This window comes from Anaerobacillus sp. 63XJN7_5_ISO-PGPR-S23-430 (assembly GCF_056173695.1).
The window spans coordinates 3,741,710-3,799,380 of record NZ_CM149686.1; the positions used below are offsets into that span (position 1 = coordinate 3,741,710).

Here is a 57,671-nt window from a genome sequence, read left to right on the forward strand (position 1 = left end):
CAAATAAAATATTGATTCACTCGACTTTTAGCGTGATATAAGGGTTATAAATAAAATAATAAAGTGAAAGCTAACAAAGCAAAACCGTTCTATATAAATTCTATAATTAAAACAAATTAGAATTAATCACCTTTGGTAAGTAAAAAGCAACATCCGGTACAAACGCAACTACTAGCAGTACTACGAGTACTATAGCTATATATGGCATAACGGCACCTAGTGAACGTTCAACTGGTAATTTTCCAATTTTCGCAGCTAAGAGTAAACATAAACCATATGGGGGCGTCACTAGACCTACAGCTAAAGTCATGATTGTAACGATACCTAATAGAATGGGATCAATCTCAAAACCGATCGCAACTGGCAAGATCACTGGGATAAATAAAATCATTGCTGGTATAGCATCCATGAATGTTCCTACAAAGAGGAAGAATGCAATGATAATTAATAGAAAAACCCATTTACTATCGATATTATTTGCGAAAAATTGTTCCGCCCATGATGATAATTGGTAGTAACTCATCAATTCTCCTAAAGCATTTGCTGCGGCTAAGGCGAATAAGGATAATGAACTAAGTGTTAACGTATCCACTAAAATTTTAGGGAAATCTTTTATTTTTAGTGTCTTGTAATAAAAAAGGCCAATGATGACTGTATAAAGTGAAGCAAATGCCGCTGCTTCAGTCGCTGTGAAAATTCCGGTGATAATCCCACCAATCAGAATTACGGGTGTCATTAGTGCAGGAATTGTGCCAACAAACTGTTTCATGAAATTTTTCATTGAAGCTTTCTGATATGTGGGATATCCTCTCTTCCTAGCAAGAATATAAACAAGGATCATCATACCGAGTCCAACGAGGATACCAGGGATAATTCCTACTAAGAACAAAGCGCCAACTGATACATTTGTTAGCCCCGCAAAAATGATCATCGGGATACTTGGGGGAATGATAACACCGATTGTAGAAGAGGCCGCTGTAATACCAACAGCTGTTTCAGTGTCATATCCTTGTTTTTTCATATTAGGAATTAGGATTTTACCAACCCCGGCCGTGTCAGCTTGAGCGGCGCCTGAAACCCCTGCAAAGAGCATAGATACGAGAATATTGGCGTGCGCTAATCCACCACGGATGTGCCCGACAATTGCTAGTGCTAAGTCTATTAACTTTTGGGAGATTTGGCCGCTATTCATCAAGTTAGCTGCTAGTATGAAAAGAGGAACGGCTAATAAAACAAACGAATCGAGACCGTTCAGCATTTTAACTGGTACTGTTACTTCAGGAATATAAGGTACGTTCATAATTCCTAGCAGGGCTACAATTCCGATTACGAAAGCAATAGGAATACCAAGAAACATCAGGATAATAAAGAGACCAACTAACAGAATACCAATCATTCGGTTACCTCCTTCTTAGAGAAGCTTCTTACGTTACGTAAAATGTGAGCAAACGTATATATCATCATCGTTCCACCCATAATCGGAATTGAAATCCATACATACCCCATTTTTAATTCCGGGATAGAAACCCAGGTATAGTTCCAGAAGTTTTGAACAGCTTCTATTCCTAAATAAAATAAACCTGTACTAAATACTAGAAGAATAAGATCATTAATGAGATATAGGCTGTTCTTACTTTTGCCAGTTAACTTATTCAACAGAAGATCGAATTTAAAATGCTCTCTTCGATTGAGCATGACGGATGCCCCCATAAACACGGCCCAAATAAAGGAATAAGTCGCAACTTCTTCCGTCCAAATAGCTGAAACCCCCATATACCGCGTAATAACCTGGATAATGATCGTGATAAAAAAGACAACTAGAAACAAGACACCAACAGTTAATTGAATTTTCTCAAGCAGCTTAACGAGCACGGCTAACTTCCCCTTTCTACAAGCGCAAGGCTAATGATTAGAATAAGAGCGAAGGTACCGACTATACCCTCGCTTCACTCTTTACTTATTTCAAATCACGAATTTTTTTCAAAAGATCCGTCGCACCAATTTCTTCTGCTGTTTTGTCTTGAATAGGCTTCGCTAATTCAATGAACGGTTTACGATCAATGTCATTTACTTCTGCCCCTTCATCAATAGCTTTTTGTTTGTACTCTTCTTCTTGCTTGTGAAGGACCTCAATCTCTTTCTTTACTGAAGCTTCAGCTGCTTTTAATACGGCATCTTTTTGCTCATCTGTATAAGAATCAAATTTCTTTCCATTAATGAGTAATAAACGAGTCGTGTAGTCATGCGCTGTTTCTGTGATGTACTTTCCATTTTCAGTTTTATGGTGATTTTGTTGAACGAAGTATGGATAAGCGTTCTCAGAGGCATCAACGACACCTTGTTGTAAAGCTTGATATAACTCTCCCCATGCTACCGATGTTGGTACAGCTCCAGTTTCTTCCCAGTACTCTGCAATAGCACCAGAAGTTTGCGTCCGGAATTTCATCCCTTCAATATCCTTCATGGAATTCAATGGCTTTTTCCCATAGTAATGACGAACTCCAGCTGTCCAATAGCCCAAAACTTTGAATGTATTATCAGACTTCTCATTAATCGTTTCAGCAATTTGATCGCCAACTTCTCCCTCAACTGCTTTCTCCCAATGTTCATAACTATTAAATACGTAAGGCATAGCGAATAGATCGATTTCTTTAATACCCGTTTTCGACATAAAACCAGGAGACACGAGAACAACATCAGCACCGCCAAGCTTAAGCTTTTCCACAAGTTCTGATTCACTTGTGCCCAGAGTTCCTGCATGGACTTCTACTTCAATATTACCGTCTCCATTTTCTTCAGCTACTTTTTTAAATTCCTTCATCCCATATTGGTAAGGATTTTCAGGTGAAGTTTGGTTATGTGCCGCAATAATTTTAATCTTGCCATTTTCGTTTGCTCCAGCATTTTCACTGTTACCGCACCCCGTCAAAAAACCTAGAGATAAAATCATAACTAACAATAATGTAAATACATATTTCATAAAAGCTCCCCCTTTATTTTCTGAATCCGCTTTCAAATAATGAAGTATGATTTGCTCCTCTTAGCTTTTCAACATATTGACTTGCCAATTCTTTTAAACTATTGAAATCGTCTTCTGACGTTAGATGATCACATTGAACAAGTTGGCCTCCAATCCCAACAACCTTAGCTCCCGCTTGGAAATAATCAAGCATATTTTCCTTATCGATTCCACCAGTTGCCATTATTTCAATTTGAGGTAGAGGACCGAGAATATTTTTTATATAACGAGCGCCCATTGTGTCCGCCGGAAAAACTTTCACCATATCAGCGCCTGATTCATAAGCTGTCACCATTTCCGTTGGGGTCAAGGCACCTATAATGCATGGGACTCCATATCTTTTCGCCACTTTAACTGTATTTAGATTCACCGTAGGAGAAACAATAAAATCGGCACCCGCCATAATAACTGCTCTGGCTGTTTCACCATCGAGCACAGTTCCTGCACCTATTAATAACCCATCAAAACTATCTCTAACTTTCCTAATCAACGTTTCAACCTCTGGTGTTTCAGCTGTTATCTCGATTGCTTTAATACCACCCTCATATAAAGCTTGAGCAATTGGTAATATATTGTTTTGATTTGCTTTACGGATGACAGGAATAATTTTTGCCTCCTGTACTTTTAGCAGGTTAGCCATTTAGTACACCTCTATTCCATATTTGCGTGTTTGGAAGTCATTCTTTCGTTATCCGTTTGCTTTGATTGATTAATTGTGTAGATGATAATAGCGTCTAGGAGCAAGTGCAGCGATTGATCAAATTGGTTTCCAAGCGGCTGAATCGTACTAGGCTCTTCTGGTAATCTCTTTTTAGTTGCTGCAGGAACGACTAACACATGATCACTTATTCCAGCAAGCCTAGAGCTGCCATTCGTTGTAACCGCTGAAATACATGCTCCTATTTCTTTTGCTTTTTCTGCATAAAAACATATAGACTGAGTTGAACCTGATCCAGAGATAGCGATTAACAAATCACCAGTTTCGATATTCGGAGTAACGGTTTCCCCTGTAACATATACCTCATATCCACCATGCATTAATCGCATAGCAAATGCTTTTCCCACTAGTCCAGAACGTCCCTCACCAGTCACAAAAATTCTTTTAGCTTCTTCTATATGAGTTGAAAGCTGCTTCGCTTGATCTTCGTTCACTTCTGATAACACCTGATTAACTTCATTAACTACAGTGTGAATGACTTTTTTCATATTCCTTGATCGCCTCCTTAATTTGTGCAGCCGCTTGTTTACGGTTATCCTGCTTCGTAATGCCTCCCCCAACGATTAAAGTATCGGGAGCGTAAGAAAGAATTGATGACAGAGAATCAAGGTTGATTCCACCTGCTACAGCAATTTCTATACCTGAGGATTCGCTTACAAGTTCAAAGAGATCACCGGTGATATTTCCTTTTTTCTGCATATCTTTACCAAAATGTAGACTAATGAGATCGACTCCAAGGTTTTGGAGCTGATTGATGCGCAATTTATTAGTAACGCCCAGTAAATCAACCATTACTCTGCCTTTATGCTCTAAGGCTACGTCTAACATATCGGAAATCGTTTGATCTGCTGCGAAAGCCATGACTGTCGTAATATCAGCCCCAGCTTCAAAAGCCTGAGCAGCTTCATGTTTGCCCGCATCACATGTTTTCATATCTGTTACAATGATTAATTCAGGAAAGGACTCTCTGATTTCCGTTACAATTGACATTCCGTATTCTTTGATAACACCAGTTCCAATCTCAATCCAGTCGATGGAATCATATGTCTCTCCCAAAATGTCTAAACACTCTTCACGGGATAGCCTGTCCAATGCTAATTGAAGTTTCATCTATCTCACCTCTCAATAAATTCTCTTTCTCCAAGCTGTGTAAGAACTTCACTTAGTTCTGGCAACCCTTCATTATCTCCATAAACGCTCACTACCATAGAACCAATTGCATTTGAGAACTTAAGAGTTCTTTCAAGAGTCCAGCCATTTAGTAATCCATAAACAAACCCTGCATCAAACCCGTCTCCTGCTCCTACCGTATCGACCACTTTTTTTGGAGGTATTGCTGGCGCATGAACAAGTTGACCATTCTTATAAGCACTAGCTCCATGCTCACCTTTTTTGATCGCTATTGTTGAAATACCGTATCTTTGACAATCCTGCGCAATTTGTTCAGGTTCATGAACTCCAAAAAGTAATTCAGCTTCATCTTCACCAGTAAGCAGTACGTCTACATATGGAAGCAGTTCTGTTAAGCCGTACTTAGCTTCTTCGGGAGACCACAATTTCAATCGTATATTAGGGTCGAAAGTGATTATCGCTCCATTATCTTTTGCTATCGTGGCAGCTTTTTGGAGAAGTGAAATATTCTTATCCGGATTAATTGCAGCAAAAACGCCAGTTATATGTAACACCTTGCAACGTCTCAGCATAGCTTCATCAAGGGTAGCCTCTGTCAGTGCCTCCGTAGGTGATTGATGACGATAATAGAACGTTCGACCATTACCGTCTTCTCTAATCTCCTTGAAATTCAACGAGGTTGAATATCGATCGAGCAACTGCACTTCTGAAACATCGATTCCCTCACCTCTAGCAAAATTACGAATATATTTTCCAAACTCGTCATTCCCTAACCTACTAATCCATCCTGTTTGTAACCCGAGCCTTGCACATCCAACAGCGAAATTAAATTCAGCTCCACCTGCTTTTCTTTCAAAATTGGAAGCATACCGCATTGGGCCATGATGTGAAGGATCAAATGTGATCATCGCATCTCCAATCGTAACAACATCTTTTTTCATGCCCGATCTCCCTTCTATTTAGTTAACTGATTCTCTTATCATCAATTTTGGTTCAAAACGATACTCTGGCTGATCATTTATCCTTGTCGTTTTGTTAATTTTATCCAACAAAATCTCGGCTGCCATTTTACCCATTTTAAAAGTAGGCTGCGCAACTGCCGTGATGGGAGGAGTAAAGAAACTCGCATACGGTACATCATCAATTCCGATAACAGATAAGTCCTCAGGAATGCGCAAAGATTGCTGCTTGGCAAAACGAAGCACTTCTTTTAGTACAAAATCATTTCCTGCAATAATACAATCTGGAGGTGAAGGAAGTGCTAACATCTTTTCAAGTGATGAAGCAATCAAATCTGGATCAACACATTGGATATAATCTTCTTTTAATTCAATGTTTCGTTCAATCAGAGCTTTTTTATAACCTTCTACTCTCTCATACCGTGAAGAGATGTTATCTATAAAAGATGTAGTCATAATGGCAATACGCTTATGCCCTTTACGAACAAAATGTTCAACAGCTAATTCGGAAGCTTTTTCATTGTTGAGCATTATAGAGGATGCTGGAATATCTGGAACTAGACGATCTAGAAAAACGAGCGGATATTCTTCATCCAACATTTGTTTGTAGAGTTCACGGTTGTTACCCGTTGGAAAGATAATCAATCCGTCCACCTGTTTGGCACGAAGCATTTCAATGTAACGCTTTTCTTTAACTGGATCATCATCAGCATTACAAATGATTGTATGAAAACCTTTTTCATGACACAAATCTTCTACTGCTCTACTCACTTCTGTTGAAAAAGTATGGAGAATATTAGCAACAATGACTCCAATTGTTTTCGTAGATTTTTGTTTCAAGCTCCTGGCTACAATGTTTGGTTGATAACCAAGCTCTTTAATCGCTTCTTCAATTCTTACTTTCGTTTTTTCACTCATATAGTCATATCGTTTGTTTAAATATTGCGAAACGGTGCTCTTCGATACTTGTGCTTTTTTTGCAACGTCTGCCATAGTTACAGTTCTCATAAATCATTCTCCACATCTAAAGTGATTTTACTAAACCGATTTAGTAAATCGATTTAGTTGTATTATAAAGGGTATGTAAGCGTTTTACAACCCTTGATTTTAAAATCGACAGATTATTTAGTCAATACTACGGTTACGGTACAAAAGAGAAGGAAAAAATAAAAGAGTGGGAAAGACATTTGTCTTCCCCACTCCTCTACGCCCTCACATCCCAACAAACTCCTTCTTCCTCTCTCGAAACACCGTCCAATTCTTAAATCCAATCTCCTTCAGCTTTGTTCGAACTTCTTCAAATTCTTCTCCAACGCGTAAAGGCCAATGAGCGTCAGATCCGAAAGTAACTCCAACACCATAATGGCAGGCCATTTCGAGCATGTCATTCGCGGGATACCAGCCGCCGCAGTCTTTATGCTTACCAGATGTGTTGATTTCAATCGTTGACTCAAGCTCTCCGAGTCGCTTCAATGCTTTTTCGACTTCAGGTGTTTGAACGTTTGCGAAGTCTGGATAAAATCCCTTCATGGCATCAATATGGGCTAGAATATCGAAGACGCCGCTTTCAGCTGATTCTACGATTAGCTTGTAATAATGCTCTTTTTCTTTGCGTATGTCTTCTTCAATTAAATTTTCCCATCGACTTTTATCAAAGATGTTAGTTCCATTACTAAAATGAACAGAGCCAATTATATAGTCAAACGGGTACTGATCATAAATGCTTTTATATAACGGGTAATGGTCTCGAAAAAAGTCAGATTCAACACCAAGCAAAACGTCAATCTTGCCACGGTACTTTTCCTTCAGCGAGAGCACTTCTTCTACATAAGAAGCGAACTCACTCTTGGCCATAGCAATGCGAGGCAACGCTCGATCCTTCTCACTTGCAAAAAACGGTGAATGATCAGAAATTCCGATCATCTGCAAATCATTTTGGATTGCTGCTTTTATGTAATCTTCAATTCCTGCTTCTGCATGACCACATCGTTCATGGTGCGTATGGTAATCAAATTTCATCGTACCGCTCCTTCCCAATACTTGTAAGTCGTAATATCGTTATCCTACCATATTTGTCTTATAAGAGTTGACTTTCACGCAATGTATTTACAGAAAATTGATACTCACGATCTATATTTTTGAAAATTCTAACATAATTAAATTGACATCGTTTTCATAATTCAGTAAAGTTAAATCATAATAAAGAACACCGTTCCTTATTAAGGAACAAGGAGGAGGCAGTTTATGCAATCACAATTGGATGTCGTCACACTCGGTGAAACCATGGTGCTTTTTGATGCCGCTTCTACCGGCCCTCTTCGATATACGAATCAGTTTAACAAGCGAATCGGCGGGGCTGAATCAAACGTAGCGATCGGTCTTTCAAAGCTTGGTCACTCTGTAGGCTGGATCAGTAAGCTGGGCGATGAAGAATTAGGTCATTTTACATTAAATGCCATTCGTGGCGAAGGGGTCGATACAACGAATGTCCTTATGGACCCTGAAGAACAAACGGGCTTATATGTTAAAGAAAAGCGAACAGATCGCAATCAAGTTTACTATTACCGCAGTGGTTCCGCTGCAAGCACTATGACTACAGCAGACATCAACTGGGACTACATAAAAAGGGCGAGAATCGTTCACTTAACTGGCATTACTCCTCTGTTGAGTGAATCTTGTTATGAGCTAGTGAATGAGGTTTTCCACTTTGCTAAAAAACATGAAATTAAGGTTTCATTTGATCCTAATATTCGAATAAAACTGCTGAAGAATATTCCAAATGGACAAGAAAAATTGCTAGACCTCGCAAGACAAGCGGATATTCTTCTTCCAGGACTAGACGAAGCTGAACAATTGATAGGTACAAGTGATCCTGATGAAATCATTTCATTTTTTCTAGCCTCTGGCGTTCAGAAAATCGCGATAAAAAACGGAGCAATTGGGACCACCTTTGCCACAGCAAATGGTGAGAATGGATTTGTGAAAAGCTATCCTGTCTCTAAAGTGAATGATCCCATAGGAGCAGGAGATGGTTTTGCTGCAGGAGTTCTCTCTGGCCTTCTGAAGGGGAAAACATTTCAAGAATCTGTTGATCTTGGCTCATTAATTGGTTCCATCGTTGTTTCTGTATTTGGCGATATTGAAGGGCTTCCAACGATTCAAGAAATTGAATCTTTAAATGCAACGAAACAGGATGTATTAAGATAAAAGGAGTGGGAGAATGAAACAGGCGATCTTAACAAAAATGATTGACGGTGGTGTTGTAGCCGTCGTTCGAAAAGTTGACCGAGATAAAGTGATGCAAGTGATTGAAGCGATCGTAGATGGCGGGGTTAGTGGGATTGAAATCACACTTGATTCTGATGGGGCACTTGATGTGATTCGTGAAGCAAATCTTGCTTTTAAAGGTCAGGCAGTTGTTGGGGCAGGTACCGTTCTTGATGCGCAATCAGCAAACATGGCGATTCACGCTGGTGCCGAATTCATTTTCTCTCCAACAATGAATACAGAAACCATTTTGACCGCTAATCGATATGGTAAAATTGTGATACCTGGTGTATTCACGCCGACAGAAATACTGCAAGCCCAACAAGCTGGGGCAGATCTAGTGAAAATTTTCCCTGCAAGCGTACTTGGACCAACTTTCATTAAAGATGTAAAAGGCCCTCTCTTTCACGTGCACATGATGCCAACCGGCGGAGTAAACCTTTCAAATACAGCGGAATATATACGAGCTGGGGCAGCTGCCGTTGGTGTTGGTGGCTCCCTATTACAAAAAGATTTAATTGCAGAAAAGCGATACAGCGAACTACAATCCCTCGCAAAGCAATATTGTGTTGAAGTACAAAAAGGCCGACATGTCCTTGTCAATTCGAATTAAATCGTTCTGATTGTCGTGATCGGTCTAGGAAAGGAAGATGTTATGATTCAGTCTGTCGATCGATCACTTCAAATTTTAGAGCTATTGAAAGAAAAACCAGAAGGAATGGGCATTACAGAGCTCGCTAACAAGCTTAATGTGGCAAAAAGCACGATACATCGACTAGTTTCTACCCTTGAGTCACACCAATATATCCAGCGCTCGGCTGATCAAACATCTTATCGACTTGGGTTGAAATTCATTGAGATGTACCATGTGGTTGTCGATGAATTAAATATTTTAGAAGTCGCCCGGAATGTTCTTGAGGAATTAAGTGAACGAACTTCAAAAATCGCTCACCTTGTTATGATCGAAGAAGATCATCAAGTCATTTATCTTGATAAAGTAGAGACACAATCCACAATTCGAATATACTCCCGTACTGGGCGAAAAGCTCCGCTTCATTGCACAGGTGTAGGGAAAGCGATCTTAGCATATTCGAGTGATAAGCAACTAAACGATTTCCTTTCAACTAAAGAGTTATTTAAGCTAACAGATCGGACCATCACGGACGCTACAGAATTTCAAAACGAATTAGAAAAAGTTCGTCAAAATGGCTTCGCTATTGACGACGAAGAACACGAAGAAGGCATTCGCTGCATCGCTGTTCCGATCTTTGACCATCTCGGAAGTGCAACGTACGCGATCAGCATTACAGGCACCGTTCCTCAAATGTCAGAAGAGCGTTTAGCTGAATATTTACCCATTCTGAAACAAGCCGGGAAAGAAATATCGAGAAGACTCGGGTATAAAGGAAGCCGATAGGAGTGATCCTATCGGCTTATGATGGTGCCTGTCACTCGCGGTTTATGTCGAATCTCTCTCCCCCTTACTATCCAACCTTTCTCCCATGTCTATCGGTCTGTTTTTAGTAAATTCTGATATTTTACATTCAATCCGTTTACTATCCTCCGTTCCTTATGTATACTAAAATCGAAACGTTTCACTAATTTTGAAAGGAAGTGGATTCATGAGAAAATTTCTTTTGTTTTTTCTTGTAGCAGCCATTGTTTTAACCGGATCCTTGCCAGTCACTAATGCTGAAAGTTCTACCAAAGGAAAGAATCATGCCTTTTCCAAACAATTGAAAGCGATTTCAAAGACGACGTATCGGTACTTTGAAGATTTCACGGATGAAAAGACTGGATTAACGTATGATGCCGTTCGAATGAAGAATGGTGAAAAGACAGTACAAGACTTTACATCACCAACAAACATCGGCATGTATTTCATGAGTACAATATCTGCTCAAGAAATTGGGATAATTTCAAGAGATGAAGCAGTCCACAGGATTCAAACTACACTTCAAACATTAGAAGAACTCGAGACGTGGAATGGTTTATATTATAACTGGTACTTCACTAAGGATGGTTCACTTATGACCGACTGGGGTGAGTTCATCTCAACCGTTGATAACGGCTGGCTATCCGCAGGTTTAATCGTAGCCGGACAAGCTTATCCTGAGTTAAATGATCAAACAAGTGAATTAGTGGAAGCGATGGACTATTCTAAGCTCTACGATTCAGAGGTTGGCCAAATGCGCGGAGGGTACGATGTAGCAACTGAAAGTGTTACAGAGCATCACTACGGAGCGTTTTATACAGAACCACGCCTTGCGAGCTATATCTCGATTGGTAAAGGAGACGTTCCTGTAGAACATTGGTGGAAAATGTACCGGACAATGCCTGCAAGCTGGGATTGGCAATCTCAAGTACCAGAAGGCTATACCAAAACATATGATGGGATTGATGTATTTGAAGGTCACTATACATACAATGACCAAAAGTATGTACCAAGCTGGGGAGGTAGTATGTTTGAAGCCTTGATGCCGGGTCTTGTCTTGAAAGAAAAGGAACTTGGCCGAAATGCCCTCGGCTTAAATAATCAAAAGCATGTGGATATCCAAATCGAGTATGCAAAAGAAGAGCTTGGCTATCCTGCATGGGGATTATCTCCTGCCGCAACTCCTGAAGACTATTCCGAATTTGGCGCAACTCCTCTTGGTATGGACGGTTATAGTGCAGAAGGAGCAATTGTAACACCACACGCGTCTTTCCTTGCATTAGAGTACGCACCTAAAGAAGTGTACAAGAACTTAAAAACACTTAAAGACTTTGGTACTTACGGGAAATACGGCTTTTATGATTCGGTAAATGTCCTAACTGGAGAAGTAACAGAAGCGTACCTCGCGCTTGATCAAGGAATGTCTATGGTTGCGATCGCAAACTACCTGGAAGATGGCATTATTAAGGAATACTTCCATGAAGATGGCATTGGCGAAAAACCAGAAGATTTATTAATAAAAGAGAATTTCTCAATTAAATAAGGTAAAAATAAACCGGGATATCGAAACGTATCGATATCCCGGTTTCATTATTTTATTCCACAATTACCTCAAATGTTACATCATAACCAAATTTCAATAGTGTTCATGCCGCTATTCAAATACTTTTCAGCAACTGCCTTTCGAACAACCATTCCGCCCTCACGATAACGATTAGAGTTAAGAGCTGTTTCAACTCGCTGACCGTTAATATGAACTTTTCTTTCTTCATTTGTTAGATGATACTGAAAAGTAACGTCCAGCCCCCAGAACTGATAGTGCAATTGAAGGCCATCTAGTCTATTAGGAAGGATAGGGTCAAGCACCATGTTTCCTTCTTCCTGGCGGATGCCAAGTGCATTTGTTACAAGCTGATTCATATAAATTCCTGGTCCACTTGAATAAATCCGCCAACCGCCTTTCACCGGAACTGATCCGCTTTTAAGATCATCAAACCGATTCTGCGCCTCGTAACGCGTATTGAATTTCCCATCTGAACTACTGAAGTAGGCATTACTTTGTCGTTTCTCTGCGTTTGACACCACATCCGTAATACCAACCGGATTAATAACTTGTAGCCCCTTCCAAACTTCTTCCCTTTGGCCAAGTTTCGCCATTGCCTCAATAAAACGAATATGTGCATGAACATATTGAAGTCCAATTTCTCTTCCAAAGTTCGCTGCTTGCTCCGCTCTTTTGAAATGAGTACTCACTCCACCTTTATAATTCGCAGGCTTATCCATTAATCGAACACCATCCGGACATGCGAGCTTTTCTTTAATAATTTGGTAATGATCTCCTGCTTCCTCTGCAGATAAAAGCTCACTGATCATCCCTCGAATCATCGGTAATAAACGATAATGGATACCTGTCTTCTTATCCTCTGGATGAAGCATCTTTTCAGGACGCTTTTGATCTTCCATATATAAAAACCCTGGAAGAACTCCTGTATCGAGGAGAAATTTCTGATAGTCGCGTTCAATTCCAAGTGCAAGCTCCTGAAGATCCTTTTTCCATTCAGGCTCTACTAGTGCATCCGCAAACTTACGCACAGCCTGGTAAGTCAGCGCAACCGTCCAGCTACTCACCATGTATTTTTTTAATTGAGCGTTCGCAGGCTGAAGGGTATCATCCCAATCCCCATCACCATAAGAAGAAAGGAAGGTATCGTTGAGAAAATGTCGTTTCACATACTCAATCTGTTTTTTAATATGTTCCTTCAATGAATGTTTCTTTTCGCTAAATGTAAAATCTTCTCGCAGGGTATATGGTAATTCCATAGCTAAAATTGTATGATCACCTGTTACAGCAAGGTAGTCAGCGACGACTTTTAGCGGCCAAATCACAACATCCCCATGACTTTCCTCCTGCTGAACACCCCCATACTCATCAAACATAAACCACTGTGGCCAGTTACCTTCATCTTCATATTGATGAGCATATACTGTTTGAATGATTTCTTTCACAGAGTCATAATTCTGCGTCGCCATGAAATATTCAGTTGGCCCCTGGCAAACATCTCGTGTTCCCCAAGCTGCCCCAATCGATTGCTCAAGACCTCTTGGAACAGAATAATGCACAAGCATATTGTGCGTGTACCACCAAGCAAGTGCGTTCATTCTGTCTAACTCGGCATTCTTTTCTTTATGACTGAGATGAAACTGATTCATAACCTTTCCTAAATAGTCCCGGTAGCGTTTAATTTCAGCACTTGCATCTCGTTCAGAAGGAGCATACTCTCCATCACGTGTCCCCTGTATATGTAATGAGAACTGTTGTGTAGATTGAATTTGAAGCACAACAAGCGAAGCATCCCCTTCTTCAATAGGATGAACGAGTAGACGCTCATCTCCCACTTCCATATCAGTACCGGAGACGGACAACTGATAAGTGAGGTTAGGATTGACCTTTGTACTTTCGGAACTATGTGGTCGGAACGTTAAAACACGACCTTTCTGCTCCACATCATAGACTTCTTCATATTCATGGTTAGCCATTGAGATTTGATTCGTAACCAAATAGCGATATTCTTTACCACTTTTCGAACTCACATCTAACTGCACTTGCTGAGAATCAACGGTTGTAAAATTTGTGATGATAATAGTGTCGTTCTCAAATTTGTAATACCAGCGCGCGTAATTAAATCCCATTTCAAATAATGAAGGCATTGTTAAAAGTCGATAGGTTCCTTCGTATTCCACATACAATCTCTGGCCCGACGTTTTTAGAACATTAAGGGGATTACGCTGATTGCTCATCATCTTATGAAACGATGTATTTCCTAAAGAAATTTGGGAATTGAAGACACCATACATATAAGACGTTGTCGAAATAACATTCCGATTCAATCGATCATTTTCCCCAGACATCAAAATATGCCCATGTGGCCGTTCGACTAGAAGTTCTTTTTGCTTTAATACGACGTGCTCATACGTATCGGTGAAAAAAGATAGTAGCGCCCCATTCTCACGCTCTTCTTGTTGACGATTAGGAAATAGCTCGATGATATCTTCCTCTGTCATATCAAGAGATTGAATAGGCTGTCCGACATGATGCTGCACTCGTTCTTGTGCTTTTTCTAGGTGTGGGTCCAATTTAATCGAATCCCAAGAAGCGATAATGTTATCTCGACTAACAGGCTTTGAAGTCGAATGAGGATGATCATTTTGAAATAGTCCATAAAAAGTGAATTCTTTTTCTCCATTTAACTTCACGCGATCTGTTTGAAGAGCTGTATAGGCGAATTCATATTGATAGATTTCATTTGCTAGCGACTCTTCCTTCAACCTTTCTGGTTCATTTGTTTCCTTATAAGATAACCCGAAGAACTGAAAACCATCTGTAGAATAGCCTTTTGTATTCCCGAGTGAACCTTGTTGAAGGTAAGGAAATCCCCCCTGTTGTGGTTGATTTTGACGTGTACAAACGATGTAACCATCCTCTTCAAAAACGGTATGATCCATATACTGAGACGTGTATGCTTCATTTGTTCGAACACCGCCTTTTTCAGCAAGTCCAAGATCCTGTCCGTATACAACGTCTACTTCAACATCATTTCCTTCAAGCGTGACGTTCCAGAACCAAAGATTCTGTTCCGTAAGATGAAAAGCAACGGTATAGTGCACATCCGCAACTTTCCCTCTCCAAATTGCCTCAGACGTTCCAAATTGAAAAGTACTATTGGATTTAGTTCCGATTAAAGGGTATGTGCTAATTTCTTCATTCGTAAACACTCGTAAATATAAATTATTTAATGCACCATCAATAGCATTCGATAGCACTTGATTGATCATAATATTTCCCGTCGTTAATTCATAAAGATCTCCACTTTTTAGAAAAATGGCTTCCATGTCTCCAGCTCGTAAACATGCTTTTCCTCGATCGATCATTATCACTCGAGCCCCACTCCTTTACTTCACTAATTTAAATGGCAATTCTTGAACGTCATGACTGTTAGAACCAACAAAAGCAATATAGTTTCCTGGATCGCTTTCAAAAGATAAATCACTATGATGATAACGAAGTTGCGTCTCTGTTATTGTAAAGACAACTTCCTTTGTCTCACCGGGTTGTAACGTAATTTTCTTAAAATCTTTCAGCTCTTTCATTGGTCGTACAACCTCTCCAGCGATATCTCTTACATATAGCTGAACGACTTCCTCACCTTCATATGACCCAACATTTTCAACAGTCACGTGAACGACTAAATCTTCTTCACTCATAATAGAATCGGATAGTGTCGCATTACGGTAAGTAAAGTCTGTATAGCTTAATCCAAAACCAAACGGAAATACCGGTTCATTCGGAATATCAAGATATTTCGACACATAGCGAACTTGCGCATCCGGCGCATCTTTCGGACGTCCCGTGTTAAAGTGATTGTAGTAAACAGGTACCTGTCCAACTGAATGTGGAAACGACATCGCTAACCGTCCAGAAGGATTCGCATCTCCGTAAAGAAGATCAGCAACTGCCGCCCCTCCTTCCGTTCCTGGATACCACGCCTCAAGTAACGCATCAGCTTCCTCAACCACACCGTGAAGATCAAGCGGCCGTCCATTAAAGAGCACAGCAACGATAGGTTTATTCAGCTTCTTCATTTCAGCAATGAGCTCAAGCTGAACCTTCGGAAGACGAATGTCGCTTCGACAACCTGCTTCACCACTCATATCTGAATCCTCTCCAAGAGCGAGCACAATCACATCTGCATCCTTTGCAACCTCAACCGCTTCTTTTAACGCTTCTTTTGAGCCATTTTCGATATCGCACCCTTTAGCAACTTGCAAAAGAGAAGAGTCTATTTTTGATAACAATCCTTCCTTTAAAAGAACGGCTTCATCTCCTGACCCTAACCAAGACCACGGGCCAAGAATGTCATTACTCTCTCCAAATGGTCCGATAAGCGCTACTTTCTGCTCTTTCTTTAGAGGAAGCACAGAATCATTTTTTAACAGCACGCTTGATTTCTGAGCAAGCTTTCTTGCCACTTGCCGATGTTCTTCGCATAAAACAACTTCCCTTTCCCGTTCAACATCAGCCCCTCTGAATGGATTTTCAAACAATCCGAGCTTCTCCTTCAGATCTAGAATTCGAAGTACAGCTTCATCAATGACCTCTTCATCTATAGCGCCTTCTTCGACAAGCTGTGGTAGGTGGTGAACATAAGTCGAGGTCATCATCTCAATATCCACTCCTGCAGCAATCGATTTTAATGCAGCTTCTCGCTCATCTTCCGCAACACCATGAGGAATGAGCTCCTTCACGGCCCCCCAGTCAGAGATCACGACACCATCAAAACCCCATTCTTTACGTAGTAAATCGCGCATTAACCGCTTATTCCCACTTGCCGGGATGCCATCGACCGTATTAAATGCCGTCATCACCATTTCACAACCCTCATCAAGGGCAGCTTTGTACGCAGGTAAATAGGTTTCGCGAAGCTCTCGTTCTGATAAATCAACATAGTTATAATCACGACCGCCTTCAACGGCACCATATGCAGCGAAATGCTTCACACAAGCGGCAACTCGTTCAGCATCGTTTCTCAAATCTTCTCCCTGAAAACCTCTCACAAATGCCCGTGCATATTCACTATTTAAATGTGGATCTTCTCCAGTCGATTCCATCACTCGTCCCCACCTAGGGTCTCGAACAAGATCAACCATCGGAGCAAAGGTTACGTGAATGCCCGAAACGCCCGCTTCCCGAGCTGCCACTTTTGCGCTTTCTTCTGCAAGGTTCAGATCCCATGAGCATCCAATGGCAAGTGGAACCGGAAAAATCGTTTTATAGCCATGAACGATATCAGACATAAAAAGAAGAGGAATCCCTAATCTACTTTCTTCAAGATAAGTCTTCTGGATATTGCGGATATTTTCCGCTCCGGATGCTCCGAGAACAGAACCACTATGACGAACCTGTTCTTCATCAAGGTTTAGCTGTTCTAATGGACCCGTTATCTCCCCAGCTTCTTTCGCCCCTTTAAAGAAAGGCGTTGCGAGCTGCATCAACTGAGCTGTTTTTTCATGTATCGTCATTTGACTAAGTAAGTTCTTCAATTCATTAGGTTTCATTTCTTTCCTCCTCACCTTTTATCGAAACGTTTCAATTTTATCTTAGTTGAATTATAAGCATGTTTAAAATAATTAGTCAAAGAGTGATTTCATTAAATTTCTTCATAAAACCATATTAGTAAAGCTTCTAATCACCGTTTTCAAATAATTTTAACAAAAGTGTTGAAAGCGGATACACATTTGATTATAATCGAAATATCGAAACGTTTCAATAAAGTTTGTATGTCAGTCGCAAGTTAGTAGGCATGGAAAATAGAGTGAAAAAGGAGATGGATTGCATGAAGAAGAAAACCGCAGCACTATTGGCTACGTTCTTACTTACAATTTCAATGGTTCTTGGAGCTTGTTCAAACGATGACAGTAGTTCAAGTGATGGCAAAAAGGAAATTACGGTATGGGCAATGGGTGAAGAAGGAAAAAAACTTAGTGAGCTCAGTGATAAATTCGAGGAAGAAAATCCCGACATAAAAGTAAAGGTTCAGGCCATCCCCTGGGAAAACGCCCATGATAAGCTGCTAACAGCTGTCGCTTCCCAAAAAGGACCAGACATTGTTCAATTAGGAACAACCTGGGTACCTGAATTCGCAGATGCCGGTGCTTTACTTGATCTTTCTCCTTATCTTGAAGACTACCCTGAATTTAAGCCAGAGAATTATTTCGAGGGTGCTGCTGATTCCATGACATTCGATGATCAAGTCATTGGCGTTCCTTGGTACGTTGAAACACGCGTCCTCTATTATCGTACAGATTTATTGAAGGAAGCTGGTTTTGAAGAACCTCCTGCAACGTGGGATGAACTGAAAGACGCAGCAACAAAGCTTTCCGATCGTGGAGACGACTACTATGGACTCGATATTGATATGAACGATCAAATCACCCCGTTTATTTTTGCATGGCAAAATGGATACGAGATGGACGTTGAGAACAAAGATCTAAACTTCGACAGTCCAGAATTCCGCGAAGCAATGAAGTACTATAACAGCTACTTTAAAGAAGGACTCAGTCAAACAGCTGAAGGCGTTGATATTGTCCAGGCTTTCAAAGACGACAAGAAACCAATGTTTTTCAGCGGGCCATGGATGATTAACATTTTGAACGACCAGGCTCCAGATCTTGAAGGCAAGTGGGATGTAGCCGTTATGCCTGAGAAGGAAACAAATACATCAAGTATCGGAGGATCGAACTTCTCTATCTTCCATAACTCTGAAAATGTGGACGAAGCGCTAAAGTATCTTTCCTATATGAACGATGTGGATACACAATTGGAATGGCTTGATATCTCTAACACCCTCCCATCTCGAGTTAAGGCTTGGGAAGATCCTGCCTTAAGTGATAACGCAATGTACGCTACGTTAGGTGAGCAGCTTGAGAATACAGAAGGTGCTCCACAAATGAAGGAATTTGAAGCAATGGCTCAGGAACTACTAGCCTCAATTGAACGAATTAATGTTGGCGGTGCAGATGTAGATAAAGAACTTGATGAATTTAGCAAAAAAGCAAATGAAATGCTAGAAGACTAATCAATGACGGAGTTACAGGCGAATATCGTCTGAACTCCGTTTTATCGAAAGAAAAGCGCTCTTCAGATAGGTGGGATAACATGCGCAGTATACTAAGAAATGCCTTTCAAGCAAGACATGGACTAATGTTCATCGCCCCTGCAGTACTCATATTAATTGTCTTCAGTATTGTTCCGATTCTCATCGCATTTTTTATCAGCTTCACGGATCTGAACCTTAAAGGGCTTGCTGACTGGTCAAATATTAGCTTTATTGGATTCGAAAACTACGTGGATCTTTTCTCAGACGATCTGTTTCATAAATCTGTTTTTAACACGATTTTCTATGTGTTAATTGGGGTACCACTCGTCATTTTCTTCTCTCTCGGTATCGCCCTTCTATTAAACTACGGAACATCAAAACTGTTTACGTTCTTTCGGGCAGTCTATTACATGCCATCCATTACTAATATTATTGCGATCGCAGTCGTATGGGGCTACCTCTACAATACCGAGTACGGGCTCTTTAACTATATCCTTTCGTTGCTCTCTGTCGATTCGATTCCATGGTTAACAGAACCTACGATTGCAAAACTATCACTTATTATTCTTGCCGTCTGGAAAGGAATCGGCATTAACATGATCATCTTTCTTGCCGCTCTTCAAGGCATACCAAAATCTTATTATGAAGCGGCACAAATTGACGGCGCCAATCGGATTCAGGTGTTATTCAATGTCACCATTCCTTTACTGCGATACGCCACATTCTTTGTGACCGTAACAACATTGATTGGTTGGATGCAATTTTTCGAAGAGCCGTTCGTCATGACCGATGGTGGCCCGCTAGATGGAACCATATCAATGGCGCTCTTTATTTACAAAAACGGCTTCCAGTTCAGCGAATTTGGCTATGCAGCAGCTGGCTCATTTGTTCTTTTTATTTTCATTATCATTGTCACGCTTGTTCAATTTAAGGTACGAAAATCGGATACAGAATATTAATAGACAGGATCGGAGTGAAAAGAATGGAATCAAGATCCTTTTTACAAAAAATCGAAAAGCCTTTTGTGACGTTACTCCTCATCGTAGGAGGCGTGGTTGTCTCCATCCCTTTTCTTTGGATGCTTTCAAGCTCGTTCAAGCAAGAAAGTGACGTCTTAAACATACCGCCACAGCTCATTCCAAGTAATCCAACGTTAGACAACTATATAAACCTTTTTCAAAGCTTAAACTTTGGGCTTTATTTGAAAAATACGCTGATTATCGTACTCTTCTCTTTCCTTGGTCTTCTATTAAACGCAATGGCCGGGTATGGATTTGCGAAATTTAATTTTAAAGGAAAAGAAAAGATCTTTTACATCGTTCTTGCTACAATGATGATCCCAGCCCAAGTAACGATGATCCCTGTTTACCTTCTATTAAATGAAATGGGGCTAACAAACACTATGACCGGAATTATTCTCCCAGGCCTCGCCGTCGCCTTTAGTATTTTTCTCTTCAGGCAATTCATGACGACGATTCCGACGGATTTAATTGAAGCAGCCCGCCTTGATGGCGCTGGTGAGTTCTATATTTTCTTTAAACTTATCATTCCTATCGCAAAACCAATCTTTGCTGTGCAGGGAATCTTAACATTCATTGGCGCTTGGAACAGCTTCTTATGGCCGTTGATTATCGCAAATGATGAAAGACTATATACGCTTTCTGTTGGGCTGTCACTACTGAAGGGACAATATGCAAATAACTACGCCCTCCAAATGGCAGGAGCTGCTATTATGGTCGTTCCGATCGTCATCATCTTCTCTTTCTTTCAGAAATACATTGTGGAAGGATTTACAATGTCAGGTCTTAAATAAAAGTGAGCTGGAAGAAGTGGGGCAAATGATTCACCTGACAATTGCTAACAATTAGTTGTACACTTAAAGTAAACATATTATAAAGTTGTCTAGATAGAGGATGTGAAAAGATGGCAACGATAAAGGACGTAGCAAAACGCGCAGGTGTAGCCGTCTCAACGGCCTCCTACGCATTGAATAACATAAAGAAAGTTAGTCCTGCAACGGTGAAAAAAGTGCAAGACGCCGCCAGAGAACTAAACTATCAAAAAAACGGCTTTGCTTCTGACCTAAAGCGAACAAAAACAAATACGATTGCATTGATTCTAAAGGATCTTTCAGGACCTTATTACTCTGAGCTGATTAAGGGCGTTCAAGAAGTAACCATGACAAATGGTTTTGACTTGATCGCCTGTAGCTCGATAGGTGGCGCTCAATCCACTGCGGTAAAATTTCTAACGGAAAAGCGCGTTGATGGGGCAATTATTTTAGCTCACAACATAACTGATGAAATCATCAGTGAAGCAGCTCGTGAAGGCTTTCCTCTGGTCGTACTTGATCGAACATTAAACAATGATCACGTTATTCAAGTAGAGGTCGATAACATTCAGGGTGGTTATCTCGCAACGGAACAGTTAATTCAGAATGGTCATAAGGATATCGCTTATATTAGCGGCCCATATGATTCTCATGACAATAAAATGCGCTTCAAAGGATATGAACAAGCATTAAAGGAACACGAGCTTCGTTTTCAAACGAGATGGAAAATCTCAGGTGACTTCACTAGAGAAGGTGGCTATCGTGCAACAAAAATGCTAATTGCTCAAGGCAACCTACCCACAGCTGTTTTCTACGGAAATGATGAAATGGCGATCGGAGGCATTCAGGCATTTAACGAAAAGAAAATCTCTGTCCCAGATGATATTTCCATCATTGGCTTTGATGACATCCAGCTATCCGAATATGTCTCACCACCGCTAACAACGATTAAACAACCCAAATATGAGGCCGGCGCTCTTGCCGTTCACCTTATCTTCCAGCAGCTTTCACTCGAGAAAGTGGATCGCTATTATAAACTTCCTACAGAACTAGTTGAAAGAAAGTCTGTTGCTAGGAAGGATTAAAATCAAACCACCGCGGGCGTGCGGTGGTTTTAATGGTGCCTGTCACCCGCGGTTTATGTCGAAATTATTAATATTCTCATGCTAAAAGTCCTGATACCACGAATCCTATTTTCCCCTCACTTTTGTACCACTTTACGAGTTTATTAGCACCTTTCAAGAGCCCTTCCCCTTATTTTTTCCTGTCCATCCCTCCTAACCTCCACTTCAACGCTTCTAACAAAACAATTGAATTCGCCCTTTTCTTTTTAAAAATCCGCCATATGTAAATCACCATTTACATTCATTGAATATACTATCAGTTGAATCGATTTTGAAAGGATGATAGTGATGAAGATGAAGCGGAGAATTAAAATTGCAGCATTATCAATGAGCATTTTCTTATTTGCAAGTATGCTCCCGACTGGAGCTGCCTCAGCAGTTGAAAAGGACAAGTCTCCAGGCATGAACTCTAACAAACTATTAAACGTAGCTCACAGAGGTGCTTCTGGACATGCTCCTGAACACACGCTTGCATCCTATAAACTTGGGGATGAAATGAAAGGCGACTACATTGAAATCGACCTTCAGATGACGAAGGATGGTAAACTCATTGCCATGCATGATGAATCAGTTGATCGGACCACAAACGGGACAGGCCTTGTAAAAGACTATACACTTGAGCAGCTAAAAGAGTTAGATGCAGGTAGCTGGTTTAATGAAAAATATCCTGAGAAAGCTAATCCTGCTTACGAAGGGCTTCAAGTGCCTACTCTTGAACAAGTACTCCAAACATTCGGGAAGGATGCTCGCTATTATATTGAGACGAAATCTCCCGAGGTATATCCTGGTATGGAAGAAGAGCTCCTTCGCATTCTTAACAAGTACAAATTAACAGGTGTTAATGAACGATCTAGTAAAGTGCTTATTCAATCTTTTAGTCAGGAAAGTCTATTGAAAATGCATAACCTCAATCCTAACTTACCGCTTATTCAGCTCATCTCATATAAAGAGCCAGCAACAATTTCTGAGGGAGAACTTCAAGAACTAACTGAGTATGCAGTCGGCGTCGGAATGTCTGCTTCAAAAATTGACGAAACGTACGTACAAAAAGTAAGAAGCGCTGGTTTACTCATTCATCCTTATACAGTGAATGAGAAAGAACAAATGACGCGCTTATTAGACTGGGGCGTAACGGGGATGTTTACGAACTACCCTGATCGTTTGAGTGATGTACTTCATAGTAAATAATCACAAAAAAGGTATTCGTTGGTAACTACCAACGAATACCTTTTTGACGTTTACCAGCCATATTGCTGAAGGAGCTCTGCAATCGCAGTATGATCGCTCTCTTCCGCTAACGCAAATGCCTCTTCACTTTCCTCAATAGAAGAAGGAAGGGCTCCCGCTACGAGGAAAGCTTCAACAAGTGAAGGATTGTCTTGTTTGATTGCTTCAAATAGCAATGGATCTCCTTCATAACGAGCATTCGCATCCCCACCTCTACCTAGTAGCAAAGAAACAAGTTCGGTAGACTTTTCTTTGGTGACTGCCGTAACTAGTGCACTTTCATCGTTTTTTTCTACCGTAAAGTTTGGATTTGCTCCAGAATCAAGGAGTAATGCACTTGTTTCTTCATTTCCTTGTGCGATGGAATAAGTTAATAAAGTATCATGCTCGCCTTCCACTTCTATTTCTAGGTTCGGATTATAACCATTGTGTAATAAAATTTTGATGAGCTCGATGTTTTCTTCCTTTACAGCTTTGACTAACATTTTCTCATTTCCGATTTCAAAATGAGCACCCATTTTTAATAGCAAGTCAACAATTTCGTTATTTCCTTGTTCGACTGCTACTTCTAGAAGGTTCTCATTTTTCTCATGATTTACTTCAGCATCCCCATCGTGATCCGATTCTTCATGATCATGTACCTCTACCCCATTCAGAAGTAGGAACTCAACAAGCTTGCTATCTCCTTCCATGACCGCATAAGTGATTGGTGATACGCCATCATTGTTTACTGTATCTGGCGAAACGCCCTCATGAAAAAGATCCTCCATCTCCTTTAATGTCGTTTCATCTGAACGATTCTGATAGAGGAGTTCCCACAATTGGTCTTCTTCTGTAAGAACGTCGGTGTCTGTTCCTTGATTTTCTGCACTAGCTTCTTTATGTGATTCAGACGTCGTTTTATCTCGATTTAATTCAGAACATGCCGCTACCACGATCAACATAGGCATGATCATCCAAAGTAACTTTCGCTTCATTGTTTCCCTCCAACTTTATAAAAAGTCAATTCCTAAACCATTATATCGTGAAACTCTCTGAGGAAAGATTAAAATTTAGTGAAATATGTCTTCGAATGGGACAACTTCCGCCCGTCATACACTTTAATAGTCAAGCTTCAGGGAGGACGAGACGTTGTCATACTTTAAAACGAGGAGGAAGCGCGGAGGTTCAGGAAAGGTTATTTTTAGCTTAATCGTCTTGCTGCTTCTCGGTGGCAGCATCGCTATTTGGATCTGGCAACAGCCTAAATCACAAGCCTTAGCAACTGTTAAGGAATTCTATTTATATGAGCAAAGTGGTGATTTCAAAAAAGCCTGGAACCTTTTTCATCCAGAAATGCAGAATCGGTTTTCAGATGAACAGTACAGTCAATTACGCTCACAGCTGATTACACAAGATATTGGCGCTACCTCGTTTACGTTCGATATTGGCAAAGTAAAAACAAAGAAAAATTGGCGTTCTGGAGTAAATGGAGTGATCATGAAAAAAGTTTACACAATGAAAGTCACGCTTCAGTTTCACGATCAGTTTGGAAATTTTGATCTCGTTCAGGAAGTGTTTGTAATAAAAGAAGAGGGAGAATACAAGGTCTTGTGGGATTACAAGTAGAAATAGAAGATTAAACAAACGTTTGATTAAGGGGAGGTGCCGGATAAAGTCGGCATCTTTTTTATTTTGAAATTAGCTTAAACCTTCCTTCTGTGATAAAAGGGATTGCACAATAACATCTCTTCGTGCCATCACGAACTTACAGTACTGCTTTTTCTTTTGATGGATAGTCCCAGGATAGCCTTCAATTAACGGAAGTAAATAAAGGTAGGGTTTATTAGGTTTATTACGTAAACGGTAGTAGTGATAGCTCGACCATGGATAATCTTCTGGGTCTGAGACAAGGTTTGCTTTTACGGGATTCAAATGAATATAACGGCTAACTTCAAGCATGTTTGATGAGCTATTTAACGGTTCATCAAAATAGCGTTTTTCAAAAACGTGGCCAGTTAACTCATATCTTCCATTGAAATAAGTCGCGTATCGTTTGTTAATGAGTGACATGATCTTTGAAATGGAATGTTCTTTGGAGCGAAGTTGAAGATGATAGTGGTTGTTCATTAAACAATAAGAAGCTAACTCAAACGGGTGTGTCTCGAAGACTTGATCGAGGATAGACAAAAACGTTCGATAATCTCTGTTATCGTAGAACAAAAGTTCTTTACGATTTCCTCGACTCACTATGTGATAGAAATGATTCGGAAGCCAAACTCTTGGTTTTCTCACCATACCATTAGTGTTGTTGCATGTGGATTTAATAGATTCCTGTAACAAAGTAGCTTCGTCATTTTTCTTCCTCCCTTGTCAGTAATCTTCTCTTTCTCCAAGAATAATCTTCCCCCTCTTACTCGTCAATCAAATTTTATCGACAGGATTCGGGGAGTGACAGGCACTCGCAATTTTAATACCAAATTAAACCAAATTAATGGTAGTATAGGGAAGTATTGGGCAAAAAGGGGGATATAAATGAAAAAAATTCACTTATTTAGCTTTGTTTTACTAGCTATAATCGGGAGTTTAGTAGGGTTTGGATGGGGCGACATGGGCACTATTGATCTAGATCAAGTTACATTATCTACTAATGAAAGCAGTTCTACAGCTGAAGCTTCTCATCAAGAAGATCATGAAGAAGAAAAAATTAATGAGCAAGAACTTAGAATTCAAAAACTAGAAGAAGCTGCTGAAAGAGGAGCTGCTCCTCATATACCTGTGTTAACCTATCATAATATAATCTCCAAAGAAAATTTGAAAGAGAGACACTATGGCGATGATGGTAATCTATCAAGCACCATTGTTTTACTTGAAGACTTTAAGCAACAAATGAATGTTTTGCATGAAAATGGTTTTTTTACGTTAACGCTTGAGGAATTCGAAAAATATATAACTAGCGAAATACCTGTCCCTGAAAAAAGTGTTTTACTTACGTTTGACGATGGTCATAAGAATAATTACATAGAAGCTTATCCGGTATTGAAGAAATATGATTTTCACGCTGTTGAATTTTTGATTACGAATCGAAATAAAGACAAAACCGTTCCATATAATACTGATACAAATCAATATCTCAGTCATCAAGAAATTGAAGCAGCAAGCGACGTCTTCGAATATGCAAGCCACACCAACAGTTTTCACAATTTGGATAACGGCACACCTTATCTAATCTCAAAATCTCTTCCTGAAATTCAAGAAGATGTAGAAACAAGCATTGAATTAATTGGTGATACAAACGCACTTGCTTATCCTTATGGGGCTTACGATGAACAGACGATGGAAGCAATGGATGTTGCTGGAATCGACTTTGCTTTTACTGTACAAGCTGGCTACGTTCAGCCCGGAGATGACATGCTACAGATTCACCGAAATTCCGTGAGACCTTATAATACAATTGAAGACTTTAAGAATGTGATGGAAATCAACTAACTTTATGCCATATAAAAGAACAGGCCATTGTGCCTGTTCTTTTATATGGCATTCGGCACCAATCCGGTGGTATCGGGTGGTGACAGGCACTATTGCCTCTACACCTTATTTGGCGCCTCTTCTCCTTCAAGTACTTTCAATAAGTTCATAGCAGCGACTTCTGCCATTCTCAACCTCGTTTTTACACTTGCACTCCCTATATGAGGAAGGGTAACGACGTTTGAAAGACGAAGCAAGGGATGATCAAGCGGTACTGGCTCTTCTTTAAAAACATCTAAACCCGCAGCCCATATAACACCATTCGTTAGGGCTTCATAAAGAGCATCTTCATTTACAATTCCTCCTCTTGCTGTGTTGATTAAAACAGCGCTCCTCTTCATCGTTTCAAGCTGCTTTACCCCAATTAAATTCTCAGTTTCAGGCGTTAATGGTGTCAAAACACATACAAAATCAGACTCCTTTAAAAGATCTTCAAACTCTTTAAACTGAAGATCTAATCTACTTTCTGCTTCCTGATTCCGACGACGGTTGTGATAAACCACATTCATATCAAATCCTCTAGCTCTTTTCGCCACAGCTTCCCCAATTCTCCCCATGCCTATAATCCCTAATGTCGCCCCATAGATATCCTGCCCTGTTAGCTGCATAGGTGACCAGGCTTCCCAGTTTCCTTCACGCAAATAATTGGATGCTTCAGGAATTCGGCGTGCGGTAGCCATTAGTAAAGCAAAGGTTAAGTCGGCTGTTGTTTCCGTCAGAACCCCCGGAGTATTCGTCACAACAATCCCGCATTCTTTAGCTGCTTCAATATCAATGTTGTTATAACCTACAGCCATATTGGCTACTACTTTCAGGTTGTTGGCTTTTTTTAGAAGTGAGTGATCTACTTGTTCAGTTAACATACAAAAAAGCCCGTCCACACGCTTAATTTCTTCTTCTAAGACAGCGTGCGGCACTGGTTCTTTATCCTTGTCCCACATCCTTACTTCACATGTTTCACGAATAGGCTTCACAATTTCATCTGGCAACTTCCGCGTAATATACACTTTGGGTTTCATCCACATTCCACTCCTTAACTCAAATTGTCTCTATCCTACATGTTTCACGAATAAAAACGAAATTCCTCTTCCACATAGAGACATTACCCGGGAAATTTCGAAGCGATACGCAAAATAATAACGGAATATTGTGATAAAATAAAGAAAATCGAAAGTTGAGGTAAACCATGTTACATAACTATCACTTTTCTTTTCCCATCCGCGTTCGTTACTCCGAAATCGACGGTCAAAAAATTGTATTCAATGCCCACTATTCTACTTATATTGACATTGCTACCACTGAGTATTTCCGACACGTCTTAGGTGATCGATTACAGAAACTTGCTGAAGATCGGTTGTTTGATCCGGTATTAAGGAAAATAACGATTGAATTCATCAAACCAGCAAAATTGGATGATCTCCTTGATGTGTACTGCCGAATTACTAAAATAGGTCAGAGTAGTTTTCAACTTGAGCACACTATAACAAGAAATGAGGAAACTCTTGTAAAAGCAGAGGTCATACAGGTGAATTTTGACTCAACTACCGGCCATGCAAAAGCGATCCCTCAAGAAATTAAACAAGCGATTACTATTTTTGATAAGATAAGTGATCATTAACCTTCTCATCATTTTGTGGATTTACAGAAAAAGTCGGCATGCCAATGTAATATGTACCCTATAGAGTAGACACTTAAAAAAAGTCTGCCCTATAGGGTACTTTTATGTATAATGAGGACAAATTCTACGATGGGAAATGATTATTAATGAGTAAGAAAGTATTCTCAGAGGAAGATGTCAAAACACTTGCCTCTAATAAATTTGTGAAATCAGTTAGTGAAAAAGGAATCACATACAGTGATGAATTTAAGCGAATATTCATTACGGAGTATGAAAAAGGAAAACTACCGAGTCAGATTTTTAAAGAAAATGGATTTGATGTCGATACTCTCGGACACGAAAGAGTACATTCTGCCGCGAGAAGGTGGAGACAGGGTTATAAAAACAAAGGGATTAATGGACTTACTGACACTCGTAAAGAAAGCTCCGGAAGATCCAAAGATAAGGAACTGTCTTTAGAGGAAAAATACAAACGTTTAGAAGCTCAAAATAACCTATTAAAAGCAGAGAATGATCTCCTAAAAAAGCTCGAAATGATGGAAAAGGGGATGGGAAAAAAGAGATAAAATTAGCTGCTTCTCTCAAGTTTGAATTAATCCGCCATATCATCCATGAGTATCAACTTAAAAATATGGTCCGATACTTATGTTCCGTAGTGGGTGTCTCACGATCTGGTTATTATCGTTATTTCACTGAAGGTGCTCGAAAGCGTCGAACAGAAAACGAGGCGCGAGACCAAGTTTTAAAAGACTGGATCCTAAAAGCCTATGCCTTTAAAAAGCGAAAAAAAGGGGCACGTCAAATCAAGATGACGCTAGCTAACCAGTATCAAATAACCTATAACTTAAAACGCATACGCAGAATCATGAAAAAATACGGAATCGTATGTCCGATCAGAAGAGCGAATCCCTATCGTCGTATGGCGAAAGCAACGAAAGAGCACAGCGTTGTACCAAACAAACTTGAGCGAAACTTCAAACAAGGCATCCCAGGGAAAGTACTTCTAACTGACATTACCTATTTGTTTTATGGAAATAAGAAGAAAGCGTATCTATCTACCATAAAGGACGGCTCTACGAATGAGATCCTAGCTTATCATGTGTCTGACCGAATTACGCTCGATCTAGCGACAGATACGTTAGTAAAACTTAAAAACAACCGTAAAGCAAAACTAGATGCGAATGCCTTTATTCATTCTGATCAAGGCTTTCACTATACTCACCCTACCTACCAAAAACAGCTAAAGAAATACGGTTTAGATCAGTCTATGTCTAGAAGAGGAAACTGTTGGGATAATGCCCCACAGGAATCTTTCTTTGGTCACTTTAAAGACGAAGCCTCAATAAAACCTTGTCAAACACTAATCGAATTAAAACGTGAAGTTAAGAGTTATATGATGTATTACAACCTGGATAGATGTCAGTGGAACTTAAAAAAGATGACCCCTGTTCAATACAGGAATCATCTTCTTAATGTTGCCTAGTCTTTTTTAAACTGTCCTTTACACAGGGTACATATTAATGAAAGCATACCGACTTTTCTATTTACTACGGTGACCAAAAAAGTTGAAAATGTGAAACTCCTTCATGAAACAACTTCATTATCTGCGAATTTTACTCCTTCTGAGCAATCCGCACTGCTGTTTGATAAAGCAATTGCACTCCTTTCTCAATATCATCCATTTCCGCAAACTCAAGCGGGTTATGGCTAATCCCCTTTTCACATCGAACAAAAATCATCCCATAATCACTGATATACGACATAAACAGAGCATCATGGAATGGTCCGCTCATTAAAACAGGGGATTCGAAACCGAGCGCTTTATCCTCTTCACTCATGATTTCTTTAATCCAGTCAGCACAATAGCGCGGCTCACTTCTTGTATCTTCGGTGATTGTATAGGTAAGTTTGTAAGTCGTGGCGGCTTCTTCAATGATCGTGTAAAGCTTTTTCTCAAGCATCGTACGGTGCTCCAGGTCGATGTCACGCAAATCCATTGTAAATTCAACTTTTTCAGGAATGATGTTACGTGAATTCGGAAATACCTGCACACTTCCCACAGTCCCAACCGTTGTTTCTTTCCCCTCTTCTTTTATTAACTGATCAAATTTCGTAATGATCTCACTGGCTCCAACCATCGCATCTTTTCGTAACGGCATCGGAACAGAGCCTGCATGTCCAGCGAATCCTTCAAGTGTAACGGTTAACCAGATAGGACCTGATATTCCCGAAACAATTCCTACAGGTTTGTCTTTAGATTCCAGAACCGGTCCCTGTTCAATATGAAGCTCGAGAAACGCTTCAATATCGCCTTTCTTGTATACCGGGCTTTGTGAAAGATCAGGCTCGACACCGAATTCTTTCAGTGCTTCTTTTCGTGTCATCCCTTTCTTATCTTTACGCTCGAGTTCACCATCTTCTAAAAGGCCAGCAAGAGCCCGAACTCCGAAAACACCTTTATTAAAACGTGAACCCTCTTCATCAGAGAAACAAACCACTTCGATCGTTCGCTTTGGTAATACGCCGTTGTCCTTCATCGTATGTACAACTTCAATCGCTCCAAGAGCTCCAGCCGTGCCGTCAAAGCGACCTCCATAAGGTTGAGAATCGATGTGAGAGCCAAGCATGAGGATTGCCTTATCTTTTTCTGAGCCTTCTATTCTGCCAATTAAATTCCCAAAACCATCAATTCGAGCAGTTAGTCCAGCCTCTTCCATCCATCCTTTTACAACTTCCACAGCTTCCCGATCTTCCTGCGAGTGAGCAAGACGACAGACTCCTGTTTCCCCAATCTTTCCAATCTTAGCAAGTTCTTCAAGATGACTCTGTAAACGACTACGGTTAATCCCCATTCACACTCATCCTTTTCGGCTTTTTATTCACTATAGCAAAGCGAATGCCATCGCACATTATACAAAACGTAAGGTATTAGCTGGTTATTATATATACTTCGTCTATTCAGGCAAGATATTGCCCCAAATGACATGGTATGCATTCGACATTATCCACCAAAAAACGGGTGGTGACAGGCACCATCATACCATCACCCTCTTGCCACAGCACCCTTCATTGCATATAATAGAGTTAGATAACATAAAGTATAAAAAAAGAACGCCGGTGCTTTCGCACCAGCGTCCATACAGCTGCTCCGCATGACGAGCGGCGGCTCAAAAGGCAAAAAGTAACTCACCTTAATCCTTGGCCGGGGCAGGGTGGGTTACTTCTTTTTATTACTGGAAACAGTAATAATCGTGACCACGAGAGAAGCAAAACTGATCATCAATACAAGCGCCTCGTATGTGCTCATCATTATAGGCAGCACCCCCTTTCATAAACGGGGTACCGCCGCCCACCCTGCTTTGCAGCTGATACTATTCATTTTATCATAGACATCTACCCTATTTGGATAGACCATTTACCTATGTTAGTGTCAAAACAAAATATGCCAAGATTCTAAATAAGGCTTAACGATGCGGGGCCACCCCACCTCGTTAAGCCTTTTCTCTTACAATGGACGATCATCAAAATCATAGTCTGCTGGATTCGGCGCAACTCGCGCCTTCTCAAGTGCAGGAGTATCTGGTCGTGCAATCTGATAGACGGCTGCTCCTACAATTTCCGCAACATTTTGGAGTTTCTCTTTACTTATTTTATCAATCGTATCATCTGGAGAATGGTACCACGGCTCAAGCGGCGCATGAATAAAGAGAGCAGCCGGTATCCCTTTTAGAAAGAAAGGCACGTGATCGCTTCTTCCGAGTTCTCCATAATCAACTGCGCCTGAAATCCTCGCTCCAGCTGAAGCACCAAGATCGGTTACAAGATTCTTGTTCCCATCAGGCGTGAACATAATAAGTTCCCCAGCATCACGACTTCCCACCATATCCATTTGGAAATGAGCAACCGTGCTTTCTATTTCATCATCAGTCAAAGAGTCTGCATAGTGGTAAGAACCGACTAATCCTTTTTCTTCAGCACCAAATGTAACAAATCGAAGCTCTGTATCTGTAGGGGTTTTCGCCATGATTCTGGCTAATTCTAGCGTTGCCGCTACTCCAGATGCATCATCGTTAGCTCCGGGACCATTAGGGACGGAATCGTGATGCGCACCAATGCTGACAATTTGTCCATTATCCTTATTCGGGTGCGGTTCTTTTTTCGCAATGACGTTATAAGAGGTTTTATCAATTGTCCCAGCATTTTCTACGCTTACAGTAGCTTTCACGTCTTCATTATTCAGCTGCTCCACAAGTTGAAGGCCAGCTTCTCTTGTTATCGCTACCGCCGGGATATCCTGTCCTTCATAAGCGTAGCCAAATGAATTGCCAGAGCGTCCTTCTCCGTTAAACATAATGACGCCAATTGCTCCCTTATCATAGACGTTCTGAATCTTTTCATAAAAACTATAAGTCCCACGCTCAATTAATGCGATCTTCCCAGCAACTTCAACACCTACTTCATCCTGAGAACCAAGTCCTACATAAACAAGAGATCCTGTGGCGTGATCGTTAATGGATCCTTCAAACGTATAAACATCGCCAGAAAAGACTTGCTCATTAAGAGAAAGCGATGAAGCTCCACCATCCCACTCCTGAATGGTAAAAGGCTGTAATTCCGTCTCATAGCCATAGCGTTCAAACTCACTTTTTATGTACTGTACCGCTTTGTATTCCCCTTCTGTACCTGATGCACGAGGTTGCTTTGATAATAAGGCAATGTTGTTATACATGTTTTCGCTGCTAATTTTCTTTATCACTTTGTTGTCAAATGCGTGGTCAGATTGTTCATTTGGAGCAGGCTTAGCTGCATCAACCGAGAAAGACATTGGACTTAGAACCAGACCTGTTGCCAAAGTAATTGTTAGCGCTCTCTTATTCAAATGGTATTCCTCCTTAGGATGAAGTAATCAGCATAATTATTCCATTAATTGAATGTTTAGTAAATTACTCATTTAATCCTAATAAGAGCTTAACAATCCAAAATATGGACTTTTCACCTACAAAAAATTGAGCAATCTCAACCTTTTTCAGTCGAAATTTGTATATAAGTGTAGAGAAAATGAGCATTCTCGGTCATTTTTTAATTGTTTTTATTTTTTTCGTAAAACACTTTTAATTACTGTCCCATTGCAGTTATTTGTCCGCTTACTATAGAATGCTATCCAAATATAAATAAAGAGCCCTCCAATGAAGAAGAGCTCCTAATTAATATTTCCTTATTTATCATTCGACAAATTCTCTCAAAAAGCGGGTAGTGACAGGCACCATTTCACACCTTCCATAACCTCAATACTACTTCTTCCTGAACCACAGCATGTTTCTTCTCCGTCATCAAACTCACGCTCACATAACTTAGAAACGAAAGCAGTACCGGCAGCACAACCGTATGCATCCCAAATGCATTTGGCATAAATGTATTAAATCCAATATAGCTTCCAACTCCAACAAGAATGGAAGCCATCGCACCGCTCGCATTTCCCTTCTTCCAATAAAGTCCCATAACAACCGGCCAGATGAACGCAGCTTCAAGGCCTCCAAAAGAGAATAAGTTTAACCAAATGAGAAGTTCCGGAGGGTTAACAGCCATTGCAAACACCAATATTCCCAATACCATTGTCACACCTACGCTAATTCGCTTGATCGTTTGATCGCTCGCTTCAGGCTTCACGTAATTCAGGTAGACGTCTTTCACGATGGCAGAACTAACAAGTAGCAACAGCGAATCCACTGTCGACATGATAGCAGCCATAGGAGCAGCCAAAACAATTCCCGCGAGCCAGGATGGTAGCACTTCTAGGGCAATTCTCGGCATAACCGTATCTCCTACCTCAATTCCAGGAAGCACCGCGCGTGCAAACACCCCAGTGAGATGCATTCCGAGCATAATGACGCCAACTACGATCGTTCCAATTATTAAAGCACGATGCATGCCTTTTGAGCTTTTATAAGACATCGCTCGAACGGCCACCTGTGGCAAACCAACAACCCCTACGCCCACGAGAATCCAGAAAGACGATACATACAGTGGTGTTAAAGATCGATCAGCACCAAAAGGAGAAATTAAGTGAGGATTTTCAGACGCAAGCGTAGTAACAATGCTCTCAACGCCACCACCCGCTATAACCGTTCCAATTAGGATAACAAGCGTTCCACCTAACATCACGATGCCCTGAACCGTATCCGTGATCGCAACCGCGCGAAATCCTCCGATAATAACATACACAAGAACAGACACCGCAAAAATAAACAGTGCCCCCGTATAAGGCAACCCTGTCAACGATTCAATGAGTCTTGCACCACCGACCCACTGGGCAGCCATCGCGGAAAATAAGAAAATAATGATACTAAGCGCAGATAAAATGACAACCGCTTTGCTTTGGTAACGTTCCTTCAAAAAATCGATCAACGTAACTGCCCGAATTTTCCGAGACATAATCGCAAATTTTTTCCCCAGAACAGATAATACGAAGTAACCAGTGGCAAGCTGTGACATCGATAAAAGCACCCATCCCAGCCCCATCGTGTAAGCTACACCAGGGCCTCCGATAAAACTACTGGCACTTCCATATGTAGCAATCATCGTCATCGCGAGTATAAATCCACCAAGTTGCCGACTACCTAGAAAGTACTCTTGCAAAAAGTTCGAAGTCGATTTCAAATGTGTTGAGGCATAAAAACCAATAAGAAAAATGATAACAAGAAAAATAAGGAGAGGAATCACAACTTGCCAATTCATTCGTCCTCCTCCTCATCAAACAGAACTTCTTTAAACAAGAAGACAACCGCTAAAATCACAAGGACAATCACAATCCCAGTTCCAAGCAGACAGCTGTAGAAAAACCACGCTGGTAATCCCCATATATAGCTATACTCCTCTACTGGTTTTGAACCAAAACCGTAGGCAAATCCATACCAGAGTATAAAATTTATTAAAACAAGCCCAACGCCAATAAGCGCTTCACGATTGGCCACGAGGTATCGCGGATCATCTTTAGGCGTTTCTTCGTGTTGCTTCATGCTTTTCCTCCTTCAAAACAAACCTCGTTCTATTATAACCAGAAGGTCTTCTTCAACCATAGTGAAATGTTTATCACAGCGGACTCCTTAATGAGTATAGCAGTGAACCATTATAAGGGTAAAAGAAATAATGACATGCTGCCATGTTTTTCTTTGTATATCTCAGTAAACTAGCTTAAATAAGTACAGGCAAGCATATTCCGTTTATCATAAAAATCAAGGCCTACGTTAAAAGAGTGAAGCGCCCTATTCATAGGACTCTTCACTCTTTTATTTTGATATTAAACAAACGTTTATTTAACACACATTACGCCTTCCGATAAGCCCTTCTCTCCGCATAGGACACACATTTAAAACAAACCGGCTTCCGATTTCCCTCATCATCTAAATAATATTGAGGACGTGTAGGTTTCCTATGACAAATCATACATTTCTCTAATCCAATTAACCTTCGAAAAAACCCCTTCATATTTGTCACACTCCTAATCTTTAGTAAACTAATATACAGTACGAACCAAAATCACAACTGTTCCTTCAATCAAACTTTATCAGAAGGAAGATGAGAGTACACAATATGACAAATATCGGGGAGTGCCTGTCACCACCCACACCACCCAAATGACTAAAGGATGAGCATGCATGAAAGTAATCCTCGCTACCCCTTTCTTTCACCAGCTTCGCGGCAATACGATCACCGTTCGGCGTATTGCTGATGGATTGATTCATGCTGGTGTCGAAACGGAAGTGATCTCTATAACAGAGCAAGACGATCATCACCATTCCCTTAAAGATGCTGATTTGATTCACGGTTTTAATGCTTATCGTTTTTATCAATTTATAAAATCAATAAGTCCTCCAATCACAAATTATACCGTTACACTAACGGGAACGGATTTGAACCATGACCTAATGAACCCAACTAGAAAAAACGATGTTATTGCCTGTTTAACGAATGCGTTAGCAGTCCATGTTTTTGATGAAAAGGCTAAGCGCATTGTTCTCGATATTTTACCAAAATTAGAAAATAAGCTTTATGTGATTGCACAGGGAACGAGCACCTCTAGAAAAAGAAACGTACTAGAGAAAACCAAACCGGACACGTTCCATTTTCTTCTTCCCGCAGGCATACGAAAAGTGAAAAACATTCCGTTCGCAATTAATAGTCTACTGGAATTACGCAAAACTAACGCAAACATTAACTTAACGATTGTCGGCCCAATACTAGAGCCTGATGAGGGAGAGCTCGTTCAGCAGTTAGTTTTAGAAAACAGTGACTGGGTGACTTATAAAGGAGTGATTCCTCATAAAGACATGGAAGCATTATACAGTAATGCAGATGCTGTAATTAATACATCTCATAGCGAAGGACAATCCTCTGCTATCCTCGAGGCGATGAGTTTCGGTTTACCTGTACTCGTCTCAAAAAACAAAGGAAACATGAGCCTCGTTTCGAACGAAGAGACTGGATTCGTTTATGACGGCATCAATCAATTCTTAACATATGCTATTCGTTTAATCGATAAAGCGTCTCTCCGAGAAGTACTAGGTGAAAATGCAGCTACGTATGTTGAAGAGCACCATTCTGCGACACAAGAAATCTCAGCAATGGTTAACATGTACGAAAAAAGTCTGGCAGAGCTAAAGAAAAGAGGAAACGATGATGATTAAAAGTCCATGAGTCGTTGACAGCTCAAGGGTCGTGTACGACTCTATTGATCAAAACGTCATTACATCAGGAGAAAAAGGAGCAAATAAGACAGTCATCTTAACCTTTGATGATGGTCCAGGACGTGTGCTTCCTAAACTTCTCGATATTTTAAAAAAGGAAGAGGTACAAGCCATGTTTTTCTGGCAGTCACGCCTCCTCTATAAAGAAAGACCTTGGAAAAGAGTACTAGATGAAGGTCATCTAATTGGCACCCACTCTTGCAAACATCCTAATTTAACAAAACTTAGTTATGCCGAGCAGTTTGAGGAGCTTGAATACAGCAAGCTAAAAATCCACGAAATCACCGGCTCACCTGTGACTTATTTTAGGCCGCCGTTTGGTCAATATAATCTTGATACAATTAAAGCAGCTCAGGATCTTGGCTTAACAACGGTGATGTGGCGAATTAGCTCAATGGATTGGGAACTTGCACGCCATCCGGAAGAAATCTTACAAAATGTGATTCAGAACCTTGAAAATGGTGCCATTATTCTCCTTCATGAACTACAACAAACTATCCAGGTGCTCCCAGATCTAATCAAAAAAATCCGCGCCGAGGGCTATGAATTTTCCTTACTACCACCGTTGAAAAAATAAAAAAGAGGAGGTGGCTCATAAATGGCTACCTCCTTCCCTTTTTAGATCACGCAACGACTCATTTACCCTTCAACCTCTACTTCATTTACGCCTTCCACTTTTCGAAGAAGCTGATAAATATCCGTCGTATGATTTTTTTCAAACGTCATAAGTTTCAACTCAACTTGCGGGTTTCTATCTTTTGTATCTCGCACACGAACGTGTCGAATCTCAAAATCATTTGCCACAATGGCTTTCATAAAATGAGTCACATCTACACTTTTCTTTAACGTGATTTTGGCACGCATTTCCCGCTGTCTAAGTGCCTTTGGGCCAATCCGTTTGATGATCCATGGAAGAATATTCACACTGAACAGAATCAATCCAGCACCAACAAAAGCTTCATAATAAAAACCGGCACCCGCTGCTATTCCTAATCCAGATGCTCCCCAAATAATCGCTGCAGTTGTTAAGCCAGAAATCGCATCATTATTTCGCCTCAAGATTACACCCGCACCGATAAAGCCAATCCCAGAAACAATTTGAGCGGCCAATCGCATTGGATCCGTTCGAATATTCGGGGAAAGCTCCGCGAACGTTTCCGCCGATTCAATCGACACGATCGTTAACAAACAGCTGCTTACTGCGATGACAATACAAGTCTTTAAACCGAGTGGCTTATGCTTTAACTCGCGCTCAATCCCAATCATTAATCCGAGCAAACCAGAAATACATAGTTTAATAAGCACAACTACCATCGTTCGTCATCTCCAACGTCGTAAAATAGAAGTAGCGCACCTCTGTATTACTCTATTCAGGAGAAGGAAATATTAGAATACGACGAATGGCCACTCCGAAGCACTTAGTTTAGAGTTCGACAGAATGTGAGCTAAATCGGGCGGTGACAGGCACCTTCGTGCCCCGCTACGCGCTACCCTTCAACCTCCACAAACGTTGCGCCGTCAATGTCTCTTAACTGCTGATAAATACTAGTCGTATGATTCGCTTCAAAGGTAAGCAGACGCAAATCTATTTGATGGTTTTTTTCCTTCGTATCGCGAACGCGAACGTGCTTGATTTCAAAATCGGCCGCCTGGATTGTTTTCATAAATGCGGTAATGTTCGTTCCTTTTCGAAGCGTAATTTTTGCTCTCATCTCACGCTGTCTTAGCTGGCTAGGGCCAATTTTTTTGATAATCCAGGGAAGGATATTTACACTAAACAGGATCAAGCTTGCCCCTACAAACGCTTCAAAATAAAATCCCGCTCCTGCGGCGATACCTAGTCCAGAAGCTCCCCATATAATCGCCGCGGTTGTTAATCCAGAGATGGCATCGTTATTTCGTCTTAAAATAACGCCCGCACCGATAAAACCAATCCCAGAAACAACTTGAGCAGCAAGTCGCATTGGATCTGTTCGGATGTTGTCAGATATCTGAGAGTACGTTTCAGCAGATTCAATGGAAACAATCGTTAATAAGCAGCTGCTCACTGCAATAACCATACACGTTTTTAAACCTAGAGGCTTATGCTTTAACTCGCGTTCAATTCCAATCATGAGTCCTAGACAAGCTGATATACAAAGTTTAACGACGATAACTACCACGCGACACACCTGCCTTCAATAGATATTTCTATTATTTTACCAATAAAAGGAGCAAAGGATCAAAAGGAATTAACACTCACCCACGAAATAAATCAAATGCGTGAATCACACCACATAAAAAAGAGTCGCTAGAGGATCATCCCCCTGCAACTCTCAAACGACTTTTATATCATCACTAATGAATATCTTTTTTCTTAAAGCGACCGCCTCTTACTTCTGCAATATCGGCCATCGCAAGGAAAGCCGAATCATCATGGTCAGCGACAATGTCTTTTAATTTCGCTTCTTCTAGTCGAGTGATTACACAGAAAATCACTTTCTTATCATCACCAGAAAAAGCACCCTCGCCGTGCAAATAGGTTACCCCTCTGCCTAAGCGGCTTAAAATAGCATCGCCGAGTTCTTTATGGTTGTCACTAATAATCCAAACGGACTTTGATTCATCAAGACCTTTGATCGTAATATCGATCATTTTATAAGCAACATAGTAGGCGAGCAATGAATACATCGCGCGATCAAAGCTGAATACGAATCCTGCGCTACCAAGAATGAACAGGTTCGCGAACATGATAATTTCTCCAACAGAGAACGGAAGCTTTTTACTCGCAAGAATCGCAAGAATTTCTGTTCCATCAAGTGATCCACCAAAACGAATGACCATTCCGACCCCAATTCCGAGGACAACTCCGCCAAACAATGTGGCTAAGAGAATGTCATCAGTAAAAGCAGGGACAGGATGCAATAGCGCAGTCGATATGGATAAAATTACGATACCGTACAGCGTTGAAAAAGCGAACGTCTTACCAATTTGTTTGTAGCCGATATAAATAAACGGAAGGTTAAGAACGAATAAGAAAATTCCTAAGCTAATGCCACTTAAATGTGAGAGCATAATGGAAATACCAACAATACCTCCGTCAATAACCTGATTGGGTACTAGAAAAACTTCTAGACCGACGGCCATAATGACGGCACCTAATGTAATCATAAACGTTCTTCTGGCTTTTTCTTGAAGCGGTGTTTTTTTATGAATTTTCGTTTCATTAATTAACTCTTCTAACGGTTTACTTTCACTCAAAATATTGCCTCCTCTATTATCTATCAAAACATTGTACTTAATTTAAAATAAGATAACACTAACTGCAGGATACGATGACTAGATAGTCCCTCTGAAAGCTTTACACCCGCCATAATTGAGAGGGTTAAAAGAACAGCCCATCTGAGACGTTCGTGCTTGCTTTGCCATCATTATTTCACCTCAACTATGAGCATTCATCATTTTAAACTTATCGAGAAAATGACATAGCAGTTCGTCATCATTGCCATTAGTGAATGATTGTTTATAGAAGGTTGATAAGGTAATTAGAGTGAACAGCATATACATTCAGGAAGCCTCTCGCATCAGGAAAAGCTTCTATTTGCATCATGTTTTTTTGAGGATATGTAAGGTGATCCTGAAAGTTCTGCTCACTCGTAAACGGAACAAAAGGGCCAATGAGCTTTTGTTTCTGAAGAGAAACTGATGTCGGGGGAGGGATCAACTTTGCATCTGGGAGATAAGCAAATTCACTGATCGTCGGTTTATCGGCAGAATGATAATCATATTGGTTTAATTGCTGTGCTGGATTTATAAACACGAGAAAACCAAATAACATCAGCAGTAGCATCTGTCTCATCTCAAATCCTCCTCTCCCTGTCATACTTATCCACATCTTATTAATTTTATCACTGCTTGAAATTAATTGTCCACAAGTAGACAACGCACGTGAGATGTGCTCGACAAAATTTGAGTTTATTCGAGCGGTGACAGGCACCATTATTTCCCACCTCTTCCTAAAGAGCAAGACTATTAAACTACTGTTTTTCCAACAAAGGAAAATAAAACCATTTTTACGGGCTCTTTCACATGTTGACCCTCCCCTAATAAGAGGAATACGATTGGAAAGTAATTTGGAAATTGATGAAATTTAAGCAATCTATTAAGAAAGAAGGAATTGTTATGTGTGGCATTACAGGTTGGATTAATTGGTCTGGTGACCTCTCAACGGAGCAAGATACGCTAAAGAAAATGGCTGATTCTATTGCTCACCGTGGACCTGATGAAGAAGGATTCTGGCTGTCAGAACAGGCGGCACTCGCTCATCGTCGTTTGATCGTTATTGATCCTCGCGGCGGTAAACAGCCGATGACATCATCAGATCAACAACTTGTTCTTACGTATAACGGGGAACTCTACAATTATCGAGAATTAACGCAGGAACTACAAAAGAAAGGACATACGTTCACTTCTAATTCAGATACAGAAGTTGTCCTACACGCTTACATGGAATGGAAAGAAGAATGCGTGAAACATTTTAACGGCATCTTCGCATTTGCGATCTGGGATAAAAAAGAACAGCAGCTTTTCCTTGGCCGTGACCACCTCGGTGTCAAGCCGCTTTTCTATTCAAAACAGGGCGATTCACTCTTCTATGGCTCTGAAATGAAAGCGATTCTCGCGCACCCATCCGTGCAGCCACAAGTCGACCGTAAAGGCCTTGCTGAAGTTTTCGGAATGGGACCTATGCGAACACCTGGACAGGCTATTTTCAAAGGGATTGATGAAGTTCGTCCTGGGCATTACGTGATCGCAACAGCGGATTCCATCGAAGAGCACCGCTATTGGAAGTTAGAATCAAAGCCTCATACAGATGATGTAGATACGACAACTGAAACAATTCGTGAGCTTTTAACAGATACTGTTCAACGTCAGCTCATCTCTGATATGCCTGTTGTTTCGATGCTTTCAGGAGGACTTGATTCTAGTGGCCTAACAAGTCTTGCCGCTCAAGAATTCAAACAATCAGACAAAACGCTAGGAACCTATTCAATCGATTTCGACCAAAACGAAGATCACTTCCAAAAGGATTTCCTCAGACATGATATGGACGAGCCGTGGGTCAAACGAGTGTCTGACCATGTTGGAACAGACCATCATTCTGTCACGTTCGGAGCGGACCAGCTGCTTTCAAATCTCCTTGAACCAATGAGAGGACGAGATCTGCCCGGCGTCGGTGAAATCGAAACATCGCTCTATCTCCTTTTCAAAGAAATGAAAAAGGATGCTACCGTGGCGCTTTCTGGTGAGTCTGCCGATGAGGTATTCTCAGGTTATCCATGGTTCCATCAGGAAAAATATCTGGATGCTGAAGTATATCCATGGCTCGTGAACCTAAAAGGCATTTCTTCCGTGCTTTCTGAAGAAACGAAAAAACAAATTCAGCCTGAGCAATACCAGAAAGAGCGTTTTGCAGAAGCTTATGAAGAAATTCCATTCCTTGAAGGGGAAAGTGAGTTTGAAGCGAAACAGCGTCAAATGTCTTACTTTTTCATCACACGCTTCCTACCGTTTATGCTTGATCGCAAAGACCGCGCAAGTATGAAAACAGGCTTTGAAGTACGCGTACCTTTCTGTGATTATCGTATCGTTGAATACCTGTGGAACGTTCCAATTGATTACAAAAACGTCGATGACATTGAGAAAGGAATTCTACGTCGCGCTCTAAAAGGAACGCTTCCAGATGATGTCCTTTATCGTAAGAAAAGTGCGTATCCAAGTGATAAAGACCCAGTTTATCTTGAGGGTGTACAAAATTGGATGATCGACATTCTCGACAATCCAGATTCCCCTATTCTTTCATTAATTGATACGAAAAAAGTTCGTGCGATTGCTTCGAATGAGGCAGAAGGATTGAATACCGATCAAATGAAAGGTCTACTCGACTACTTGATTCAAATCAACGCATGGCTTGATGAATACGATATTGAGCTTGTCAGCTAGACAAATATCACCGGAGAACGACTAGGTCGTTCTCCTTATTTTTTTAATTCAATTGTAATCGTTAGAATGCTTCGTCTATTTTTCATAAGTCTTTACATTCCTTCTTAAATGCAATCAAACTAACGGTTTAAAGGCATGAGTGAATCAAAAAACCTCCAATTTTTGACAGTTAATCCGTGATACCCCCTTATAATTTTTACAAATTTAAAAACATTTTAAAAAGGTGCACTTTTTCATTAACGCTTTAAATTGACAAATAATTTGCTAAAATGGGGAAGTTATAAAGAATTGGAGGTTTGATTATGGACACCACCATAGACGAGAAGCCAACGAAAAAAGGGAAGCTAAAACACCCTCCTGGCTTGTATCTTTTGTTTATCACAGAAATGTGGGAACGCTATAGCTTTTATGGTATGCGTTCAATACTCATTCTTTATTTAACCGCTGAGTTAATTAGCGGAGGACTGGGGATGGATCAAGATAAAGCACTATTGCTTTACGGTATGTACACTGGTCTTGTTTACTTCACACCATTAATTGGTGGTTATTTAACCGATAAATTCATCGGATTAAGAACGGCCATTACCATTGGTGGTATTACAATGGCCATCGGTGATTTTACACTGTTTGCTGTCCAAGAACAATGGGGCCTTTATACCGGGTTATTGTTACTGATTATCGGTAATGGGTTTTTCAAACCTAATATTTCCACTCTTGTTGGAGAGCTATACAGTAAGAACGATAAGCGAAAAGATTCAGCGTTCACCATTTTCTATATGGGAATTAACCTTGGTGGCCTGATTTCACCATTAATTGCCGGTCTTTTATACGCTAATGTTTTCTATACAAATACAGGCGGCGTTGAAACGTTTGGATTTAAATATGCATTTCTAGCATCATCAATTGGGATGATTATCGGACAAATCACCTTTAATCTACTTTCTAAAAAATATCTTGGTAATATTGGAAGAACTCCATCCAGTAACCGTGTAACACCAACGATTGAAGGAAAAGCTAAGCCGCTTACAAAAATTGAAAAGCAGCGTACTTCAGTCATTCTAATCCTAGCCATTTTCACCGTTACATTCTGGGCAGGATTCGAACAAGCAGGTGCTTCCTTTACGCTTTATACAAGGGATTTCATAGATAGAACGGTCTTTGGCTACGAAGTACCAGTATCCTTCTTCCAATCACTGAACCCAATGTTTGTATTATTGCTAGCACCAATCATTTCAGCCATTTGGCTAAAACTAGCAAAATCAAAACGCGGTGATTTTGCCATTCCTACAAAAATGGCTTTCGGTTTAATCCTACTTGGTGTCGGATTCATGGTAATGGTTCCGGCGGTTATGATGACCGGTAGTGATGAAGGTAACATTGCAGTAAAAGCTAGCATGCTATTTATGGTTGTGACGTACTTCTTCCATACACTTGGCGAACTATCGCTTTCACCAATCGGACTTTCTCTAGTTAGTAAAATGTCTCCAGTGAAAATCGCTTCACTATTGATGGGTGTTTGGTTCCTAAGTAACGCTGCTGCTAACTACCTTGCAGGTTACATCGCTTCACTCACAACATCAGCAGGCTACCTTGAAATCTTCATTTATTTAGGTGTCGCTGCTCTAAGTTTAGGTGTGATCCTGCTCTTGCTTTCTAAGAAGCTACAAAAACTCATGCATCTTGAAGAATTTAATGAGGATCATGTTGCTAAGCAGATGAACTAAACCAATAAAATAGGCTAGTCAAAAAAGGGTTTGCTCTCCGAATGGAGAGCAAACCCTTTTTCATTTATCGTTCACAGTTATTACTATCAATAAGTGATGTATTTATTTCCTGACCTGACTCTACCTCTCAAGCTCAATATTATAGTGATATTGATCGCTCCGGTACTTCGTTCTCGTATATTCGATCGGATGATCATTTATACCAAGACTTAGACGCGTCATTTCCAGGAGCGCTTCACCAGGGCGAATACCAAGTGCGTCTGCTTCGTTGATCGTGGCGTTAATGGCCGTGATTCGCTCACTCGCTTTTTTGAGATAATATTGATGTTGTTCAAGTACTTCATAATACATCGCCTGATTAAGATCAAATTTAATTAAAACATCGCCAATTTCCTTTGGCCAGCACGTTCGTTCAAGAGCTATCGGCACCTCATCAGCAAAGCGAATCCGCTCCACAAGCAGGATCGGCTCACCTTCCGTTACCTTTAACATATCATTCTCATGGTAAAGGTCATCACGAAATTCTGATCTCAGTACCTTTGAATGGGGAGTTTGTCCACGTTCCAGCACTTCTTCAGCGAAGCCCCTAAGCTTCCCAAGATTTCCGATCAAATTCTGTGGTTTGACTACCGTTCCGCGCCCCTGCTTTTTCTCTAACAAGCCATTCTGCACAAGAATCGAAATCGCCTGCCTGATTGTCGTTCGACTTACATCAAATTCTTTGATGAGATCCTGCTCAGTAGGAATCAACGTATTCGGCTTCCAGGCACCCGTTTGAATTCGTTTGATCAGAACGTCTTTTATTTGAAGGTATAGCGCTTCCCCTTTATTATGGTTCAGTTTATCTGATGACATATAAGCCTCTCCTCTTAAGCCGCCAAATGTTTGGCTCGGTTCATACATTCATTATAGCTAAAAAGGAGCTCGCTTTAAAATAGTAGTGCCATTCTTGAGGCTAGGATCCCTTTTTGATATAACACCTGTTCGACAAATAAGGACAAACATCGGGCAGTGCCTGTCACCGCTCAACTCTTTCTCTCACTTCTTCCACATTAAGTAGACGATTAACACGCACTAATCTAATACCGACTTTGGATGTCAGAGCTGAGATCTTGAGTGCTATTCGTTCTGAATCCACACAGATTTCAGCTGGCAAGAAACCGAGTTTATTAAGCATTTCTACTAGTGCTGCCTGTAGCTGTTTTCCATAATCAACTCTCTCAAACACCTGATAATAAACGATCATAGCCCCTTCATCTTCAACCCCAAGAACAACATTCGGAAAAAACGGACGTTCTCCATCTCTTTCCTGAATCGCTTCTTCTTCAAAGTATGATGCAAACTCAAGACGCATTTTCACCTGTCTATATTTCTGAATCCGCCTCATTTCAATCTCGGAAATCAGCACCGCCTCTTCCTCTTCAGGTTCTATAACAGCATTCATCACGCCATCTACCCACTGACCTGACTCCAGCAACCGTGCACGCCACCGCCCATCATAACCTTTTAACAAGTAGGCGTCATTCTTCTCCGTCTCTTCTACCACGTGAATCGCCTGCTTTAAGATCTCACAAAACGTCCGTACTTCCTTTCGAGAGAAATGCCACGGATAATATCCGGACGACATACTTCTAAAAACCGGCCATTCCTGCCGACCGCGAAAACGAAGCCCCAGCTTTTTAATCCACCGAAGATCCTCTCTCTTTAACTCATCGCGAGCCTGAAAGGCCAGCAATAAGCTACGCTCATATTCAATTACAGTCTGAATATCATCACGGCCATCCCTTACCGCCATTTTATAAGCAAGACCGTCATTACCAAGGTGAACGCCAAGCCCAAAGTGCTGCCCATTCATCCCGAGCACCGAACAATAAGCAACTTCACCCGTTCCCGGAATTTCTACAATGAACATCTCGTTGCTATGAATCCACTTCCAAGGTTGAAGCTTTCTATAGGCCATCGTAAGTTCAAAAAGCTCTTTCCACAGATCATGCTCACCTACCTCACTCTCCCTAAAAACAGCAAGTTGCTCATTAATACGCTTCATCTCACCTGCAGAAGGCATTTTTCCTTGCTCATACTGATCTCGCTTCCCTTCTTCAGGTGCGCCTTTATAGACCATTAAACATGTTGGAAAAGTTGCATCCTTCCGACCGCTAAACGCTTTTTCCAGAAAAATCTCATGCCGCCAGTTCTCCTCCGAACCATAAACGTATGTTAATGAAACCTGCTCCTCATTTAAAACATCCAAAAGCCGAACTTTACGTTCATCACGCATTTCCATTCCAGCGTTTTGAGAATCTACTTGTGTGGGACCAATGAATAATTCACTTTCTTCATCACCTAATGTAAATAAATCGCGATGATCCATAATAAAATAATGATGATGTGCGTTCGACCAATTAAAAGCAATTTGTATGTATTCATGTAGCTCACTAAGAAAGATCGAATCATCTACCTCAAGTCGTCTCCAAATCTTTGATTTCATCTCAATTAGGCTCACTTTTATTTGGAAAATCACCATCTCTCATCCTTTCCTTACACTCTGGTAAAACGACTTTTTTCACAGTATAGCATGTCCCTCCGAAACACAGACCCGCCATTTCATGTGATAAATGACCTATCCCAGCAATATACATAGAATAGTAGCTTACTAAGACATGTTCGGAGGAATGTGTGTTGAAAAAAGGCCTAATCCTTACCCTCTCCATTGGAGGCGCAATCGCAACCATCCTTGTCAGCGTTTTAATCGGAGTGTTAATTGGGAACGCGGATCTTGAAGAAAACTACACCGAGGATTTGAAGAAAATCAAAGCAGAGATTACTGAATCTGAAAAGGCAGCGAAAGAAGAAGGTGAGAAGCTTCTATCGATTCAAAATGAAATGAGCAGTACAGAAGAGAAGCTTGCGACTGAAACTCAGAATCTAGAAGAAGCTAAAGTAAAAGCTGAGGAAGTAAAAAAGTTACTCGATGAGAAGGAAAATGTCTCTGCAGATATTGAAAAGTTAAAAAAAGAAAAGGAAAGCACGAAAAAAGAAATGAGCAAGCTTGAAGATGACATTAAAGCGAAAAAGGATAAAGTGAACACACTAGATGACACAATCAAAGCAAAGAAAAAGGAGATTGATCAACTCGAAGAAACCATCGTAAAGAAAAACGAAGAACCTATTAAACTCAGCGCCGGACAATATATTGTTGGTAGCGATATCCCAGAAGGTCGGTATCAAGTAACGAACGTTGGAGAAGGCACAAACTTCTTCGTTTATAACCCAAGTGGATTACCAACAGTAAACACCATACTAGGAGACAGCATTGTTGGAACGGGGGATTTCGTCTTCTTCACCAGTGATGGGGATATGATCGAAACGCTAGGGCCGGTGAAATTAATTCCAGTCGAATAAACAACACACCTAAAGCCCACGCTCACATGAGCGCGGGCTTTAGTTTCGACAATATGTGTGCTAATTCGGGCGGTGACAGGCACTCGCGACTACTCGCGACTTGCGAACTCACGCAAACTCACTTCGGCAGCCGCACCGTACTAAAGTTCACTAACTTCCTCACTCCAGGCCATACCGATACCCTCGTCAATACATCTCTAACAAAAATCCCCCACCAAGAAGAAGGCAAGAAGAAGCTCGCAAACCTTCTAGCCGACTTCTGAAGCTTATCGATATCCGGATGGAGCGACCGTTCATAATCCGTAAGCGCAGCTTCTAAATTATTAGGATGTTGATCAAGCGATTTTGAAAGCATATATGCCCCCGCCATCGCCATGGAAGCACCCTGCCCGGCTAGTAACGAAATGCACTGACAGGAATCACCCACAAAAGTAATCCTGCCGTTTCGCCACTGGGATAATCCTACTTGCGACACCTCATCGAAGTAAAAATCCTTCGCCTCTTTGCCTGCTTCGAGCAAATCTGGAACAATCCAATTCATATGACCAAAATATTCATTCAGTTGCTCCAGTGCTTTTTCCTTTTGCACATGCCCCTGTTGTTCTGGATAGCGATATAAGAAAAACGTCGCCACTTTATTGCCTCGAATCGGATACACAGAAACCTGGCGATTCGGTTCCGAATACGTATAAAAATTCTTATCAATTTTTTCAAGAAAAGCAGGGTCTTCAACAATATAAGCCGCTGTATAATAACCCATGTAGCGAATTGGCTCCTTCTCTTCCTTAAACGAAAGAGAGCGCACTTTCGATCGCATACCGTCCGCACCTACAACTAAATCACATGTAAGTTTCGTACCATCTGAGAGACTCACATGCGCCTTTTCCGCATCCTGTTCAATTCGCTCTGGAGATACCCCAAACCGAAACGTAACCTGTTCTCGAACCTTCTCATAAAGCACTGTCTCAAGATCTCCGCGCATAAAATTGAAGTGCTTTTGATTTAATAACTCACGCAGAGACTGATAGGAAACCCTGTATTTCTCCGAGCCATTTCCCTTCAAAAAAGAAAGAGAATCGATCGGATAATAAATACGACTTAAATCATCGAGCATGCCCAGCTTTTCAGCCACGTCATAACCTGCTCCAAAGAAATCAATCATATAGCCTTCCGTTCGTATCGAAGGAGATTTCTCAACAATCGTGACTTGATCTCCTCTTTCACTCAAACAATAAGCAAGGGTTAATCCTGCAATACCGCCACCCACAATACATACGTCCATCACGATTCACCTCACTTTAAAATAAATGTAAGCTTACGACCCGTTTGCTCTAACACTTCTTCAAGACTGCGCTCCTCCTGGTAAAGGTAAATAAGCGTTTCAAACATCACTGAACTATAAATAAGCTCAGCGGCAATTTCTACTTCGAAATTATCCTGAAGCTTACCTAGTCGCCTTATTTCCTTAAGAAGTTCAACCAGCTCTTCAATAAACATAAAATCGAGCTGCATCAAGCTTTGCAGGAATTCTGGTTTACTTTGATAAGCATTCAATGACGCCACAATCAATTCTCGAAAAAGCTTCTTCTCTAGCAAACTGAAACCTTCCAAACGCTTCGTTAAATAATTTCGAACGGTAGCTTCAGCTGTCTCCTGAACTTCAAAACTTAGATCCATCCTCTCTTCCATACCTGTAAATTCCGCTCGCATCACTTCAACGAGAAGCTCTGCTTTAGAAGGAAAGTAATTAAATAACGTTCCTGAACCGATCCCGGCCCTCCTAGCTACAAGCTCTGTTGATGTCGCTTCATATCCTTTTTCAAGAAAAAGACCTTTCGCTACCTCCATGATCGTCTTTCTCGTTGCCTGCTTCTTTTGTTCACGTAGTCCGCTCATCATAACCTCCTAATACCTCAGTTAATTTATGACTGCGCTCATTTATGAGTATACTCATATTTTAAACCTACTCGTATGAAACTGCAACCTTGCGTGGCAAGACTTCCTTATTCTTATATCTAAATCTAAAAATGCGGAAGAACAATTCCTTTTTAGAAGGAATTGTTCTTCCGCAAAACTCGACTTGATTCGCGCTAATTCGGGCGGTGACAGGCACTCGCTAACTCGCGATCCAGCGAACCCGCTCCTATCCCAAAAACACTGCCCCATACGCCAGTGCCCCGACAATCACAAACGCTGGATGCACTTTCATCTTCTCCATCAGTACAAAACTAGCCACAATCAGAAAGATCGTTTGAACCAGCCCCGCACCTTCATATGAACTAGCAAAGAACTGAAACGCCATCACGCCAAGCAAGATCGCAATCGTCGGGCGAATGAGGGCCGTCATTTCCTTCACTTTTGGTGAGTTCTTAAACCGATTTAATAAACTTAGTAAGACAATCATCAGAACGAGCGAAGGTGCCACTGTCGCAAACACACCAACAAATGCGCCAAGAACCCCTCCCTGCTGAAACCCTATGTAACCTGCCATTTTCGTCGCAATTGGTCCAGGTAGCGCATTGGCCATCGCTAGCATTTCACTAAATTCATTCACACTCATCCAGCCGAACCGACCAACAACTTCATTTTCTACAAGCGGAATAGAAGCCGGTCCACCGCCGTAACCAACGATTCCAGGTATGAAAAACGCAACAAAGATATCCCAGTAAATCATGAGGATGGCTCCTTTCTCACCTGATCATCATCGGGCTTCCCATCACTACGAGTCGGTTTAAGCAACGCATAAAGCAGCAAACATCCTATTACAATTCCCGGATGTATCCCCGCAATTTCAATAAATAAAAAGGAAGCAACCGTCAACGCAATTGTTAAAATCCACCCTAAATTGCCCTGTGCTTTTCTGAAAAAATCATACGTTAACACCGCTAGCATGACGCCAACGACTGGAACGACGGCCTGTGTCATTCCCTGCACCCACGCCTTCTCTCGAAACGTGGAAAGAAACGTTAGCAAGAAAATCATAATGCCAATCGTCGGAACAATCGTTGCGAGCACCGCATTCAGCATCCCTGTTATCCCTGCAACTCGATGCCCAATATATCCCGCCATTTTTGTCGCAATTGGACCAGGAAGTGAATTTCCTAAAGCGAGAATGTCCGCAAATTCATCGTCATCCATCCATTTGTATTTCTCAACTACCTCTTTATGTACCAGTGGAATAGAAGAAGGTCCTCCTCCGTACCCAAGCATTCCCACTCTAAAAAAAGCGAGAAAAAGATGCCACTGTTGCATGACCCACCACCTTCCGAAACCTCACGCCCCTTTTAATAAGCGGCGATCGTTCCGTCTGTTCTTGATTCTGTGCCTCCAAATAAAGTACCTGACTGCTGATCACGCCAGATAATTTGTCCGCGGCCGAACGCACCCTTTTCCAACTGAACTTCGATTTGATGACCTTTTCGGCTAAGCGCCTCGGCAAGATGAGGAGGGAAAGTCGACTCAACCCACACGCGCTTCCCGTCAACCCACTGCCACCTCGGCGCATCAAGGGCAGACTGCGGATTTAAATGAAAATCAATCAGATTCGTAATCACCTGTAAATGCCCCTGTGGCTGCATAAAGCCTCCCATCACGCCAAACGGTCCAACCGCGTTACCATCTTTACTGAGAAATCCAGGAATGATCGTGTGATACGTCCGCTTTCCACCTTTTAGCGCATTGTCATGCTCAGGATCCATCGAAAAATTATGCCCGCGATTTTGGAGCGCAATCCCGGTGCCAGGCACCACGAGTCCTGAACCAAAGCCCATATAATTACTCTGAATAAACGAGACCATGTTTCCTTCATCATCAGCCGTCGCTAAATAGACAGTACCGCCTTTTGGAGGCTGGCCAGGAGAGGGCAAAAGCGCTTCATCACCAATTAACTTACGGCGACTTTCACCGTAAGCAGGCGAGAGCAAATCCTGAACAGCGACTGACATTTCCTGCTCGTCAGTAATGTACTTCTGTCCATCCGCAAAAGCAAGCTTCATCGCTTCAATTTGCTTATGATAGGTATCGACGGAATCTTTATGATCAAACTCAAACCCTTTTACGATATTCAGCGCAGACAACGCAATCAGTCCTTGCCCATTCGGCGGGATCTCCCAAACATCATATCCGCGATACTGAACCGAAATCGGATCGACCCACTCAGGCGTAAACGCCGAAAGATCTTTCTTCGTCAAATACCCATTATACGCTTTCGAAAAAGCATCAATCTTATCTGCAATTTCTCCCTTATAAAAAGAAGCGGCATCGGTTTCTGCGATTTGCCTTAACGTCTCCGCGTGACCCTTCGACTTCCAAACCTCGCCTACTTCAGGCGGACGACCATCCGGCGCAAACGTTTCAAACCAGTGCTGAAACTCCTCCCCCTTTAACTCTTCTTCAAATTTAGCATAAGCATTCTTCCAAAACTTACTTAAAATCGGAGAAACCGGAAAACCTTCCTCAGCATAGTGAATCGCCGGCGCAAGTGCCTCTTTTAAGGAAAGCTTCCCAAATCGTTTCGACAAAGCAGCCCACGATGCCGGAACGCCCGGGACAGTAACAGGAATCCAACCATATTTCGGAATTTCATTATACCCACGTTCTTTGACTGAATCAATGGAGATCGATTGTGGTGATGGTCCACTTCCATTCAAACCGTGCAATTCACCCTTTGTCCAAACAAGTGCAAACGCATCTCCCCCGATCCCGTTTGACGTCGGCTCCACCACCGTCAATACTGCCGCAGTCGCGATCGCCGCATCAATCGCATTCCCTCCCTTTTTCAACAGATCTAGTCCTGCCTGTGCCGCTAGCGGCTGGGATGTTGCCACCATTCCTTTGTTCGCTACTGTTGTCATGCGCTGAGAAGCATAGGGATAATGTAAGTAATCAGTCGTCATTGTTATAAAAGCTCCTTTCGATTTATGTAGAGATGAATAAGCTAAGCACTATTTCCGAATCTCAAAAAACCATAAAAAAGAAACCCCTTCATACCTCAGAGATTTTCCCATTATATAGGAAGCTCCCTTGGATGAAAAGGTTTTCTTTAGAATATTTTTATTTTTCAGTCATTTATCAAATTCTTCTCCACAACCTAGACAACTCACCCAAACGCACTCCCGGGATTATAATCTCCTAGATCCAACTCATTCCTCTCCCCAAGCACCAACCGCGCAAGCTCAGCGCCAAGAAACGGTCCACTCGTTAATCCCGAAGCTCCAAGACCATTCGCCACCAGCAGTCCTCTCACGCGAGGAACCGCTCCTGCAATCGGAACATTCCCTGGCGTAAACGGCCTGAAGCCTACCTTCGTCTCCACATACGTGCTATCCGATAGACCCGGAGCTACTTTCAACGCACGATCAATAATATGCTGAACACCACCCATCGTAACGCGCAGATCAAAGCCAGCCTGATCTTCCTGTGTGGACCCGACGACAATTCGCCCATTTTCAAATGGTAGGAAATATTGAATAAAAGGTGGCATGACGATTGGCCATTTTCCTGTATCCGTTTCAGGCAGATCGAGATGCACAATCTGGGCTTTTTGAGGTGAAACGAGGAACTTCATCCCAAGTGGCTGAAGCAGTTCACGCGCCCAAGCACCTCCAGTGACAATCACATTGTTCGCAAAATAGTTCTCGCCATTCACTTCGACTCCGTTGACCTTCGCATCATCCCATAAAAGTGAGGCATCCCCATGAATCACCTTCGCACCGTGATTTTTTGCTCCTCGAATGAGTGCATTTCGTAAAGCTCCGCCATTTACACGTGCTGCCCCACTCACATGAACAGCGGCGTAATGATCTGAAAGCGGAGGAAACAGCGCATTTGTTTCAGCAGCTGAAAGCCGTGACACCTCTCCCATTTCAGGCGTATCCTTCCGTCGCTCCATCGCAAGCGCAAGCTTTCTCTCAAGCTTCGTCTCACCTGAATAAATGTTAATCGCGCCAACGCGAGCGTAGCCCGTATCCATTTCGCCATCTTTTCTCAACTCTTCAATTAATTCCGGATAATAACGCGCCCCAGCTTCGACGAGACGATAGAAAGCCCCTCCACGTCGATTCGTTAGCCATGGACATACAATCCCAGCCGCCGCTTCTGTCGCCTGTCCTGCGTCTTTCCGATCAACGAGCATCACATCCGCTCCCTGCTTCGCCAGATGATAAGCCGTTGACACTCCTAAAATACCAGATCCGATTACAATCATTGATTTCATATCTTACACCTTTTCGTCGTTTGTCTGATTAGGTATTTTACAGGAATGTCGGAAGAGACTCAATCACGGCATAGCTTGTGATCAAACAAACTTCATGACAAACTGAAGAAAAGGAAAGACTGTAGACGTATCCTGCTATTTTCACCTTTAATCAAACGTTTGTTTAAGAAGGAGGAGTCACAAATGAATTTCAAAAAAATCATTGATCTCTCGATTCCAGTTAATAACGATACGCCTGTTTTCCCAGGTGATCCAAAACCGAACATTTATCCTGTAGCGGAGCATGACAAAGACGGCTACCAGGTGACCCAAATGAATATCGGCACACATACTGGCACACACCTTGATGCCCCTTTCCACTTCCAGAAAGATGGCGATCCCATCGATCAATCGAATTTAATGAAAGTGATGGGACCCGGTCACGTCATTGATGTAACAGGCAAAGAGCCAGGCGAACAAATCACATTAAACGATGTAGCACACCAAATCGATAGCATCGCTCCAGGAACGATCGCTCTTTTCCATACAGGCTGGTCAAAACATATAGGAACACAGACTTATTTTAACTACCCTTACCTATCTGTCGACATTATTAATACACTATTAGAAAAAGGCGTCACCACTTTCTTTGTTGATGCGCTTAATGTTGATCAACCAGGTGGTTCAACATTTCCAGTTCATGAAGCTATTACCTCCAACAACGGTATTATCGGAGAGAATTTATGTAACCTCGACCAGATCGATTTTGAAAATCCGCTCATCATTGCGCTGCCGTTAAAACTTGAAGGATTGGATGGATCACCTGTGAGGGCAGTTGCGGTGGAAGTGGAATAGAAATCTTCCTTTACTTCGATTTCAACATCCACTTATCAACATTTTAGGTACCAACACAAACCAACTCGATCAATAAAGCATCTACTAGTAGTAATTCATTTTATAGGAGGTGCTTTATTGAATTTAGACGAGGTTAAAAAACCGTATGATCTTATTGTGAGTTTGGGTAGTTCATGCAGTCCTGCAGGTCATCTAAGAAGAAATCACTTAAGGAAATTTTCAATGCCTTTTGACTGGATTGTTACTCCGAAACTATCTGGCATTAATCGAGTGATTCAAAATCAGTTTAGGGATTTCATGTTACTAGAAAATTTACAACGCATAGATGGACAAGCAAACTTCCTCGACGATAACGAAGTTGCTCAAAATTCAAAAGCTTATTTTGTTCAAGATACGCATAATAATATGCTGTCTGTTCATGATTTCCCCATTCTTCCTAATAAAGAATGGAGCGATACCTATCCGGCCTATCGACAGAAGCTAGAGCGACGGATCGAACGATTTCTTCTGCAATTCCAACAGGCTTCCTCCATTCTATTTATCAGATGGTCTGGTAACTATGCAGAAGCGATCGAAATGCAACAAACGTTAAAGAAATGCGTCAACGGATCATTTCATATTCTCTTGCTCACCCCTGATCCAAACCTCGAAATCGTTCAGGATACACACGTTCCAATGGAGGATATTTGTATTCTAAAAGTCCCTAACCAACCAGATAACACGTTGATGTGGGACAAGATATTAGATGGAATCTTATTAAGGCCCTAACTTATTCCCGCAGTAGGTCGATCATACACAAACAGAGCCCTTCTCTCCCCGAGAGCGGGCTCTGTTTCATTCGACAAATAGTTGCACAGTTCGGGCGGTGACAGGCACCTCTTAATCTAAATCGAACTCCTCAGCAATCTCCGCCATATGGTAAGGCATCACTTCATCGTTCATAACGTTTTTAGCGTTTTTGAAGCGAGTGGGGTTTACTTTACGAACCTTCTCCGCACCCTTTCGGTCGTTTAATCCTCGATTCGCTTCATAACCTACATACGAAGGATATCGTGGCACTTCGATTTCATCTTTTCCACGTTCACTTCTCTTAGTCGTTTTAGAAGCCTTCCCTCTCCATTGATCCGTTAAGTCAATTGCTGCGTCCGCTCCTTTAAGAATGGCTTTTCTAGTTCCTCTTCTTGCTCTCGTAGAAAAAGTAAGCAATAGGAGAGCAGCAGTCACTAAACTCCAAAAACCGTTTCTTTTCTTCCACATCACTAAGAACCTCCCAACAAATGGTATACCTACCTAATTATTTTGCTACAAATACCATTACATTATTCCCCTATCTTCCGATCACATCCTAATCGTTTCTACCCCCAAATAAAAAGAGAGCCTCGATCAAACCGAGGCTCTCAAAATCATTCTATAAAATAAAATTCTTCCAAACATTAGATGGAGAATTCTCTCCATTAAGTATAAATATTTAAGTTCCCTGACGAACCTTCAATCTTACAAGATGCTTCTCCAACACTTTATTCACTTCCGGAGACTTCTCAAGCGCTACCGAATGACCCGCTCTCCCTATAACCTCGCATCGTCCATTCTCAACTGCTTTCGCAATGTTCTCGGACAGTTTAATCGTATACGCATGATCTTGCTCGCCTGCAACAGCAAGAACCGGCACGGTTACGCCTTCCAGCTCCTCAAGCACACTCTTTCGATGAATAACCTGGTGAGCCGCATCCCCTATGGATGGCTCAAGTTTTTTCATATAATCTCTCCAGTAGTTACGCTCTCTTTCGAATTCCATCGACCCAAGCGATGCATCACCAAACATGATGTACATCAGCGTATCCACAACTTCCTCCGCCCCATTCTTCTGAAGCTGTGTAACAAGCGGCTGGAACTCCTCTTTCTTGTACTCTGCTTCACCAGAGCTTCCAAGAACAACGCACGAATGAAGAAGATCCGGCCTTCTAGCCGCAAGTCTTAGGGCTATGAAACCACCCATCGAATTACCGATAAAATGACACTTCTCAATCCCAAGACTTTCAATCAACGCAGCAGCATCATTTGTAAGCGTATCCATATCGAGGTTTGCTAAAGAAGACCTCCCGCTATTCCCTTGACCGCGGTGGTCATAGCAAATGACTCTATAATCTTTCGAAAAATGCTCCACCTGATGTTGAAACATATCTGAGTTAAAGAATAACGAATGACTAAATACCAAAACTGGTGCATCCTTTGGACCATAATCTTCATAATAGAGCGGTGTTTCGTTCACTTCGATAAACGA

53 protein-coding genes (1 of these 53 cut by a window edge) are annotated in these 57,671 nt (G+C 41.3%); 20 read left to right on the forward strand and 33 right to left on the reverse strand.

Annotated elements, in window-relative coordinates; translation table 11 throughout:
• Window positions 1–106 precede the first annotated feature (106 nt).
• From AC0VYJ_RS19385 to AC0VYJ_RS19425, 9 genes are all read right to left on the reverse strand, one after another.
• Window positions 107–1,396, reverse strand: a complete 1,290-nt coding sequence (locus AC0VYJ_RS19385; RefSeq protein ID WP_430243320.1) for a TRAP transporter large permease — start codon at window positions 1,394–1,396, stop codon at window positions 107–109.
• Window positions 1,393–1,872, reverse strand: a complete 480-nt coding sequence (locus AC0VYJ_RS19390) for a TRAP transporter small permease (protein WP_194218612.1) — start codon at window positions 1,870–1,872, stop codon at window positions 1,393–1,395. Before AC0VYJ_RS19390 ends, AC0VYJ_RS19385 begins: the two co-directional genes overlap by 4 nt.
• An 85-nt stretch (window positions 1,873–1,957) precedes the next feature.
• Window positions 1,958–2,980, reverse strand: coding sequence for a TRAP transporter substrate-binding protein (locus AC0VYJ_RS19395; protein WP_475365949.1), 1,023 nt, complete (start codon window positions 2,978–2,980; stop codon window positions 1,958–1,960).
• Window positions 2,981–2,993: 13 nt separating this feature from the next.
• Window positions 2,994–3,659 (reverse strand): bifunctional 4-hydroxy-2-oxoglutarate aldolase/2-dehydro-3-deoxy-phosphogluconate aldolase, encoded by a 666-nt coding sequence (locus AC0VYJ_RS19400; protein ID WP_430243314.1) that lies wholly within the window; start codon window positions 3,657–3,659, stop codon window positions 2,994–2,996.
• Between the two features lie 11 nt (window positions 3,660–3,670).
• Entirely contained in the window at window positions 3,671–4,225 is a 555-nt protein-coding gene (hxlB, locus tag AC0VYJ_RS19405) for a 6-phospho-3-hexuloisomerase (RefSeq protein ID WP_475365950.1), read from the reverse strand.
• Window positions 4,197–4,847 (reverse strand): 3-hexulose-6-phosphate synthase, encoded by a 651-nt coding sequence (gene hxlA, locus AC0VYJ_RS19410; RefSeq protein WP_475365951.1) that lies wholly within the window; start codon window positions 4,845–4,847, stop codon window positions 4,197–4,199. Before hxlA ends, hxlB begins: the two co-directional genes overlap by 29 nt.
• Window positions 4,848–4,852: 5 nt before the next feature.
• Window positions 4,853–5,809 (reverse strand): sugar kinase, encoded by a 957-nt coding sequence (locus AC0VYJ_RS19415; protein WP_475365952.1) that lies wholly within the window; start codon window positions 5,807–5,809, stop codon window positions 4,853–4,855.
• A gap of 18 nt (window positions 5,810–5,827) precedes the next feature.
• Window positions 5,828–6,835 carry a LacI family DNA-binding transcriptional regulator gene (locus tag AC0VYJ_RS19420; RefSeq protein WP_475365953.1) on the reverse strand — a complete coding sequence of 336 codons (1,008 nt, stop codon included), beginning with the start codon at window positions 6,833–6,835 and terminating at the stop codon, window positions 5,828–5,830.
• Between the two features lie 204 nt (window positions 6,836–7,039).
• Window positions 7,040–7,846, reverse strand: coding sequence for a histidinol-phosphatase (locus AC0VYJ_RS19425; protein ID WP_475365954.1), 807 nt, complete (start codon window positions 7,844–7,846; stop codon window positions 7,040–7,042).
• 225 nt (window positions 7,847–8,071) lie between these two features.
• On the opposite strand from AC0VYJ_RS19425, the gene AC0VYJ_RS19430 reads away from it, so the two are divergent.
• From AC0VYJ_RS19430 to AC0VYJ_RS19445, 4 genes are all read left to right on the forward strand, one after another.
• Window positions 8,072–9,034 carry a sugar kinase gene (locus AC0VYJ_RS19430; protein WP_475365955.1) on the forward strand — a complete coding sequence of 321 codons (963 nt, stop codon included), beginning with the start codon at window positions 8,072–8,074 and terminating at the stop codon, window positions 9,032–9,034.
• Window positions 9,035–9,047: 13 nt separating this feature from the next.
• Entirely contained in the window at window positions 9,048–9,707 is a 660-nt protein-coding gene (locus AC0VYJ_RS19435) for a bifunctional 4-hydroxy-2-oxoglutarate aldolase/2-dehydro-3-deoxy-phosphogluconate aldolase (protein WP_475365956.1), read from the forward strand.
• 42 nt (window positions 9,708–9,749) lie between these two features.
• Window positions 9,750–10,511 (forward strand): IclR family transcriptional regulator, encoded by a 762-nt coding sequence (locus AC0VYJ_RS19440; protein WP_475365957.1) that lies wholly within the window; start codon window positions 9,750–9,752, stop codon window positions 10,509–10,511.
• A 205-nt stretch (window positions 10,512–10,716) separates the two neighbouring features.
• Window positions 10,717–12,072, forward strand: coding sequence for a glucoamylase family protein (locus AC0VYJ_RS19445; RefSeq protein WP_475365958.1), 1,356 nt, complete (start codon window positions 10,717–10,719; stop codon window positions 12,070–12,072).
• An 80-nt stretch (window positions 12,073–12,152) separates the two neighbouring features.
• Here AC0VYJ_RS19445 and AC0VYJ_RS19450 read toward each other — a convergent pair whose 3' ends face one another.
• Window positions 12,153–15,458 (reverse strand): GH36-type glycosyl hydrolase domain-containing protein, encoded by a 3,306-nt coding sequence (locus AC0VYJ_RS19450; RefSeq protein ID WP_475367524.1) that lies wholly within the window; start codon window positions 15,456–15,458, stop codon window positions 12,153–12,155.
• Between the two features lie 21 nt (window positions 15,459–15,479).
• Window positions 15,480–17,642: a beta-glucosidase BglX gene (bglX, locus tag AC0VYJ_RS19455; RefSeq protein WP_475365959.1), complete on the reverse strand. Its 2,163-nt coding sequence runs from the start codon at window positions 17,640–17,642 to the stop codon at window positions 15,480–15,482.
• 278 nt (window positions 17,643–17,920) lie between these two features.
• Here bglX and AC0VYJ_RS19460 point away from each other — a divergent pair, with 278 nt between their 5' ends.
• From AC0VYJ_RS19460 to AC0VYJ_RS19480, 5 genes are all read left to right on the forward strand, one after another.
• Window positions 17,921–19,162 carry a sugar ABC transporter substrate-binding protein gene (locus AC0VYJ_RS19460; RefSeq protein ID WP_475365960.1) on the forward strand — a complete coding sequence of 414 codons (1,242 nt, stop codon included), beginning with the start codon at window positions 17,921–17,923 and terminating at the stop codon, window positions 19,160–19,162.
• Window positions 19,163–19,242: 80 nt separating this feature from the next.
• Entirely contained in the window at window positions 19,243–20,142 is a 900-nt protein-coding gene (locus AC0VYJ_RS19465) for a carbohydrate ABC transporter permease (RefSeq protein ID WP_242057221.1), read from the forward strand.
• A 23-nt stretch (window positions 20,143–20,165) separates the two neighbouring features.
• On the forward strand, window positions 20,166–20,996 hold the full coding sequence (locus AC0VYJ_RS19470; protein WP_303534977.1) for a carbohydrate ABC transporter permease: 831 nt from the start codon (window positions 20,166–20,168) through the stop codon (window positions 20,994–20,996).
• A 110-nt stretch (window positions 20,997–21,106) separates the two neighbouring features.
• Window positions 21,107–22,099, forward strand: coding sequence for a LacI family DNA-binding transcriptional regulator (locus AC0VYJ_RS19475; protein ID WP_194218597.1), 993 nt, complete (start codon window positions 21,107–21,109; stop codon window positions 22,097–22,099).
• A 390-nt stretch (window positions 22,100–22,489) separates the two neighbouring features.
• Window positions 22,490–23,326 carry a glycerophosphodiester phosphodiesterase gene (locus AC0VYJ_RS19480; RefSeq protein ID WP_475367525.1) on the forward strand — a complete coding sequence of 279 codons (837 nt, stop codon included), beginning with the start codon at window positions 22,490–22,492 and terminating at the stop codon, window positions 23,324–23,326.
• A gap of 50 nt (window positions 23,327–23,376) precedes the next feature.
• Here the strand turns inward: AC0VYJ_RS19480 and AC0VYJ_RS19485 are convergent, their stop codons facing one another.
• Window positions 23,377–24,342, reverse strand: coding sequence for an ankyrin repeat domain-containing protein (locus AC0VYJ_RS19485; RefSeq protein WP_475365961.1), 966 nt, complete (start codon window positions 24,340–24,342; stop codon window positions 23,377–23,379).
• A 154-nt stretch (window positions 24,343–24,496) separates the two neighbouring features.
• On the opposite strand from AC0VYJ_RS19485, the gene AC0VYJ_RS19490 reads away from it, so the two are divergent.
• Complete coding sequence (locus AC0VYJ_RS19490; protein ID WP_194218595.1) at window positions 24,497–24,973, forward strand: hypothetical protein; 477 nt, start codon at window positions 24,497–24,499, stop codon at window positions 24,971–24,973.
• A gap of 72 nt (window positions 24,974–25,045) precedes the next feature.
• Here AC0VYJ_RS19490 and AC0VYJ_RS19495 read toward each other — a convergent pair whose 3' ends face one another.
• Window positions 25,046–25,687 carry an REP-associated tyrosine transposase gene (locus AC0VYJ_RS19495; protein ID WP_404683449.1) on the reverse strand — a complete coding sequence of 214 codons (642 nt, stop codon included), beginning with the start codon at window positions 25,685–25,687 and terminating at the stop codon, window positions 25,046–25,048.
• A 192-nt stretch (window positions 25,688–25,879) separates the two neighbouring features.
• Here AC0VYJ_RS19495 and AC0VYJ_RS19500 point away from each other — a divergent pair, with 192 nt between their 5' ends.
• Window positions 25,880–26,833 carry a polysaccharide deacetylase family protein gene (locus tag AC0VYJ_RS19500; RefSeq protein ID WP_475365962.1) on the forward strand — a complete coding sequence of 318 codons (954 nt, stop codon included), beginning with the start codon at window positions 25,880–25,882 and terminating at the stop codon, window positions 26,831–26,833.
• A 98-nt stretch (window positions 26,834–26,931) separates the two neighbouring features.
• On the opposite strand, the gene AC0VYJ_RS19505 is transcribed toward AC0VYJ_RS19500, so the two are convergent.
• Window positions 26,932–27,891 carry a 2-hydroxyacid dehydrogenase gene (locus AC0VYJ_RS19505; RefSeq protein WP_475365963.1) on the reverse strand — a complete coding sequence of 320 codons (960 nt, stop codon included), beginning with the start codon at window positions 27,889–27,891 and terminating at the stop codon, window positions 26,932–26,934.
• 167 nt (window positions 27,892–28,058) lie between these two features.
• On the opposite strand from AC0VYJ_RS19505, the gene AC0VYJ_RS19510 reads away from it, so the two are divergent.
• Together AC0VYJ_RS19510 and AC0VYJ_RS19515 are read left to right on the forward strand one after the other, a co-directional pair.
• Window positions 28,059–28,490 (forward strand): acyl-CoA thioesterase, encoded by a 432-nt coding sequence (locus AC0VYJ_RS19510; RefSeq protein ID WP_303534985.1) that lies wholly within the window; start codon window positions 28,059–28,061, stop codon window positions 28,488–28,490.
• Between the two features lie 146 nt (window positions 28,491–28,636).
• Window positions 28,637–29,973, forward strand: a protein-coding gene (locus tag AC0VYJ_RS19515) for an IS3 family transposase (protein ID WP_430241928.1) whose coding sequence is annotated in 2 segments (ribosomal slippage) — window positions 28,637–29,021 and window positions 29,021–29,973 — 1,338 coding nt in all. Because the reading frame shifts where the segments join, the coding sequence is not laid out codon by codon here.
• A 130-nt stretch (window positions 29,974–30,103) separates the two neighbouring features.
• Here the strand turns inward: AC0VYJ_RS19515 and AC0VYJ_RS19520 are convergent.
• From AC0VYJ_RS19520 to AC0VYJ_RS19540, 5 genes are all read right to left on the reverse strand, one after another.
• A complete protein-coding gene (locus tag AC0VYJ_RS19520; RefSeq protein ID WP_475365964.1) occupies window positions 30,104–31,342 on the reverse strand; it encodes a hydantoinase/carbamoylase family amidase in 1,239 nt (412 codons plus the stop codon).
• A 365-nt stretch (window positions 31,343–31,707) separates the two neighbouring features.
• On the reverse strand, window positions 31,708–31,800 hold the full coding sequence (locus AC0VYJ_RS19525) for a putative holin-like toxin (RefSeq protein WP_242057220.1): 93 nt from the start codon (window positions 31,798–31,800) through the stop codon (window positions 31,708–31,710).
• 195 nt (window positions 31,801–31,995) lie between these two features.
• Window positions 31,996–33,369, reverse strand: coding sequence for a M28 family peptidase (locus AC0VYJ_RS19530; RefSeq protein WP_475365965.1), 1,374 nt, complete (start codon window positions 33,367–33,369; stop codon window positions 31,996–31,998).
• Window positions 33,370–33,758: 389 nt separating this feature from the next.
• The gene (gene panF / locus AC0VYJ_RS19535) at window positions 33,759–35,225 is read right to left on the reverse strand and encodes a sodium/pantothenate symporter (RefSeq protein ID WP_475365966.1); all 1,467 of its coding nucleotides are present in this window, start codon (window positions 35,223–35,225) and stop codon (window positions 33,759–33,761) included.
• On the reverse strand, window positions 35,222–35,506 hold the full coding sequence (locus tag AC0VYJ_RS19540; protein WP_475365967.1) for a YhdT family protein: 285 nt from the start codon (window positions 35,504–35,506) through the stop codon (window positions 35,222–35,224). Before AC0VYJ_RS19540 ends, panF begins: the two co-directional genes overlap by 4 nt.
• 639 nt (window positions 35,507–36,145) lie before the next feature.
• Here AC0VYJ_RS19540 and AC0VYJ_RS19545 point away from each other — a divergent pair.
• Together AC0VYJ_RS19545 and AC0VYJ_RS19550 are read left to right on the forward strand one after the other, a co-directional pair.
• Window positions 36,146–37,174, forward strand: coding sequence for a glycosyltransferase (locus AC0VYJ_RS19545; protein WP_475365968.1), 1,029 nt, complete (start codon window positions 36,146–36,148; stop codon window positions 37,172–37,174).
• Window positions 37,175–37,205: 31 nt separating this feature from the next.
• A complete protein-coding gene (locus AC0VYJ_RS19550) occupies window positions 37,206–37,811 on the forward strand; it encodes a polysaccharide deacetylase family protein (protein ID WP_475365969.1) in 606 nt (201 codons plus the stop codon).
• 62 nt (window positions 37,812–37,873) lie between these two features.
• Here the strand turns inward: AC0VYJ_RS19550 and AC0VYJ_RS19555 are convergent, their stop codons facing one another.
• From AC0VYJ_RS19555 to AC0VYJ_RS19570, 4 genes are all read right to left on the reverse strand, one after another.
• Window positions 37,874–38,548 (reverse strand): MgtC/SapB family protein, encoded by a 675-nt coding sequence (locus AC0VYJ_RS19555; protein ID WP_194218587.1) that lies wholly within the window; start codon window positions 38,546–38,548, stop codon window positions 37,874–37,876.
• A 173-nt stretch (window positions 38,549–38,721) separates the two neighbouring features.
• Entirely contained in the window at window positions 38,722–39,396 is a 675-nt protein-coding gene (locus tag AC0VYJ_RS19560) for an MgtC/SapB family protein (RefSeq protein WP_194218586.1), read from the reverse strand.
• A 175-nt stretch (window positions 39,397–39,571) separates the two neighbouring features.
• Window positions 39,572–40,384: a YitT family protein gene (locus AC0VYJ_RS19565; RefSeq protein WP_194219568.1), complete on the reverse strand. Its 813-nt coding sequence runs from the start codon at window positions 40,382–40,384 to the stop codon at window positions 39,572–39,574.
• A 352-nt stretch (window positions 40,385–40,736) separates the two neighbouring features.
• Window positions 40,737–41,072 carry a hypothetical protein gene (locus AC0VYJ_RS19570; RefSeq protein WP_475365970.1) on the reverse strand — a complete coding sequence of 112 codons (336 nt, stop codon included), beginning with the start codon at window positions 41,070–41,072 and terminating at the stop codon, window positions 40,737–40,739.
• A 323-nt stretch (window positions 41,073–41,395) separates the two neighbouring features.
• On the opposite strand from AC0VYJ_RS19570, the gene asnB reads away from it, so the two are divergent.
• Together asnB and AC0VYJ_RS19580 are read left to right on the forward strand one after the other, a co-directional pair.
• Window positions 41,396–43,216 carry an asparagine synthase (glutamine-hydrolyzing) gene (gene asnB, locus AC0VYJ_RS19575; protein ID WP_475367526.1) on the forward strand — a complete coding sequence of 607 codons (1,821 nt, stop codon included), beginning with the start codon at window positions 41,396–41,398 and terminating at the stop codon, window positions 43,214–43,216.
• A gap of 302 nt (window positions 43,217–43,518) precedes the next feature.
• The gene (locus AC0VYJ_RS19580) at window positions 43,519–44,940 is read left to right on the forward strand and encodes a peptide MFS transporter (protein WP_194218583.1); all 1,422 of its coding nucleotides are present in this window, start codon (window positions 43,519–43,521) and stop codon (window positions 44,938–44,940) included.
• A 120-nt stretch (window positions 44,941–45,060) separates the two neighbouring features.
• Here AC0VYJ_RS19580 and AC0VYJ_RS19585 read toward each other — a convergent pair whose 3' ends face one another.
• Window positions 45,061–45,795, reverse strand: coding sequence for a GntR family transcriptional regulator (locus AC0VYJ_RS19585; RefSeq protein ID WP_475365971.1), 735 nt, complete (start codon window positions 45,793–45,795; stop codon window positions 45,061–45,063).
• Window positions 45,796–45,958: 163 nt separating this feature from the next.
• Window positions 45,959–47,461 carry a plasmid pRiA4b ORF-3 family protein gene (locus AC0VYJ_RS19590; RefSeq protein ID WP_475365972.1) on the reverse strand — a complete coding sequence of 501 codons (1,503 nt, stop codon included), beginning with the start codon at window positions 47,459–47,461 and terminating at the stop codon, window positions 45,959–45,961.
• Window positions 47,462–47,619: 158 nt separating this feature from the next.
• Here AC0VYJ_RS19590 and AC0VYJ_RS19595 point away from each other — a divergent pair, with 158 nt between their 5' ends.
• On the forward strand, window positions 47,620–48,342 hold the full coding sequence (locus AC0VYJ_RS19595) for a hypothetical protein (protein ID WP_475365973.1): 723 nt from the start codon (window positions 47,620–47,622) through the stop codon (window positions 48,340–48,342).
• A 118-nt stretch (window positions 48,343–48,460) separates the two neighbouring features.
• Here the strand turns inward: AC0VYJ_RS19595 and AC0VYJ_RS19600 are convergent, their stop codons facing one another.
• The 6 genes from AC0VYJ_RS19600 to AC0VYJ_RS19625 form a co-directional block, all read right to left on the reverse strand.
• Entirely contained in the window at window positions 48,461–49,624 is a 1,164-nt protein-coding gene (locus AC0VYJ_RS19600; protein ID WP_475365974.1) for an FAD-dependent oxidoreductase, read from the reverse strand.
• Between the two features lie 11 nt (window positions 49,625–49,635).
• Window positions 49,636–50,238 (reverse strand): TetR/AcrR family transcriptional regulator, encoded by a 603-nt coding sequence (locus AC0VYJ_RS19605; protein WP_475365975.1) that lies wholly within the window; start codon window positions 50,236–50,238, stop codon window positions 49,636–49,638.
• 247 nt (window positions 50,239–50,485) lie between these two features.
• Entirely contained in the window at window positions 50,486–51,016 is a 531-nt protein-coding gene (locus tag AC0VYJ_RS19610; protein ID WP_475365976.1) for a chromate transporter, read from the reverse strand.
• The gene (locus tag AC0VYJ_RS19615) at window positions 51,013–51,594 is read right to left on the reverse strand and encodes a chromate transporter (protein WP_475365977.1); all 582 of its coding nucleotides are present in this window, start codon (window positions 51,592–51,594) and stop codon (window positions 51,013–51,015) included. Before AC0VYJ_RS19615 ends, AC0VYJ_RS19610 begins: the two co-directional genes overlap by 4 nt.
• Window positions 51,595–51,626: 32 nt before the next feature.
• Window positions 51,627–53,237 (reverse strand): gamma-glutamyltransferase family protein, encoded by a 1,611-nt coding sequence (locus tag AC0VYJ_RS19620; RefSeq protein ID WP_475365978.1) that lies wholly within the window; start codon window positions 53,235–53,237, stop codon window positions 51,627–51,629.
• A gap of 203 nt (window positions 53,238–53,440) precedes the next feature.
• Window positions 53,441–54,556 carry an NAD(P)/FAD-dependent oxidoreductase gene (locus tag AC0VYJ_RS19625; RefSeq protein WP_475365979.1) on the reverse strand — a complete coding sequence of 372 codons (1,116 nt, stop codon included), beginning with the start codon at window positions 54,554–54,556 and terminating at the stop codon, window positions 53,441–53,443.
• A 183-nt stretch (window positions 54,557–54,739) separates the two neighbouring features.
• Between AC0VYJ_RS19625 and AC0VYJ_RS19630 the strand changes: the two genes are divergently transcribed.
• Window positions 54,740–55,390, forward strand: a complete 651-nt coding sequence (locus AC0VYJ_RS19630; protein ID WP_475365980.1) for a cyclase family protein — start codon at window positions 54,740–54,742, stop codon at window positions 55,388–55,390.
• Window positions 55,391–55,507: 117 nt separating this feature from the next.
• A complete protein-coding gene (locus tag AC0VYJ_RS19635; protein ID WP_475365981.1) occupies window positions 55,508–56,158 on the forward strand; it encodes a DUF1796 family putative cysteine peptidase in 651 nt (216 codons plus the stop codon).
• Between the two features lie 111 nt (window positions 56,159–56,269).
• Here AC0VYJ_RS19635 and AC0VYJ_RS19640 read toward each other — a convergent pair whose 3' ends face one another.
• Both AC0VYJ_RS19640 and AC0VYJ_RS19645 read right to left on the reverse strand, forming a co-directional pair.
• Window positions 56,270–56,647, reverse strand: a complete 378-nt coding sequence (locus AC0VYJ_RS19640; RefSeq protein ID WP_475365982.1) for a hypothetical protein — start codon at window positions 56,645–56,647, stop codon at window positions 56,270–56,272.
• 211 nt (window positions 56,648–56,858) lie between these two features.
• Window positions 56,859–57,671, reverse strand: partial view of an alpha/beta fold hydrolase gene (locus tag AC0VYJ_RS19645; protein WP_475365983.1) — the 3' portion only. It continues 3 nt past the right edge of the window; only the last 813 of its 816 coding nucleotides appear in the window; the start codon falls outside the window, past its right edge; it ends in the stop codon at window positions 56,859–56,861.

Coding starts and splice junctions, on each gene's coding strand:
- AC0VYJ_RS19385 (WP_430243320.1), bottom strand. CDS start 1,396: ATGATTGGTATTCTGTTAGTTGGTCTCTTTATTATCCTGATGTTTCTT.
- AC0VYJ_RS19395 (WP_475365949.1), bottom strand. CDS start 2,980: ATGAAATATGTATTTACATTATTGTTAGTTATGATTTTATCTCTAGGT.
- AC0VYJ_RS19400 (WP_430243314.1), bottom strand. CDS start 3,659: ATGGCTAACCTGCTAAAAGTACAGGAGGCAAAAATTATTCCTGTCATC.
- hxlB (WP_475365950.1), bottom strand. CDS start 4,225: ATGAAAAAAGTCATTCACACTGTAGTTAATGAAGTTAATCAGGTGTTA.
- hxlA (WP_475365951.1), bottom strand. CDS start 4,847: ATGAAACTTCAATTAGCATTGGACAGGCTATCCCGTGAAGAGTGTTTA.
- AC0VYJ_RS19415 (WP_475365952.1), bottom strand. CDS start 5,809: ATGAAAAAAGATGTTGTTACGATTGGAGATGCGATGATCACATTTGAT.
- AC0VYJ_RS19420 (WP_475365953.1), bottom strand. CDS start 6,835: ATGAGAACTGTAACTATGGCAGACGTTGCAAAAAAAGCACAAGTATCG.
- AC0VYJ_RS19425 (WP_475365954.1), bottom strand. CDS start 7,846: ATGAAATTTGATTACCATACGCACCATGAACGATGTGGTCATGCAGAA.
- AC0VYJ_RS19430 (WP_475365955.1), top strand. CDS start 8,072: ATGCAATCACAATTGGATGTCGTCACACTCGGTGAAACCATGGTGCTT.
- AC0VYJ_RS19435 (WP_475365956.1), top strand. CDS start 9,048: ATGAAACAGGCGATCTTAACAAAAATGATTGACGGTGGTGTTGTAGCC.
- AC0VYJ_RS19440 (WP_475365957.1), top strand. CDS start 9,750: ATGATTCAGTCTGTCGATCGATCACTTCAAATTTTAGAGCTATTGAAA.
- AC0VYJ_RS19445 (WP_475365958.1), top strand. CDS start 10,717: ATGAGAAAATTTCTTTTGTTTTTTCTTGTAGCAGCCATTGTTTTAACC.
- AC0VYJ_RS19450 (WP_475367524.1), bottom strand. CDS start 15,458: ATGATCGATCGAGGAAAAGCATGTTTACGAGCTGGAGACATGGAAGCC.
- bglX (WP_475365959.1), bottom strand. CDS start 17,642: ATGAAACCTAATGAATTGAAGAACTTACTTAGTCAAATGACGATACAT.
- AC0VYJ_RS19460 (WP_475365960.1), top strand. CDS start 17,921: ATGAAGAAGAAAACCGCAGCACTATTGGCTACGTTCTTACTTACAATT.
- AC0VYJ_RS19465 (WP_242057221.1), top strand. CDS start 19,243: ATGCGCAGTATACTAAGAAATGCCTTTCAAGCAAGACATGGACTAATG.
- AC0VYJ_RS19470 (WP_303534977.1), top strand. CDS start 20,166: ATGGAATCAAGATCCTTTTTACAAAAAATCGAAAAGCCTTTTGTGACG.
- AC0VYJ_RS19475 (WP_194218597.1), top strand. CDS start 21,107: ATGGCAACGATAAAGGACGTAGCAAAACGCGCAGGTGTAGCCGTCTCA.
- AC0VYJ_RS19480 (WP_475367525.1), top strand. CDS start 22,490: ATGCTCCCGACTGGAGCTGCCTCAGCAGTTGAAAAGGACAAGTCTCCA.
- AC0VYJ_RS19485 (WP_475365961.1), bottom strand. CDS start 24,342: ATGAAGCGAAAGTTACTTTGGATGATCATGCCTATGTTGATCGTGGTA.
- AC0VYJ_RS19500 (WP_475365962.1), top strand. CDS start 25,880: ATGAAAAAAATTCACTTATTTAGCTTTGTTTTACTAGCTATAATCGGG.
- AC0VYJ_RS19505 (WP_475365963.1), bottom strand. CDS start 27,891: ATGAAACCCAAAGTGTATATTACGCGGAAGTTGCCAGATGAAATTGTG.
- AC0VYJ_RS19510 (WP_303534985.1), top strand. CDS start 28,059: ATGTTACATAACTATCACTTTTCTTTTCCCATCCGCGTTCGTTACTCC.
- AC0VYJ_RS19520 (WP_475365964.1), bottom strand. CDS start 31,342: ATGGGGATTAACCGTAGTCGTTTACAGAGTCATCTTGAAGAACTTGCT.
- AC0VYJ_RS19525 (WP_242057220.1), bottom strand. CDS start 31,800: ATGATGAGCACATACGAGGCGCTTGTATTGATGATCAGTTTTGCTTCT.
- panF (WP_475365966.1), bottom strand. CDS start 35,225: ATGAATTGGCAAGTTGTGATTCCTCTCCTTATTTTTCTTGTTATCATT.
- AC0VYJ_RS19540 (WP_475365967.1), bottom strand. CDS start 35,506: ATGAAGCAACACGAAGAAACGCCTAAAGATGATCCGCGATACCTCGTG.
- AC0VYJ_RS19545 (WP_475365968.1), top strand. CDS start 36,146: ATGAAAGTAATCCTCGCTACCCCTTTCTTTCACCAGCTTCGCGGCAAT.
- AC0VYJ_RS19555 (WP_194218587.1), bottom strand. CDS start 38,548: ATGGTAGTTGTGCTTATTAAACTATGTATTTCTGGTTTGCTCGGATTA.
- AC0VYJ_RS19565 (WP_194219568.1), bottom strand. CDS start 40,384: ATGATTACATTAGGTGCCGTCATTATGGCCGTCGGTCTAGAAGTTTTT.
- AC0VYJ_RS19570 (WP_475365970.1), bottom strand. CDS start 41,072: ATGAGACAGATGCTACTGCTGATGTTATTTGGTTTTCTCGTGTTTATA.
- asnB (WP_475367526.1), top strand. CDS start 41,396: ATGTGTGGCATTACAGGTTGGATTAATTGGTCTGGTGACCTCTCAACG.
- AC0VYJ_RS19580 (WP_194218583.1), top strand. CDS start 43,519: ATGGACACCACCATAGACGAGAAGCCAACGAAAAAAGGGAAGCTAAAA.
- AC0VYJ_RS19585 (WP_475365971.1), bottom strand. CDS start 45,795: ATGTCATCAGATAAACTGAACCATAATAAAGGGGAAGCGCTATACCTT.
- AC0VYJ_RS19600 (WP_475365974.1), bottom strand. CDS start 49,624: ATGGACGTATGTATTGTGGGTGGCGGTATTGCAGGATTAACCCTTGCT.
- AC0VYJ_RS19605 (WP_475365975.1), bottom strand. CDS start 50,238: ATGAGCGGACTACGTGAACAAAAGAAGCAGGCAACGAGAAAGACGATC.
- AC0VYJ_RS19610 (WP_475365976.1), bottom strand. CDS start 51,016: ATGATTTACTGGGATATCTTTGTTGCGTTTTTCATACCTGGAATCGTT.
- AC0VYJ_RS19615 (WP_475365977.1), bottom strand. CDS start 51,594: ATGCAACAGTGGCATCTTTTTCTCGCTTTTTTTAGAGTGGGAATGCTT.
- AC0VYJ_RS19620 (WP_475365978.1), bottom strand. CDS start 53,237: ATGACGACTGATTACTTACATTATCCCTATGCTTCTCAGCGCATGACA.
- AC0VYJ_RS19625 (WP_475365979.1), bottom strand. CDS start 54,556: ATGAAATCAATGATTGTAATCGGATCTGGTATTTTAGGAGTGTCAACG.
- AC0VYJ_RS19630 (WP_475365980.1), top strand. CDS start 54,740: ATGAATTTCAAAAAAATCATTGATCTCTCGATTCCAGTTAATAACGAT.
- AC0VYJ_RS19640 (WP_475365982.1), bottom strand. CDS start 56,647: ATGTGGAAGAAAAGAAACGGTTTTTGGAGTTTAGTGACTGCTGCTCTC.